The sequence below is a fragment of the Mesorhizobium sp. M0848 genome (assembly GCF_040319805.1).
Classification (GTDB): Bacteria; Pseudomonadota; Alphaproteobacteria; order Rhizobiales; family Rhizobiaceae; genus Mesorhizobium.
Genome location: NZ_JAMYOM010000013.1, coordinates 1 through 54,853 on the forward strand (window position 1 = coordinate 1; position 54,853 = coordinate 54,853).

Annotated in this window: 59 protein-coding genes and 1 tRNA gene (1 of these 60 cut by a window edge); 41 read left to right on the forward strand and 19 right to left on the reverse strand. The window is 62.1% G+C overall.

Going from position 1 to position 54,853, the window contains the following annotated elements:
- Window positions 1-133: 133 nt before the first annotated feature.
- The 5 genes from urtB to NKH95_RS16285 all read left to right on the forward strand — a co-directional run bounded on the left by urtB (window position 134) and on the right by NKH95_RS16285 (window position 4,942).
- A complete protein-coding gene (urtB, locus tag NKH95_RS16265) occupies window positions 134-1,750 on the forward strand; it encodes an urea ABC transporter permease subunit UrtB (RefSeq protein WP_352865755.1) in 1,617 nt (538 codons plus the stop codon).
- A complete protein-coding gene (urtC, locus tag NKH95_RS16270) occupies window positions 1,747-2,979 on the forward strand; it encodes an urea ABC transporter permease subunit UrtC (RefSeq protein ID WP_352865757.1) in 1,233 nt (410 codons plus the stop codon). Before urtB ends, urtC begins: the two co-directional genes overlap by 4 nt.
- Window positions 2,980-2,985: 6 nt before the next feature.
- Window positions 2,986-3,732, forward strand: a complete 747-nt coding sequence (gene urtD / locus NKH95_RS16275) for an urea ABC transporter ATP-binding protein UrtD (RefSeq protein ID WP_023813007.1) — start codon at window positions 2,986-2,988, stop codon at window positions 3,730-3,732.
- Window positions 3,733-3,801: 69 nt separating this feature from the next.
- Entirely contained in the window at window positions 3,802-4,497 is a 696-nt protein-coding gene (gene urtE / locus NKH95_RS16280) for an urea ABC transporter ATP-binding subunit UrtE (protein WP_023813006.1), read from the forward strand.
- A gap of 268 nt (window positions 4,498-4,765) precedes the next feature.
- Window positions 4,766-4,942 carry a hypothetical protein gene (locus NKH95_RS16285; RefSeq protein WP_023759335.1) on the forward strand — a complete coding sequence of 59 codons (177 nt, stop codon included), beginning with the start codon at window positions 4,766-4,768 and terminating at the stop codon, window positions 4,940-4,942.
- 137 nt (window positions 4,943-5,079) lie between these two features.
- On the opposite strand, the gene NKH95_RS16290 is transcribed toward NKH95_RS16285, so the two are convergent.
- The 8 genes from NKH95_RS16290 to NKH95_RS16325 all read right to left on the reverse strand — a co-directional run bounded on the left by NKH95_RS16290 (window position 5,080) and on the right by NKH95_RS16325 (window position 13,160).
- The gene (locus NKH95_RS16290) at window positions 5,080-6,231 is read right to left on the reverse strand and encodes a GGDEF domain-containing protein (protein ID WP_352892045.1); all 1,152 of its coding nucleotides are present in this window, start codon (window positions 6,229-6,231) and stop codon (window positions 5,080-5,082) included.
- A 115-nt stretch (window positions 6,232-6,346) separates the two neighbouring features.
- Entirely contained in the window at window positions 6,347-7,168 is an 822-nt protein-coding gene (locus NKH95_RS16295; protein WP_023813004.1) for a DUF72 domain-containing protein, read from the reverse strand.
- A gap of 25 nt (window positions 7,169-7,193) precedes the next feature.
- Window positions 7,194-7,664, reverse strand: coding sequence for a GNAT family N-acetyltransferase (locus tag NKH95_RS16300; protein ID WP_352892047.1), 471 nt, complete (start codon window positions 7,662-7,664; stop codon window positions 7,194-7,196).
- A gap of 31 nt (window positions 7,665-7,695) precedes the next feature.
- Window positions 7,696-10,617: an excinuclease ABC subunit UvrA gene (gene uvrA / locus NKH95_RS16305; protein WP_023813002.1), complete on the reverse strand. Its 2,922-nt coding sequence runs from the start codon at window positions 10,615-10,617 to the stop codon at window positions 7,696-7,698.
- 720 nt (window positions 10,618-11,337) lie between these two features.
- Window positions 11,338-11,634 (reverse strand): hypothetical protein, encoded by a 297-nt coding sequence (locus NKH95_RS16310; protein ID WP_128303588.1) that lies wholly within the window; start codon window positions 11,632-11,634, stop codon window positions 11,338-11,340.
- Window positions 11,635-11,722: 88 nt separating this feature from the next.
- Window positions 11,723-12,328 (reverse strand): ATP-dependent Clp protease proteolytic subunit, encoded by a 606-nt coding sequence (locus tag NKH95_RS16315; RefSeq protein WP_128303589.1) that lies wholly within the window; start codon window positions 12,326-12,328, stop codon window positions 11,723-11,725.
- Window positions 12,329-12,351: 23 nt separating this feature from the next.
- Window positions 12,352-12,849 carry an SRPBCC family protein gene (locus tag NKH95_RS16320; RefSeq protein WP_352442594.1) on the reverse strand — a complete coding sequence of 166 codons (498 nt, stop codon included), beginning with the start codon at window positions 12,847-12,849 and terminating at the stop codon, window positions 12,352-12,354.
- Window positions 12,846-13,160: an ArsR/SmtB family transcription factor gene (locus tag NKH95_RS16325; protein ID WP_013531836.1), complete on the reverse strand. Its 315-nt coding sequence runs from the start codon at window positions 13,158-13,160 to the stop codon at window positions 12,846-12,848. Before NKH95_RS16325 ends, NKH95_RS16320 begins: the two co-directional genes overlap by 4 nt.
- Before the next feature lie 226 nt (window positions 13,161-13,386).
- Between NKH95_RS16325 and NKH95_RS16330 the strand changes: the two genes are divergently transcribed.
- The gene (locus NKH95_RS16330) at window positions 13,387-13,908 is read left to right on the forward strand and encodes a single-stranded DNA-binding protein (RefSeq protein WP_127270744.1); all 522 of its coding nucleotides are present in this window, start codon (window positions 13,387-13,389) and stop codon (window positions 13,906-13,908) included.
- Window positions 13,909-14,025: 117 nt separating this feature from the next.
- A complete protein-coding gene (locus NKH95_RS16335) occupies window positions 14,026-14,451 on the forward strand; it encodes an OsmC family protein (protein ID WP_023812998.1) in 426 nt (141 codons plus the stop codon).
- Between the two features lie 27 nt (window positions 14,452-14,478).
- On the opposite strand, the gene NKH95_RS16340 is transcribed toward NKH95_RS16335, so the two are convergent.
- Both NKH95_RS16340 and NKH95_RS16345 read right to left on the reverse strand, forming a co-directional pair.
- Entirely contained in the window at window positions 14,479-15,108 is a 630-nt protein-coding gene (locus tag NKH95_RS16340; RefSeq protein ID WP_023670949.1) for a MarC family protein, read from the reverse strand.
- A 146-nt stretch (window positions 15,109-15,254) separates the two neighbouring features.
- On the reverse strand, window positions 15,255-15,785 hold the full coding sequence (locus NKH95_RS16345) for a hypothetical protein (protein WP_352442595.1): 531 nt from the start codon (window positions 15,783-15,785) through the stop codon (window positions 15,255-15,257).
- An 85-nt stretch (window positions 15,786-15,870) separates the two neighbouring features.
- Here NKH95_RS16345 and NKH95_RS16350 point away from each other — a divergent pair, with 85 nt between their 5' ends.
- Together NKH95_RS16350 and gyrA are read left to right on the forward strand one after the other, a co-directional pair.
- Complete coding sequence (locus NKH95_RS16350) at window positions 15,871-16,713, forward strand: helix-turn-helix transcriptional regulator (RefSeq protein ID WP_352774218.1); 843 nt, start codon at window positions 15,871-15,873, stop codon at window positions 16,711-16,713.
- 253 nt (window positions 16,714-16,966) lie between these two features.
- The gene (gene gyrA / locus NKH95_RS16355) at window positions 16,967-19,768 is read left to right on the forward strand and encodes a DNA gyrase subunit A (protein ID WP_352892050.1); all 2,802 of its coding nucleotides are present in this window, start codon (window positions 16,967-16,969) and stop codon (window positions 19,766-19,768) included.
- Between the two features lie 71 nt (window positions 19,769-19,839).
- Here the strand turns inward: gyrA and NKH95_RS16360 are convergent, their stop codons facing one another.
- Window positions 19,840-19,992 (reverse strand): hypothetical protein, encoded by a 153-nt coding sequence (locus tag NKH95_RS16360; protein WP_352553047.1) that lies wholly within the window; start codon window positions 19,990-19,992, stop codon window positions 19,840-19,842.
- Between the two features lie 322 nt (window positions 19,993-20,314).
- On the opposite strand from NKH95_RS16360, the gene coaD reads away from it, so the two are divergent.
- The 7 genes from coaD to tgt all read left to right on the forward strand — a co-directional run bounded on the left by coaD (window position 20,315) and on the right by tgt (window position 24,809).
- On the forward strand, window positions 20,315-20,815 hold the full coding sequence (gene coaD / locus NKH95_RS16365) for a pantetheine-phosphate adenylyltransferase (protein WP_023812993.1): 501 nt from the start codon (window positions 20,315-20,317) through the stop codon (window positions 20,813-20,815).
- A 109-nt stretch (window positions 20,816-20,924) separates the two neighbouring features.
- On the forward strand, window positions 20,925-21,419 hold the full coding sequence (locus NKH95_RS16370; RefSeq protein WP_245273275.1) for a peptidylprolyl isomerase: 495 nt from the start codon (window positions 20,925-20,927) through the stop codon (window positions 21,417-21,419).
- Between the two features lie 41 nt (window positions 21,420-21,460).
- Complete coding sequence (locus NKH95_RS16375) at window positions 21,461-21,973, forward strand: peptidylprolyl isomerase (protein ID WP_352442597.1); 513 nt, start codon at window positions 21,461-21,463, stop codon at window positions 21,971-21,973.
- A 12-nt stretch (window positions 21,974-21,985) separates the two neighbouring features.
- On the forward strand, window positions 21,986-22,435 hold the full coding sequence (locus NKH95_RS16380) for a DMT family transporter (protein ID WP_352442598.1): 450 nt from the start codon (window positions 21,986-21,988) through the stop codon (window positions 22,433-22,435).
- Window positions 22,435-23,523: a tRNA preQ1(34) S-adenosylmethionine ribosyltransferase-isomerase QueA gene (gene queA / locus NKH95_RS16385; RefSeq protein WP_352442599.1), complete on the forward strand. Its 1,089-nt coding sequence runs from the start codon at window positions 22,435-22,437 to the stop codon at window positions 23,521-23,523. The genes NKH95_RS16380 and queA overlap by 1 nt, the downstream gene beginning before the upstream one ends.
- Window positions 23,513-23,686 (forward strand): hypothetical protein, encoded by a 174-nt coding sequence (locus NKH95_RS16390; protein ID WP_023812988.1) that lies wholly within the window; start codon window positions 23,513-23,515, stop codon window positions 23,684-23,686. The genes queA and NKH95_RS16390 overlap by 11 nt, the downstream gene beginning before the upstream one ends.
- A complete protein-coding gene (tgt, locus tag NKH95_RS16395) occupies window positions 23,679-24,809 on the forward strand; it encodes a tRNA guanosine(34) transglycosylase Tgt (protein ID WP_023812987.1) in 1,131 nt (376 codons plus the stop codon). Before NKH95_RS16390 ends, tgt begins: the two co-directional genes overlap by 8 nt.
- Window positions 24,810-24,813: 4 nt before the next feature.
- Here the strand turns inward: tgt and NKH95_RS16400 are convergent, their stop codons facing one another.
- Window positions 24,814-25,233: a DUF4864 domain-containing protein gene (locus tag NKH95_RS16400; RefSeq protein WP_023812986.1), complete on the reverse strand. Its 420-nt coding sequence runs from the start codon at window positions 25,231-25,233 to the stop codon at window positions 24,814-24,816.
- Between the two features lie 266 nt (window positions 25,234-25,499).
- On the opposite strand from NKH95_RS16400, the gene NKH95_RS16405 reads away from it, so the two are divergent.
- From NKH95_RS16405 to NKH95_RS16480, 16 genes are all read left to right on the forward strand, one after another.
- The gene (locus tag NKH95_RS16405; protein ID WP_010909609.1) at window positions 25,500-25,736 is read left to right on the forward strand and encodes an Lrp/AsnC family transcriptional regulator; all 237 of its coding nucleotides are present in this window, start codon (window positions 25,500-25,502) and stop codon (window positions 25,734-25,736) included.
- 171 nt (window positions 25,737-25,907) lie between these two features.
- Window positions 25,908-27,320: a circularly permuted type 2 ATP-grasp protein gene (locus tag NKH95_RS16410; protein WP_023812984.1), complete on the forward strand. Its 1,413-nt coding sequence runs from the start codon at window positions 25,908-25,910 to the stop codon at window positions 27,318-27,320.
- 156 nt (window positions 27,321-27,476) lie between these two features.
- Window positions 27,477-28,418, forward strand: coding sequence for an alpha-E domain-containing protein (locus NKH95_RS16415; RefSeq protein ID WP_023812983.1), 942 nt, complete (start codon window positions 27,477-27,479; stop codon window positions 28,416-28,418).
- An 85-nt stretch (window positions 28,419-28,503) separates the two neighbouring features.
- A complete protein-coding gene (locus NKH95_RS16420; protein WP_352774228.1) occupies window positions 28,504-29,298 on the forward strand; it encodes a transglutaminase family protein in 795 nt (264 codons plus the stop codon).
- A gap of 132 nt (window positions 29,299-29,430) precedes the next feature.
- Complete coding sequence (locus NKH95_RS16425; protein ID WP_023812981.1) at window positions 29,431-30,162, forward strand: proteasome-type protease; 732 nt, start codon at window positions 29,431-29,433, stop codon at window positions 30,160-30,162.
- 101 nt (window positions 30,163-30,263) lie between these two features.
- On the forward strand, window positions 30,264-31,673 hold the full coding sequence (locus tag NKH95_RS16430; protein WP_023812980.1) for a pyridoxal phosphate-dependent decarboxylase family protein: 1,410 nt from the start codon (window positions 30,264-30,266) through the stop codon (window positions 31,671-31,673).
- 78 nt (window positions 31,674-31,751) lie between these two features.
- The gene (locus NKH95_RS16435) at window positions 31,752-32,519 is read left to right on the forward strand and encodes a DeoR/GlpR family DNA-binding transcription regulator (protein WP_023812979.1); all 768 of its coding nucleotides are present in this window, start codon (window positions 31,752-31,754) and stop codon (window positions 32,517-32,519) included.
- A 125-nt stretch (window positions 32,520-32,644) separates the two neighbouring features.
- Window positions 32,645-34,171: a glycerol-3-phosphate dehydrogenase gene (gene glpD, locus NKH95_RS16440; protein WP_023812978.1), complete on the forward strand. Its 1,527-nt coding sequence runs from the start codon at window positions 32,645-32,647 to the stop codon at window positions 34,169-34,171.
- A gap of 42 nt (window positions 34,172-34,213) precedes the next feature.
- The gene (locus tag NKH95_RS16445; RefSeq protein ID WP_352442604.1) at window positions 34,214-35,293 is read left to right on the forward strand and encodes an ABC transporter ATP-binding protein; all 1,080 of its coding nucleotides are present in this window, start codon (window positions 34,214-34,216) and stop codon (window positions 35,291-35,293) included.
- Between the two features lie 10 nt (window positions 35,294-35,303).
- On the forward strand, window positions 35,304-36,371 hold the full coding sequence (locus NKH95_RS16450; protein ID WP_023812976.1) for an ABC transporter ATP-binding protein: 1,068 nt from the start codon (window positions 35,304-35,306) through the stop codon (window positions 36,369-36,371).
- Window positions 36,372-37,238, forward strand: coding sequence for a carbohydrate ABC transporter permease (locus tag NKH95_RS16455; RefSeq protein ID WP_023812975.1), 867 nt, complete (start codon window positions 36,372-36,374; stop codon window positions 37,236-37,238).
- Window position 37,239: 1 nt separating this feature from the next.
- Window positions 37,240-38,163, forward strand: coding sequence for a carbohydrate ABC transporter permease (locus NKH95_RS16460; RefSeq protein ID WP_027036701.1), 924 nt, complete (start codon window positions 37,240-37,242; stop codon window positions 38,161-38,163).
- A gap of 2 nt (window positions 38,164-38,165) precedes the next feature.
- On the forward strand, window positions 38,166-38,447 hold the full coding sequence (locus tag NKH95_RS16465; RefSeq protein WP_352442605.1) for a DUF2160 domain-containing protein: 282 nt from the start codon (window positions 38,166-38,168) through the stop codon (window positions 38,445-38,447).
- 79 nt (window positions 38,448-38,526) lie between these two features.
- Complete coding sequence (locus NKH95_RS16470; RefSeq protein WP_352442606.1) at window positions 38,527-40,251, forward strand: ABC transporter substrate-binding protein; 1,725 nt, start codon at window positions 38,527-38,529, stop codon at window positions 40,249-40,251.
- A gap of 97 nt (window positions 40,252-40,348) precedes the next feature.
- The gene (gene glpK / locus NKH95_RS16475) at window positions 40,349-41,842 is read left to right on the forward strand and encodes a glycerol kinase GlpK (RefSeq protein ID WP_352892054.1); all 1,494 of its coding nucleotides are present in this window, start codon (window positions 40,349-40,351) and stop codon (window positions 41,840-41,842) included.
- Window positions 41,843-41,876: 34 nt separating this feature from the next.
- Window positions 41,877-42,356, forward strand: coding sequence for a DUF6882 domain-containing protein (locus tag NKH95_RS16480; RefSeq protein ID WP_352892055.1), 480 nt, complete (start codon window positions 41,877-41,879; stop codon window positions 42,354-42,356).
- Between the two features lie 96 nt (window positions 42,357-42,452).
- Here the strand turns inward: NKH95_RS16480 and NKH95_RS16485 are convergent, their stop codons facing one another.
- On the reverse strand, window positions 42,453-42,938 hold the full coding sequence (locus tag NKH95_RS16485; protein ID WP_023812969.1) for a BA14K family protein: 486 nt from the start codon (window positions 42,936-42,938) through the stop codon (window positions 42,453-42,455).
- Window positions 42,939-43,196: 258 nt separating this feature from the next.
- Between NKH95_RS16485 and NKH95_RS16490 the strand changes: the two genes are divergently transcribed.
- Window positions 43,197-43,272, forward strand: a tRNA-Lys gene (locus NKH95_RS16490).
- 64 nt (window positions 43,273-43,336) lie between these two features.
- Here NKH95_RS16490 and NKH95_RS16495 read toward each other — a convergent pair.
- From NKH95_RS16495 to NKH95_RS16515, 5 genes are all read right to left on the reverse strand, one after another.
- Window positions 43,337-43,807: a nucleoside deaminase gene (locus NKH95_RS16495; RefSeq protein ID WP_352612933.1), complete on the reverse strand. Its 471-nt coding sequence runs from the start codon at window positions 43,805-43,807 to the stop codon at window positions 43,337-43,339.
- Window positions 43,808-44,059: 252 nt separating this feature from the next.
- A complete protein-coding gene (dprA, locus tag NKH95_RS16500) occupies window positions 44,060-45,199 on the reverse strand; it encodes a DNA-processing protein DprA (protein WP_023812967.1) in 1,140 nt (379 codons plus the stop codon).
- 17 nt (window positions 45,200-45,216) lie between these two features.
- Window positions 45,217-45,804 carry a glycerol-3-phosphate 1-O-acyltransferase PlsY gene (plsY, locus tag NKH95_RS16505; RefSeq protein WP_352612931.1) on the reverse strand — a complete coding sequence of 196 codons (588 nt, stop codon included), beginning with the start codon at window positions 45,802-45,804 and terminating at the stop codon, window positions 45,217-45,219.
- 57 nt (window positions 45,805-45,861) lie between these two features.
- Window positions 45,862-47,148, reverse strand: coding sequence for a dihydroorotase (locus tag NKH95_RS16510; protein ID WP_352612929.1), 1,287 nt, complete (start codon window positions 47,146-47,148; stop codon window positions 45,862-45,864).
- Window positions 47,145-48,104: an aspartate carbamoyltransferase catalytic subunit gene (locus tag NKH95_RS16515; RefSeq protein WP_127411308.1), complete on the reverse strand. Its 960-nt coding sequence runs from the start codon at window positions 48,102-48,104 to the stop codon at window positions 47,145-47,147. Before NKH95_RS16515 ends, NKH95_RS16510 begins: the two co-directional genes overlap by 4 nt.
- A 193-nt stretch (window positions 48,105-48,297) precedes the next feature.
- On the opposite strand from NKH95_RS16515, the gene NKH95_RS16520 reads away from it, so the two are divergent.
- From NKH95_RS16520 to NKH95_RS16530, 3 genes are all read left to right on the forward strand, one after another.
- Window positions 48,298-49,926 carry a DNA alkylation response protein gene (locus tag NKH95_RS16520; protein WP_023812964.1) on the forward strand — a complete coding sequence of 543 codons (1,629 nt, stop codon included), beginning with the start codon at window positions 48,298-48,300 and terminating at the stop codon, window positions 49,924-49,926.
- A 194-nt stretch (window positions 49,927-50,120) separates the two neighbouring features.
- Window positions 50,121-50,690, forward strand: a complete 570-nt coding sequence (locus tag NKH95_RS16525) for a hypothetical protein (protein WP_352612925.1) — start codon at window positions 50,121-50,123, stop codon at window positions 50,688-50,690.
- Window positions 50,690-51,031, forward strand: coding sequence for a DUF6105 family protein (locus NKH95_RS16530; RefSeq protein ID WP_023812962.1), 342 nt, complete (start codon window positions 50,690-50,692; stop codon window positions 51,029-51,031). The genes NKH95_RS16525 and NKH95_RS16530 overlap by 1 nt, the downstream gene beginning before the upstream one ends.
- Here the strand turns inward: NKH95_RS16530 and ruvX are convergent.
- Window positions 50,949-51,455 (reverse strand): Holliday junction resolvase RuvX, encoded by a 507-nt coding sequence (gene ruvX / locus NKH95_RS16535; RefSeq protein WP_352612923.1) that lies wholly within the window; start codon window positions 51,453-51,455, stop codon window positions 50,949-50,951. The two genes, NKH95_RS16530 and ruvX, sit on opposite strands and share 83 nt — an antisense overlap.
- A gap of 122 nt (window positions 51,456-51,577) precedes the next feature.
- On the opposite strand from ruvX, the gene NKH95_RS16540 reads away from it, so the two are divergent.
- From NKH95_RS16540 to NKH95_RS16560, 5 genes are all read left to right on the forward strand, one after another.
- Window positions 51,578-52,285, forward strand: coding sequence for a metal-dependent hydrolase (locus NKH95_RS16540; protein WP_352774237.1), 708 nt, complete (start codon window positions 51,578-51,580; stop codon window positions 52,283-52,285).
- Window positions 52,286-52,309: 24 nt separating this feature from the next.
- Entirely contained in the window at window positions 52,310-52,726 is a 417-nt protein-coding gene (locus NKH95_RS16545) for a hypothetical protein (RefSeq protein ID WP_352553071.1), read from the forward strand.
- A gap of 118 nt (window positions 52,727-52,844) precedes the next feature.
- Window positions 52,845-53,132: an Asp-tRNA(Asn)/Glu-tRNA(Gln) amidotransferase subunit GatC gene (gene gatC / locus NKH95_RS16550; RefSeq protein WP_023812958.1), complete on the forward strand. Its 288-nt coding sequence runs from the start codon at window positions 52,845-52,847 to the stop codon at window positions 53,130-53,132.
- Between the two features lie 8 nt (window positions 53,133-53,140).
- On the forward strand, window positions 53,141-53,596 hold the full coding sequence (locus NKH95_RS16555; protein ID WP_023812957.1) for a GNAT family N-acetyltransferase: 456 nt from the start codon (window positions 53,141-53,143) through the stop codon (window positions 53,594-53,596).
- Window positions 53,596-54,853 carry the 5' portion of an amidase gene (locus NKH95_RS16560; RefSeq protein WP_352753286.1) on the forward strand. The gene runs 308 nt beyond the window's last position, so the window shows 1,258 of its 1,566 coding nt (coding positions 1-1,258); the start codon lies at window positions 53,596-53,598; its stop codon lies beyond the right edge, outside the window. Before NKH95_RS16555 ends, NKH95_RS16560 begins: the two co-directional genes overlap by 1 nt.

Consider the following 54,853-nt stretch of genomic DNA (forward strand, 5'->3'; position numbering starts at 1 on the left):
CTTGTTTTTTTTTTATACAACGCCGGAAAAAACTACGCCCGCGCGGTCCAACCGGGGGACCGGGGGGGCCGGCGGCGCCTCTACCCCCGGGCTGCCAACGCCCACTTCAACCTTCAGGGGTTACCAGAAACCGATGAACCTGTTTCGTACGATTGGTTTGACGCTGTTGTTCCTGCTGGCGACGCTGTCGTCTTCGGGCGCCGGCCAAGCCGATCTGCGCGGCATCATCGCCAAATTCGCCACGGCCAAGGGCTTTTCCGAGATCGGAGCCGTCGTCCACGAACTGGCTGCCGCCGGCGATCCGGCTGTAGAGCGGCCGCTTGCGGCACTTGCCGACGGCAACCTGTATGTCCGCAAGGCTGATTCCCTGGTGTTTGTCGGCAAGGAAGCGGGCGAAAGCGTCCAGCTTTCCGACCCGTTGAGCGGCGAGGCATCGGGCGAGGCGGCCAAGGACGGCATCACCAAGGTCAAGGTCAACAACACGCTGCGTCGCGTCATCCGAGATGCGTTGGGCACGCTGACGCTTGGCGCCAAGGATCCGGCCGTGCGCATTGCCGCCGCCGACACCATGTTCAAGACGCCCGACGCCGCAAACATCGGACCGCTCGACACGGCAATCGCCAGTGAGAGCGTGGCAAGCGTCAAGGCGCTGCTCGAACAGGCTCGTGCCGCCTCCGTTCTGGTCTCCGACCGGCCTGAAGCCGACAAGCTCGCTGCCATCGCGCTGATCGGGGCGCGGGGCGACCGCGACGCGGTTTCGTTGCTCACGTCTGTCGAGGTGAATTCCACCGACGCGGTCAGGCAAGCGGCGACAGCCGCGATCGCCAACATCAATTCGACGCTGGCCTTCTGGGATGCCGGCCAGAACATCTGGTACGGCATTTCGCTGGGCTCGGTGCTGCTGCTGGCGGCAATCGGCCTTGCCATCACCTTCGGCGTCATGGGCGTCATCAACATGGCGCATGGCGAGATGGTCATGCTCGGCGCCTACACGACCTTCGTCGTCCAGCAGGTGATCCGCACCTCCTTTCCCGGCCTGTTCGACTGGTCGCTGGTCATTGCGCTGCCGCTGGCTTTCCTCGTCGCGGCCCTAGTCGGCCTGATCATCGAGCGCGGCGTCATCCGTTTCCTCTATGGCCGGCCGCTTGAAACGCTGCTGGCGACATGGGGCGTCTCGCTGATCCTGCAACAGGCCGTGCGTTCGATCTTCGGGCCGACCAACCAGGAGGTGGGCAACCCCTCGTGGATGTCGGGCTCGTTCAATGTCGGACAGTTGGCGATCACCTGGAACCGCCTGTGGATCCTGGTTTTCGCGCTCGCTGTCTTCGGCATCCTGCTCTACGTGATGAAGCGCACGCCCTGGGGCCTGCAGATGCGCGCCGTCACCGCCAACCGGCGCATGGCCGCCTCGATGGGCATCAGGACGCCATGGGTAGACGCGCTGACTTTCGCGCTCGGCTCCGGCATTGCAGGCATTGCCGGTGTCGCGCTCAGCCAGATCGACAATGTCTCGCCCAATCTCGGTCGCGGCTACATCATCGACAGCTTCATGGTCGTCGTCTTCGGCGGTGTCGGCAATCTGTGGGGCACGCTGGTCGGCGCCTTCTCGCTTGGCATCGTCAACAAGTTTCTCGAGCCCTATGCGGGCGCGGTGCTCGGCAAGATCGTCGTGCTGGTGCTGATCATCCTGTTCATCCAGAAGCGCCCGCGCGGCCTGTTCGCGCTCAAGGGCAGGGCGGTGGAAGCATGATCACGGGACGCTTCTTTGCCGCCGGCGCGGACCGCCGCATCGCCATCACGATCTTCATCCTGCTGGCGGTGGCCGTCATCGTGCCGTTGCTCAACCTTGCGGTGTCTCCCACCAGCGCCTTCTACGTCCCATCCTACATCGTCGCGCTCACCGGCAAATATCTTTGTTATGCGCTGCTCGCCTTGGCGCTCGATCTTGTCTGGGGCTATTGCGGCATTCTCTCGCTCGGCCACGGCGCCTTCTTCGCGCTCGGCGGCTATGCGATGGGCATGTATCTGATGCGCCAGATCGGCTCGCGCGGCGTCTACGGCAACCCCATCTTGCCCGACTTCATGGTGTTCCTGAACTACAAGGAATTGCCGTGGTTCTGGTATGGCTTCGACCATTTCTGGTTCGCCGGCCTCATGGTGCTGGCGGTGCCTGGCCTGCTGGCTTTCGTCTTCGGCTGGTTCGCCTTCCGCAGCCGCGTCACCGGCGTTTATCTCTCGATCATCACACAGGCGATGACGTACGCGCTGCTGCTTGCCTTTTTTCGCAACGACATGGGGTTCGGCGGCAACAACGGCCTGACCGATTTCAAGGATATTCTGGGCTTCAACGTGCAGGCCGACGCGACGCGCTCGGCGCTGTTTGCCGCCAGCGCCGTGATGCTCGCGCTAGCCGTCTTCGTCACCTGGGCGATCGTCGGCTCCAAATACGGCAAGCTCTTGATGGCTGTGCGCGATGCCGAGAGCCGCACGCGCTTCCTCGGCTGGCGGGCGGAGAACGTAAAACTGTTCGCCTTCACCGTCTCGGCCGTCATGGCCGGCATAGCCGGCGCGCTCTACGTGCCGCAGGTCGGCATCATCAATCCGGGTGAATTCGAGCCGGCCAATTCGATCGAGGTCGTTGTGTGGGCCGCCGTCGGCGGGCGCGGCACCATTGTCGGACCGATCATCGGTGCGTTGCTGGTCAATGCCGGCAAATCCTGGTTCACCGGCGTGCTGCCGGAATTCTGGCTGTTTGCCTTGGGTGGGCTGTTCGTCGCCGTCACGCTCTTGCTGCCCAAGGGCATCATCGGCATGTGGGACAGCTGGCGCGGCAACGCCAGGGCGTTGCGGGCAGCTTCCGTCGCCGAGGAAGCCGGTAGCGACCCCGACGTCCCGCCGCCGGCGAAAATCGTTCGCAGCGAGGCGAGAAAGCCCGGCGACTGGTCCGCCAGCAACCCCGAGCCGCAGCCGGCGGAGTGAGCGACCATGTCAAAATCGAACACGATCCTTTATCTCGACGGCGTCTCGGTCTCCTTCGACGGCTTTCGCGCCATCAACAATCTGTCGCTGGTGCTCGACAAGGGCGAGATGCGCGCCATCATCGGCCCCAACGGCGCCGGCAAGACGACGATGATGGACATCGTCACCGGCAAGACGCGGCCCGACGAAGGCGACGTGTTCTTCGACGGCCAGGTCGATCTGACCAAGCATGATGAGGCCGAGATCGCCATGATGGGTATCGGCCGCAAGTTTCAGAAGCCGACCGTGTTCGAAAGCCACACGATCGAGGAAAACCTGATGCTGGCGCTGAAGGGGCCGCGCTCGATCTTTCCGGCGCTGTTCCATCGCCGCTCGGCCGCCGAGACGCGGCAGATCGATGATATCCTCGGCATCATCCGGCTTGGCGACAAGCGTGACGAACTGGCGGCCAATCTGAGCCATGGGCAAAAGCAGTGGCTCGAGATCGGCATGCTCTTGGCGCAGGACCCGAAACTGCTTCTGGTCGACGAACCGGTCGCCGGCATGACCGATGCCGAGACCGAGGAAACCGCGCGGCTGCTCAAGGATATTGCCCGCGACCATTCGGTCATCGTCGTCGAGCACGACATGCATTTCGTGCGCGAGCTCGGCGTCAAGGTCACCTGCCTGCATGAGGGCTCGGTGCTGAGTGAGGGCACACTCGATTTCGTGTCGGCCGACGAGCGTGTCGTCGAAGTCTATCTGGGGAGATGAGCATGGTTTGGCGGGTGCAGTTCCATCGCTTCGATCTGTCGTTTCTGCGGTTCTGGAAAAGGCGCTGACATGCTCGAAGTTTCTAATGCCACGCTGCACTACGGCGCCGCCCAGGCGCTGCGCGGCGTGTCGCTGAAGGCGGGCGCCGGCAAGATCACCTGCGTGCTCGGCCGCAACGGCGTCGGCAAGACCAGTTTGATGAGATCGATCGTCGGCCATCACCGGCTGACGAGCGGAAGCGTTGCCTTCGAGGGGAAGGCGCTCGACCGGAGCGCGGCGTATGACCGCGCCCGGTCGGGCATCGCATTCGTACCGCAGGGCAGGGAGGTCTTTCCGCTGCTCACCGTGCGGGAGAACCTGGAATCAGGCTTTGCGCCGCTGAAACGGGCCGACCGCAACATTCCTGCACATGTCTTCGAATTGTTCCCGGTGCTGAAGCAGATGCTCGGCCGTCGCGGTGGCGATCTTTCCGGCGGCCAGCAGCAGCAGCTCGCCATCGGCAGGGCATTGGTGATGCGGCCGAAGCTGCTGGTGCTCGACGAGCCGACCGAAGGCATCCAGCCGTCGATCATCAAGGACATCGGCCGCGCCATCCGCTACCTGCGCGACCAAGCCGGCATCGCCGTGCTTTTGGTCGAACAATATCTCGATTTCTGCCGCGAACTCGCCGACGAGGTCAACATCATGGACCGGGGCGTGATCGTCCATACCGGTCCGGCGGAAGATCTGGACCGTGCCGATGTCCGGAAGTTCCTGACGGTGTAGAATCGCCGCCGCACTTCAGTTGACGATCCGAAGTCCTTGCCAAGTCCAATATTTCTCCGGCCCTGCATCAGCGTCTCTGGTGCATCGGCAACTGCGTGCTAGTCTTTTCCTAGGCTTTTGTGAGTCGGCCGCTTCCGTACCAGTCTGGTTTATCGCAGATCGAGGCCGCGGCTATCACCGGCAAGTCTCACGCAAGCAAGGCTTCCTAGCTTCTCTCCTGCGATCTTTGTCGTTCAACGCGTTTGGGCACACAGGCTAAGGGACAGCCATGGAACGTTACGTCGAGGACTACCAGAAGCGGCGGCTTACCGAGCGCGTCGATATCATCACTGCCATCAACATCTTGAAGTCCCAAGGCTACGGCCATGACGACCTGATCGAGGAGATCACCAAGGTCTTCTATGTCGACCTGGATGCATTCAATGAAATCGTGATGGCGGCGTAGAGCAATTCTGGGAAAGTGCGAAGCGCTTTCCCTGGATAATTGCATCAGGGTTAGAGCAGCTCGCCGTTTCCTTGAAACGGTGAAATGCTCTGGAAGTCGCACCGCTCATCGTGATCGTGGCTGCCACAGATGCGCGATCAGCCTGCGCGCCTGAACGGAGAGGCGGTGACGCGGTTGCGGCCACCGCGCTTGGCGTCGTAGAGCGCCTTGTCGGCGGTATTGAGCACCTTGTCGAAGCCGAGACCTTCCTTGGTGCCGAAAGCAAATCCGGCACTGACCGTGCATATCAGCGAGCCTGTCTCGGTTTCGATGCGGTGCGCGGCAAAAGCTGTCCGTATGGCCTCGGCGGTGGCCTCCACCGTTTCGGGCAAGGTCCGCTTCAGCACCAGCGCGAATTCTTCGCCGCCCATACGCGCGGCGACGTCGGCCGGGCGGAGATTGCCGGCGAGTTCCCGTGCAAATACCTTCAGCACCTCATCGCCGGCGGCGTGGCCGAATTCGTCGTTGACGGCCTTGAAGTTGTCGAGATCGAAGACGACCACCGCCGTGAAGGCGCCGACCGGCGCATCGCCGTGCAGGTCGAACAGGGCGCGGCGGTTGAGCAGGCCGGTCAGCGGGTCGGTCAGGGCATTGTGGCGGTGATGCCGGGCCAGACGTCCCTGGTTCAGGGCCAGGGAAAGCGCCCCGATCCCGGTCATGCTGGCGATGACGATGATGAGGCTCAGTTCCTCGGCCCAGTTGCTTGGCGCATGTCCAAGGACCAGCTTTCCATCCAAGGCTAGAACCATGGCGCAGAGAGCGAAGGATGCGGCCGTGGCGGAATAGAGCGCGGTGATACCGATCGTCAGGGCAGGAGCTTCGTCGCGGCCTTTCCAGTATTCGACCGCCGTTGCGAACAGAAGCAAGGCGGCGAAGGCATTTTCGAACATGAAGCCCAGCCCGTCATAGCCTAGAGCCATCGGAGGCAACGTCACGGCCAGCGAAATGGCGCTGCCAAGCACCGTTCGCGGCACTGGCGAGCCGCCGGTTCTGAACTGGTAGGCCGCGCCCAGCATTGTCGAGAAACCGAGCAGGAGGAAAGCCAGCGTGGCGATGCCGAGCAGGCGCCCGGGCATATCGATATAGGCGTCATAGACAAAAATATCGCCGACCACGAACACCAGACTGATCGCCCATGTCAGCAGGAATTTCTCCGAGCGAGCGGTCAGCCACATGCCAAACAATGTCAGGCTCAGGCAGGCAGCGGAAAAACCGACAGCCAGCAGAAGTGAAGTGTAGTCGAGCGACATGCCCCTCGTCCTTGCCCGCGGCGGCCCAAATCTGCGACTGGTTCGGCTGGATTCATGCAGCAAGGAGGTATCGATAAGGTTACGACGGTAGCGAAGATGCCATGATTCCGCTGCGTCAGGGCACCGGCTGACCCTGGTCCACTCGCTTCATCAGTGCCATGGCGCCGAACGGCGCGCGCACCTTGCCCTCGGTGATGAAGTAGACGAACACGTCGCGCGGCTTGACCGGCGCATCGGTGGCGGGGTCGGCGCGCCGCAGGTCGGCCGGCTGCTTGCCTTGCGCCCAAATCTTTACCCGCGCGGCCCATTCATCGAGGCCTTTCGGCGTGTAGCAGTCGGGATTGTCATCGCTGCCGGTCTGCAGCCGGGCGTAGACGAAATCACCGGTGACATCGGCGATGTCGGGATATTTGGCATGGTCGGCGTAAACGATCGCGGCCTTATATTTTCGGGCAAGTGCTGCGAATTCCGGCACGACAAAACTGTCGTTGCGGACTTCGAGCGCATGGCGCAGCCCAACGCCGTCCTGCTTTTCCGGCAGCAGTTTCAAAAAGGCTTCGAAATCGTCCGGATCGAATTTCTTGGTCGGCGCGAACTGCCACAGGATCGGCCCGAGCTTTTCACCGAGCGCGGCAACACCCGAGCCGAGGAAGCGCATCATCGATTCGCCGGCCTCGCCGAGCACGCGCCGGTTGGTGACGAAGCGGTTGCCCTTTAGCGAGTACACGAAACCGTCCGGCGCCTCGTTGGCCCATTTAACGAAGGTCGGCTCCTTGAAGCTGGAATAGTAAGTGCCGTTGACCTCGATGCTCGGCACCTGGCGAGTGGCGTAGTTCAGCTGCTTGGCCTTGGGAAGCTTGTCGGGATAGAAGGACGTATCCCAGGGCTCGAAGGTCCAGCCGCCCATGCCGGCGCGGATTGTTCCCGATGTGCTCATTGTCATCCTCCCAGTGCTGAAAAAATCAGGCCGCGGTGGTCTCATCGACGACTTTTGCCATGTCAACGAGCACCCATCCCGGCCGGTAGGGATTGGGCCGGCGACACGTTTCGTGGAAACCGTAGGCCAGATAGAGCGCGATGTTCCGCTCCATCCTGGCGTTGGTGTAAAGCCGCACCTCGGGCAAGCGCCACAGCCGCGTCTGTTCGTCCGCGTGTTTGAGCAACGCAATACCGAAGCCTTTGCCCTGAAAGTCAGGAGAGACCGCGACGGAGAAGATCATCGCGTGATCGTCGTGCCGTTCCAGTGTGAGTACTCCGGCAATTTCGCTGCCGCTTTCCAACACCCACACCTCGCCGCGCGCGATGCGCGGCGTATAGTCTTCGGTGACTGGGATCGGCGGTGCGCCTAACAGTGCAGTGTAAGGCGCATAGGCCGCTTCCGTCAGCGAGACGACAGTTTGGAGATCACCGGCAAGCGCTCTTCTGATTTTCATTCAAAAGCTCTCCAGGCGCCAACCGGTCCGATCACTCCGCCGCTTCGCGCTTGCCTCCGGGGCGCCGCTCCAGAAGCTCCTTGAGGAACTGGCCGGTGTAGCTGCGCTTCTCGCGCACGATTGCTTCCGGCGTGCCGGAGGCAACCAGTTCGCCGCCGCCGTCGCCGCCTTCGGGGCCGAGGTCGAGCACCCAGTCGGCGGTCTTGATCACTTCGAGATTGTGCTCGATGACCACCACCGTGTTGCCCTGGTCGACCAGTTCATGCAGCACTTCCAACAGCTTGGCGACGTCGTGGAAATGCAGCCCGGTGGTCGGCTCGTCGAGGATATAGAGCGTCTTGCCAGTTGCCTTGCGCGACAGTTCCTTGGCGAGCTTGATGCGCTGCGCCTCGCCGCCGGACAGCGTCGTCGCCTGCTGGCCGATGTGGATGTAGCCGAGGCCGACCTGCTTCAGCGTTTCGAGCTTGTCGCGCACGCCGGGCACGGCGGCGAAGAAGTCGACGCCTTCCTCGACCGTCATGTCGAGCACGTCGGCGATCGACTTGCCCTTGAACACGACGTCGAGGGTCTCTCTGTTGTAGCGCTTGCCGTGACAGACGTCGCAGGTGACGTAGACGTCGGGCAAAAAGTGCATCTCGATCTTGATGACGCCGTCGCCCTGGCAGGCCTCGCAGCGGCCGCCCTTCACGTTGAAGGAGAAGCGTCCCGGCTGGTAGCCGCGCGCCTTGGCTTCGGGCAGCCCAGCGAACCAGTCGCGGATCGGCGTGAAGGCGCCGGTATAGGTGGCGGGGTTCGAACGCGGTGTCCTGCCGATCGGCGACTGGTCGATGTCGATGACCTTGTCGAGGAATTCGAGACCCTCGATGCGGTCGTGTTCGGCCGGATGTTCGCGCGAGCCCATGATGCGGCGCGACGCGGCCTTGAACAGCGTCTCGATGAGGAAGGTCGACTTGCCGCCGCCCGACACGCCGGTCACGGCGGTGAAGGTGCCGAGCGGGATTTCTGCGGTGACGTTCTTCAAATTGTTGCCGCGCGCGCCGACGATTTTCAGGCGCCGGTTCTTCTTCGCCTCGCGCCTGACACCAGGCGTCGCCACTTCGAGCGCACCGGACAGGTATTTGCCGGTGATCGAATTGGGATTGGCCATGACCTGCTGCGGCGTGCCCTGGGCGATGATCTCGCCACCATGGATTCCGGCGGCCGGGCCCATGTCGACGACATAGTCGGCATGCAGGATGGCATCCTCGTCATGCTCGACGACGATCACCGTGTTGCCGATGTCGCGCAGATGCTTCAGCGTATCGAGCAGACGGGCATTGTCGCGCTGGTGCAGGCCGATCGATGGCTCGTCCAGCACATAGAGCACACCGGTAAGACCCGAGCCGATCTGCGACGCCAGCCGGATGCGCTGGCTCTCGCCGCCCGACAGCGTGCCGGAATTGCGCGACAGCGTCAGATAGTCGAGCCCGACATCGTTGAGGAAGCGCAGCCGCTCGCGGATCTCCTTCAAGACCCGCACCGCGATCTCGTTCTGCTTGTCGTTGAGCGACGCTGGCAGGTCGGTGAACCACTGGTCGGCCTTGCGGATGGAAAGCTCGGTGACTTCGCCGATGTGCTTGCCGGCGATTTTCACCGCCAGCGACTCGGGCTTCAGCCGATAGCCCTTGCAGACCGGGCAGGGCGTCGCCGACATGAAGCGCTCGATTTCTTCGCGCATCCAGGCGGATTCGGTCTCTTTCCAGCGCCGCTCGAGATTGGGAATGACGCCTTCAAAGGTCTTGGTGGTCTTGTAGGAGCGCAGGCCGTCATCATACTGGAAGGTGATTTCGCGCTCGCCCGTGCCGTGCAGGATGGCTTCCTTGGCCTCTTCGGACAAATCCTTGAACTTGTCGCCAAGCTTGAAGCCATAAGCCTTGCCCAGCGCTTCCAGCGTCTGCGCGTAATAGGGCGAGGTCGACTTCGCCCACGGGCTGACGGCGCCGTCGCGCAGCGAGATGTTCTCGTCCGGCACGATCAGATTGCCGTCGATGGCGCGCTGGCTGCCGAGACCGTCGCAGGTCGGGCAGGCGCCGAACGGGTTGTTGAACGAGAACAGCCGCGGTTCGATTTCCGGAATGGTGAAGCCGGAGACCGGGCAAGCGAACTTTTCCGAGAACAGGATGCGCTCATGCGTCTCGTTCTTCGACTTGTTGACCGAATCCTCGCCGGTCTGGCTGGCATCGAGCGGCTTGTCGGCGAATTCGGCGACCGCCAGCCCATCGGCCAGCTTCAGGGCGGTCTCGATGGAATCGGCAAGCCGCGTCGCCAGATCGCCGCGCACGACGATGCGGTCGACGACGACGTCGAGGTCATGCTTGTACTTCTTGTCCAGCGCCGGCACGTCGGCGATTTCGTAGAAGACGCCATCGACCTTGACGCGCTGAAAGCCCTTTTTTTGCAACTCCAGCAATTCCTTGCGGTATTCGCCTTTGCGGCCGCGCACCATCGGCGCCAGGATGAACAGCCGCGTGCCTTCCTCGACCGCCAGCACGCGGTCGACCATCTGCGAAACCGTCTGGCTCTCGATCGGCAGGCCGGTGGCCGGCGAATAGGGGATGCCGACGCGCGCAAAAAGCAGCCGCATATAGTCGTAGATCTCGGTGACGGTGCCGACGGTCGAACGCGGGTTCTTCGAGGTGGTCTTCTGCTCGATGGAGATGGCGGGCGACAGGCCGTCGATCTGGTCGACGTCAGGCTTCTGCATCATCTCAAGGAATTGCCGCGCGTAGGCCGACAGGCTTTCGACGTAGCGGCGCTGGCCTTCGGCATAGATCGTGTCGAAGGCAAGCGATGACTTGCCGGACCCCGACAGGCCGGTCATGACAATCAGGCTGTCACGCGGCAAGTCGAGATCGACATTCTTCAGATTGTGTTCGCGCGCCCCGCGAATGGAAAGATATTTATGGTCGGCCATAGCCGGTCGCCGCCTCAGAATCTGGAATTTCCTGGAATGGCGGGTTTTCCCGGCCATCCCCTATGTAGGTAGTTTTGCCGCCACGTCGAGAGACGCCACAATTCCCGACCAAAGCGTTTAACCGTCTTTCGCGTGAACGGGCAAGCGGAAAGAACAAAGGCCGAACACGCTCCTGACAAAGCTGTGCAAAAGCTGACCTGCACGTAACCTTCCGGCGATCACATTTTTCGGTAACCGGCTATTGATGGTTGACGCCACCAGCTGACGGGAGCAGTCTCCAGCAGTCAACGAAGACGGCCGTCTTTCGATGGCCTCGCCGCCCAAAGGCGGCCTGCGAGACGCCGCAGGCATTTGCGATTTGTGCTTCGTGACGACAACGTCGCAATGGACAAAGGAGCGGAGCTATGACGCCACCGGATCGTCCCATAGGGTTCCAGTTGTTACTGGAGCGGCGGCAGGCATAAGTGCCAGGGTTTAGCGTTTTCGCCACCCGACAAACCGTGACCTGCCATATCCCCGTAAAAATCAGAGACTGTTAGTCGGATCGTCGGTTGAACGCCGCGTTGCATCCGAAATCAAATGCCGGCAGTACACTCCCGGTAGAGATTGGATTTGAGATCCAAAAAGGCCCCGTCCGTTTGCGCAAAGCACGGCGGGGCCGTTTTCATGTGCGGATTGTCTGTTGGCGACAGGCGCAACGCAGCACGCGCCGACAGACTGTCAGTGGCGCGGCGGCCCGATCGAGCCGGCGCCGACATCGACGGTGATGCTGCCGGAAATCCTGACATCCGTATCGCCGATCTTGAACTGGCCGTTGCCGTTGCCGGGAAACGCGTCGTCGGGCTCCGGAGCCGGCTTGGCGATGCGGTAGTCACCGGTTACGCCGGGCAGGGCGCCTTTTTGCGTTGACGGCGAACTGTCTTCGGCAAGTGCCGCGCCGCTGATGAGGCCCGCAATGGCGAGCGCTACAACGGCGATGACGCGGTGCAATGATCTGGACTGATGAGTGTCGGTCATCCCAAGACTATAGTGGCGCGCCGCCGATGGAACCAGACCGGCATCGTCAAATCTTCGACAGCCGGACGGACTCCGATCCGGCCCTGGCTCACGCCGCCTTTTTTCGCGTGTCGAAAACATGGTCGACGATGCCCCATGCCTGGGCCTCGCGGGCGGTCATGAAGTGGTCGCGGTCCAGCGTGCGCTCGACCTCTTCATAGCTGCGGCCGCAATGCTGCGCGTAGAGTTCGGCCATGTGCCGTTTCGTCCGGCCGATGCGCTCGGCATGGCGCTGGATGTCGGAGGCCTGGCCCTGGAACCCGCCCAGCGGCTGATGCAGCAGGATGGTGGCGTTCGGCAGCGAGATCCGGCGCCCCGGTGCGCCTGCCATCAGCAGGAACGAGCCCATCGATGCGGCAAACCCCATGCATACGGTCGACACCGGGCAGCTGATGTATTGCATTGTGTCGTAGATGGCGAAGCCGCTGGTGACCACGCCGCCCGGCGAGTTGATGTAGAGCGAGATCTCCTTGTCGGGATTGTCCGATTCCAGCGACAGAAGCTGCGCGCAGACCAACGCCGAGATGTCGTCGTTGATCTCACCGTTGATGAAGACGATGCGCTCGCGCAGCAGTCGTGAAAAGATGTCGAAGGCGCGTTCGCCGCGGCTCGATTGCTCGATCACCATCGGAACCAGATTGGCAACACCGCTCATTGTCTCTCTCCGTCTGTTTGTTTTCAGGCCGCGCGCAGCAGGAGGCGAGGCGTGTTTGCGGCGATTGGCTTAGGTGACCTGTTTGCATCGAGCGAAAGCCGGCAGCCGGCGCCTGCCATGGCGACGGCAGGCATGGCCTTGCGGGCAAAGCCGTCATGGACGATGCGCAGATGCGTGCCGCCGGAAACGGTGCGCGCAAGCGTAAAAGTGACGGTACTGTCAAGCGGATCCTGCCGCGCGCCATCGCCTGGCTGCGAGCGCTCCCGCCAGGAATAGCGCAACAGGCGTTCGGGCTCGGCGTCGAGGATTTCGCAATCGATCGGCGCATCCGGTCCGGCGAGGGCAAAACGGTTGCCCATCTCGGGTCTGATGTCGTTCGGCATCATCCAGGCGGCGAGCAATTCCGGTACGGTCAGGGCCCGCCAGACCTTTTCCGGCGGCTCGGCAAGCTCGTACTCGAACTCGAGCGCATCCGCGGCGTCGCTTTGGCCCGCGTTGGTCGTTGATCCCGCCTTCTTCATTGATCCATGTCCTTCAAAACCGCCTTCAGCCTTTCGATGCGCTCCGGCCAGAAGGTCCGGTAGCGTTCGATCCAGGAGAGCAAGGGGGCGAGCCCCTGCGGATCGGCGCGGTAATAGGCGTTGCGGCCGGCTCGCCGCTCGACCACCAGCCCGGCCCCACGCAGCACCGCCAGATGCTGCGACACCGCGGGCTGCGACACCGTCATCCCGGTGCGCAATTCCGACACGCTCATCTCGCCGGCGGCCAGCCGCTCAAAGACGGCGCGGCGCGTCGGGTCGGCCAGTGCCCGGAAAATCTCTGCTTCGATCATGCCAAAAGCATAAGTGAATACTTATTGATTTGGCAAGCGGTCTTTTCAAACCCATATGAGCGGCTTCGGCATTGCTGCCATTCCTTGACAATAAGCAGCGATGCGGATAAGAACGAAAAGGGAACAAAAACCTTGTGGGTAAAGGCAGCCATGGCAAGCGGCGATCGCCTGCAGCCTGTAAGGTGCTGCGACAAAAATTTGTTTCGGATGAGCGCGGAGAAATATCATGGCGGGTAGCGTCAACAAGGTCATTCTGGTCGGCAATCTCGGCGCGGATCCCGAAATCCGTCGCCTGAATTCGGGTGAACCGGTCGTCAACATCCGCATCGCCACATCGGAAAGCTGGCGCGACAAGAATTCCGGCGAACGCAAGGAAAAAACCGAGTGGCACAACGTCGTCATCTTCAATGAGGGCATCGCCAAGGTGGCGGAGCAGTATCTGAAGAAGGGCATGAAGGTCTATGTCGAGGGCCAGTTGCAGACGCGCAAATGGCAGGACCAGACCGGTGCCGACAAGTACACGACGGAAGTCGTGCTGCAGAAATTCCGCGGTGAGCTGCAGATGCTCGACGCACGCGGACAGGGCGAGGGCGGTCAGGTCGGCGGCTATACCGGTGGCGGCAGCAGCCGTGGTTCCGATTTCGGTCAGTCCAGCCCGAGCGAAGGCTTCAATCGCGGCGGCGGCGGTGCCAAGAGCGGCGGCGGTGGCGGTTCGTCGCGCGAATTGGATGACGAAATCCCGTTCTGATCGCAACAGTTATGTCAGACACAGTGCCCCGAGAGTCATTCATGGACTTTCGGGGTTTTGCATCGTGATTGAGGCTGACCGGGCCGATCAAGGAAATACGGTGAAAGGACGAGTTCGGTGAAAGCACGCGTAAAGTGGGTCGAGGAGCGCACCTTCGTCGGGGAATCCGGCAGCGGTCACAAGGTCGTGCTCGGAACAGCGCACGGATCGGAAGGCAAGACGCCGGGTCCAAGCCCGATGGAGCTGGTGCTGATCGGCACCGGTGGCTGTTCGGCCTATGATGTCGTGCATATCCTCGAAAAAGGCCGCGAGGCGGTCGAGGACTGCGTCGTCGAACTCGACTCCGACCGGGCCGAAACCGAGCCCAGGGTTTTTACACGCATCCATATGCATTTCGTCGTCAAGGGCAGGGCACTCTCCAGCGACAAGGTGAAACGCGCGATCGACCTTTCGATCGAAAAATATTGCTCGGCGTCTGCGATGCTGGCCAAGACCGCGACGATTACCCACGATTTCGAAGTGATCGACACGACGGTGAAATAGGGCCGGCTTCGGCGGCAGCTCGTCGCGTTACCCCGCCATCAGCGCCTTGATGCCGTCGGCCACGAATTGCACGGCCAGTGCCGCCAGGATGACGCCAAGCAGCCGGGTCAGGATCGAACGACCAGTCTGGCCGAGGATGCGGTCGATGCGTTCCGACAGCACGAACACCAGATAGGTGATGGCGAGGCAGACGAAGATGATGCCGACCAGGGCTGCCTGCGCGGCAAATCCCTGAAATGAACCGGAAAGCAGCACCGTCGCCGAAATCGCGCCGGGGCCGGCGATCAGCGGGATCGCCAGCGGGAAGGCGGCGATGTTGTGGATCATGTCCTTGGTGATGGCGACGTCGCCGATCTTCTCCTTACGGTCCTGCCGGCGCTCGAACACCATCTCGAAGGCGATGAAGAACAGCAGGAAACCGCCGGCGACGCGGAAGGCCGGCAACGTTATGCCGAACACCGACAGGATCGATGCGCCGGCAACTGCAAACAACGCCATCACCAGGAAGCCGATGATCGAGGCACGGACGGAAACCTGCTGGCGCTCCTCGCGGTTCATGCCGCGCGTTACGGCCAGGAACAGCGGCGCCAGGCCAGGCGGATCGATGGTCACGAGAATGGTGACGAAGGCGTTGAACAGGCTGTCGAAACTCGGCATCTCTGACCCTCCCGCCGGGCCGTGCCCGGACAGAATATTGGTAGAGCAAAGCCCGGTCGGTGGGAACTGTCAGCGGGAAAGTGGTTGATGCCGGCGCAAAGGATCGCGACGCTTTTATTCTGGGCTGCTGCTGCATTCCTCGGCGATCAAACCTCTCGGCGCGCCAGGAACTCGACTTCCAGCCGCCATGTCGCGCCATTGTCTTGCGAGCGTTCGCCCAGCCATCGGAAGGAGTTTTCGGTGATGCGTGAAAAGCTCCAGCGTACTGAACTGCCGGTGCCGTCGGCGCCCACTTGCATGATCGTGTCGCCCTCGGCGCGACCGAGCTGGCGGCTGTAATACTGGTTGCGCGGATCGCTCCAGAAGATGTGCCAGGCATCCGCGCCGGGGTCGTAGACGCGCAACGTCGTGCCGTAGAACGTCCAGGCGCCGAGCGAAGGCGAAGGGCCGGCGTCGCGCGCGGGCAGGATCCAGACGTCCTGGATCGCCCGGCCTTCGAGCGCCCAGCCGAAATGCACCTCGCCACGCCCGGTCAGCACCGTGCCGTCCTCGAGATGGCGCGAGGCGTCGAACGCCCAGGCGCCGGCGAAGCGCCCGTAAAGGTTCAGCTTTTCGGCGAGTCCGTCGATAGGTCCGGGGCTGTGCAAGGCTTCGGCAAAGGAGGATTGGTCAAACATGGTTCAGCTCTCTTCTTGTCAGGAGACCGGGAAGGGTAGGCGGTGAAGGGGTTCTGGGCTTGGGAAAAATTGCTATATTTCGGCCATGACAGCGACCACACATATTCTCGCCTCCGGACCTGGCTGGCACGTGACGGATGTCATCTGCACGGCCGGTGCCGGCGACCGGCCGTTCGAGGAAGCACATCAGGATTTCTGCGTGGCTGCCGTCACCAGCGGCACGTTCCGCTACCGTGCGCAACAAGGCACGGCGATGCTGGCGCCCGGCGCGCTCCTGCTCGGCAATCCCGGCACATGCTACGAATGCGGGCATGAGCATGGCGGCGGCGACCGTTGCCTGTCGTTTCATTTCGGACCGTCTTACATGGAGCGGGTCGTGGCCGGCGTGCCGGGCGCCAGGAAGCTGGCCTTCGCCACGCCGCGCCTGCCGCCTTTGCCGGTGCTGGCGCCACTGCTGGCCGAGGCGGAAGCCGCGCGCGAGACTGCTGACATGGATGCCTTCGAGGAACTTTCCCTGCGCATGGCCGGTGCCGCCGCGACGATTGCCACCGGAGCCACGCATGTCAGGCGCGCGCCGAGCCGCCGCGATCAGAAACGGGTGGCCGAAGTGGTGCGGCGGATAGAGTTGGATGCCGACGGGCCGGTCTCGCTTTCAGCGCTTGCGGATGAGACTGCGACCAGTCCTTACCATTTCCTGCGCATCTTCCGGCAGGTCGCGGGCATGACGCCCTATCAGTTCTTGCTCAAGACGCGGCTGCACAGGGCAGCGGTGCGGCTGCAGATGTCGGATGATGCGGTCTCGGCGATCGCCTTCGGGGCCGGCTTCAACGACCTGTCGACCTTCAACCGCCGGTTTCGTCGTGTCATGGGCGAAACGCCCGGTAAGTATCGCGCCCGCCGTGGCGCTATGGGCCTTCGCGTCTCGTGAATCGGCTCAGGTGCTCGCAAGGGCAGCCACAGGGTCCAATCCATCGCGCTCGTGGCTTTTGCTCGGGGAAAACGTCCATTGCAGGCTTTTGCGTCGATGGCGGCGAAACCGCCTTGGCCATATCGTCGCAATCAGTGGTATCCATTTGAAATTACCACCAAAAATGACACTGGAAAAGTGCTGGGAATGTTGGAGTTTCGGGCTTGCTTCCTATATAAGCACCAAGTGATTCCTGATTAGATTGTGATCCGATTTGACCGACCAGAAGACACCGCGCGGCGCCGACGGCGGCCCCACCGGCATCGAGCCGATATCCATCGTCGAGGAGATGCAGCGCTCCTATCTCGATTACGCCATGAGCGTCATCGTCAGCCGTGCGCTGCCGGACGTGCGCGACGGCCTCAAGCCGGTGCATCGCCGCATTCTCTTCGCCGCCCATGAGAGCGGTTACCACTGGAACCGCAAATATGTGAAGTCGGCGCGTCCTGTCGCCGACGTGATGGGTAAATACCATCCGCATGGCGACGCCTCCATCTATGATGCCTTGGTGCGCATGGCACAGGACTGGTCGCTGCGCGTTCCGTTGATCGACGGGCAGGGCAATTTCGGCTCGATCGACGGCGATCCGCCTGCGGCGATGCGCTACACGGAAGCGCGCCTGACCAAGGTCGCGCACGAGCTCCTGGAGGATATCGACAAGGATACCGTCGATTTCCAGGACACTTATGACGCGTCGGGCAGCGAACCGAAGGTTCTGCCGGCACGGTTTCCCAACCTTTTGGTCAACGGCTCGGGCGGCATCGCCGTCGGCATGGCGACCAACATCCCGCCGCACAATCTCAGCGAAATCTGCAACGGCGCCATTGCCCTAATCGACAATCCGGCGATCGACCTGCCGGCGTTGATGGAGATCATTCCGGGACCGGATTTCCCGACCGGCGGCATCGTGCTTGGCCGTTCGGGCATCTACAACGCCTATTCGACCGGCCGTGGCTCCATCGTCATGCGCGGCAAGGTCAACATCGAACAGCGCGGCAATGACCGCGAGTCGATCATCATCACCGAAGTTCCCTACCAGGTGAACAAGTCGTCGATGATCGAGAAGATGGCTGAACTGGTGCGCGACAAGCGCATCGAGGGCATTTCCGATATCCGCGACGAGAGCGACCGCCAGGGCTACCGCGTCGTCATCGAGTTGAAGCGCGACGCCGTTGCCGACGTCATCCTCAACCAGCTCTATCGCTTCACGCCGCTGCAGACCTCTTTCGGCGCCAATATGGTGGCACTGAATGGCGGCAAACCGGAAGTGATGAACCTGACCGATATGCTGAAGGCGTTCGTCGCCTTCCGCGAGGAGGTGATCACAAGGCGGACAAAATTCCTGCTGCGCAAGGCGCGCGACCGCGCCCATGTGCTGGTCGGTCTCGCCATCGCCGTCGCCAATATCGACGAGATCATCAAGCTGATCCGCACCGCTCCGGATCCGCAGACAGCGCGTGAGCAGTTGATGGAGCGGCGCTGGCCCTCTGGCGACGTGGAATCTCTGATCCTCCTGATCGATGACCCGCGTCATCGGATCAATGAAGACGGCACCTACAATCTGTCAGAGGAACAGGCGCGCGCCATCCTCGAACTGCGCCTGCAGCGCCTGACCGCGCTCGGCCGCGACGAGATCGCCGACGAGTTGAACACGATCGGCGCTGAAATCATTGATTATCTGGACATTTTGTCGTCCCGAGCGCGTGTCCAGAAGATCGTCAAGGACGAGCTTGCCGCCGTGCGCGACGAGTTCGGCACGCCGCGCCGCACCGAACTCTCGGAAGGCGGTTCGGACATGGAAGACGAAGACCTGATCCAGCGCGAGGACATGGTCGTGACGGTGAGCCATTCCGGCTACATCAAGCGCGTGCCGTTGTCGCTCTACCGGGCGCAGCGCCGCGGCGGCAAGGGCCGCTCGGGCATGTCGACCAAGGAAGAGGATTTCGTCACCCGGCTGTTCGTCGCCAACACCCATACGCCGGTGCTGTTCTTCTCCTCGCGCGGCATCGTCTACAAGGAAAAGGTCTGGCGGCTGCCGATCGGCAACCCGCAGTCACGCGGCAAGGCGCTGATCAACATGCTGCCGCTGGAGCAGGGCGAGCGCATCACCACCATCATGCCGCTGCCCGAGGACGAGGCCAGCTGGGGCGAACTCTACGTGATGTTCGCCACCACACGTGGCACCGTGCGCCGCAACGATCTATCCGACTTCGTCCAGGTCAACCGCAACGGCAAGATCGCCATGAAGCTGGAGGAAGAAGGCGACGAGATCCTCGGCGTCGAGACCTGCACCGACAAGGACGACGTGCTGCTGACCGCCAGTTCCGGCCAGTGCATACGCTTCTCCGTCGGCGACGTGCGCGTCTTCCAGAGCCGCAATTCGGTCGGCGTGCGCGGCATAACCATGGCCGAGACCGACCGCATCATCTCGATGTCGGTGATAGAGCATGTCGATGCTTCGCCAGCGGAACGCGCCGCTTACCTGAAGCGCGCGGCGGCGGAGCGGCGTCTTGCCACAGAAACGGCCGGCGAAGAGGAAGAGATCGCGCTGACCAATGAGGAGATCGGCGAGGAGACGGAGCTTTCCGAAAGCCGATACGAAGAGCTCAAGGCGCACGAACAATACGTGCTGACGGTGACCGAATTCGGCTACGGCAAGCGTTCGTCGTCCTATGATTTCCGGCTGACTGGACGCGGCGGCAAAGGCATCCGCGCCACCGACGTGTCGAAGGCAGCCGAGATTGGCAGGCTGGTGGCGACGTTCCCGGTCGGCAATGACGACCAGATCATGCTGGTGTCGGACGGCGGCACCGTCATCCGGGTGCCGGTCAACGGCATCCGTTTCGCCAGCCGCGCCACCAAGGGCGTGACCATCTTCAACACGGCTGAAGGCGAAAAGGTGGTTTCGGTCGAGCGGATATCGGAACCGCAAGCGGACGAGGAAAGCGATGAGACGATCGAGGGCGGTGCCGACGCCGCTCCGGCGCCTGACGCCGGTCCAGACGGTGCGGACTAAGTCCGGAACCCAGGGTTTTTGACATAGCAACGCCGGCCAGTTGGCCGGCGCGGCAGCAAGTTCAGGCTTTATCAGTAGTGACGATATGGCTTGCGCGGGCCGAAGCCTTCGAAGCGCTTGGTGTTTGCCTTGACGCGGATGCGTTGTGCCTCGTGATGCAGCCCAAAGACGGTGGCGATCAGCATGGCGACGGTCATTGCGGTGGCGAGCATGTAGATCAGCATGTGCGTGTTCTCCTGCGCCTAACAACGGATAGATGGGATTTTGGTTTCATCTTATTAAGGTGCAACCTAGTGAACGCTGCGTGAAGGCTTCGTGATCAGCGTGTTCATCTGTCGTTCATGTGCCGGAAAAGGTTCATGGCCGGCGCGCCGATCGGATTTGCCTTTGCGAGAGAGGCTCGCTAGAGCCTGTTCCATCTTGATGGACGGAAGATGGAACAGGCTCTAGCTTTCATTTGAGCATGATCTCTAGGACAAACGAAAAACCGTTTGTCCGCAAAAACCGGTTTCCACTTTTTGGGATCATGCATTAGAAGCACCAGCCATGACTGAACGCATCGCCCTCTATGCCGGCTCCTTCGACCCGCTGACCAACGGCCATCTCGATGTGCTGAAGGCCTCGCTGGCCGTGGCCGATATCGTTTATGCGGCGATCGGCATCCATCCGGGCAAGCAGCCGCTGTTTTCCTTCGAGGAGCGGGTGAAGCTGATCGAGACGGCGACGAAGACGGAATTCGGCAGCGATGGTGCCCGCATCAAGGTCGTCGCCTTCGACGGGCTGGTCATCGACGCCGCCAGGAAGCACGGCGCCTCGATCATGATCCGCGGCCTGCGCGACGGCACCGACCTCGACTATGAGATGCAGATGGCCGGCATGAACGAGACCATGGCGCCTGAACTGCAGACGGTTTTTCTGCCCGCCAGTCCTTCGGTACGCACCATTACCGCCACACTTGTCCGCCAGATTGCCTCGATGGGCGGCGACATTCGCCCCTTCGTGCCGGCGGCGGTTGCCGGCGCGCTCACAGCCAAGTTCAAGAAGTAAGTTTTCGGAGAAAACCATGCAGCTGAAAAAGCTAGCCTCGTTCCTTGTCGTGCTCGCCGGTCTTGTGGCTGCGTCGGTCTCGGCTTTCGCCGCCGACCCGGAAAACACAATGATCATCACGCTGAAGGACGGCGACGTCACCATTGCGCTGAGGCCCGATCTGGCGCCAAAGCATGTCGAGCAGATCAAGAAGCTGGTGCGCCAAGGCGCCTATGACAACGTCGCCTTCCACCGCGTCATCGACGGCTTCATGGCGCAGACCGGCGACGTCAAGTTCGGCAATATGAAAAAGGGTTTCAGCGCCGAGGCCGTTGGCACCGGCGGTTCCGACCTGCCCGACCTGCCCGCCGAATTCTCACAGACCGAACATTATAAGCGCGGCGTGGTCGGTATGGCCCGCTCGCAGGACCCCAATTCGGCCAATTCGCAGTTCTTCATCATGTTCGCTCCGGCACCGCCCCTCGATGGCCAGTACACGATCGTCGGCAATGTCGTCAGCGGCATGGAACTGGTGGATCACATCAAGAAGGGCGACCAGGCGGACAACGGCACGGTCACCGATCCCGACCGGATGATCAAGGTGCGCATCGCCGCCGACAAGTAAATTGTCGAATAACTCTGTTTTTCTGAAAAAGGATATCTGACATGGCCGAAATCAAGGACCGCGAGAACGCGCTCATCATGGAAACGACCAAGGGCAATGTGGTCATCGAACTTTTCCCCGACCTGGCGCCGGGCCATGTCGCCCGCATCAAGGAACTGGCCAGGGAAGGCGCCTATGACGGCGTGGTCTTCCACCGCGTTATCGAGGGTTTCATGGCGCAGACCGGCGACGTCAAGTTCGGCAATTCCAGCAAGCCTTCCTTCGCGCCGTCCCGCGCGGGCATGGGCGGCTCTGAAAAGCCGGATTTGAAGGCTGAATTCTCCAACGCCAACCATGCTCGCGGCACCTGCTCGATGGCCCGTTCGCAGAACCCGAACTCGGCCAATTCGCAGTTCTTCATCTGCTTCGACGATGCCGCCTTCCTCAATCGTCAGTACACGGTCTGGGGCCAGGTCATCGAAGGCATGGACAATGTCGACAAGATCAAGCGCGGCGAGCCGGTGCAGGATCCCGACAAGATCGTCTCGCTGAAGGTCGCGGCCGACGTCAAGTAAGGGCAAACGACAATGATGGGCGTCGTCTGGTCGCTTCTCGGCATCCTGTCCGGCGCCTTCATTGCCATTCAGGCGCCGATCAATTCGCAACTGGCGCGCGGCCTGGGCCTCCCGGTCGCGGCGGCTGCGTTTTCGTTCCTGTCGGGCGCGATCGTGCTCGGCATTATTTCCGTCACGGTGGTGAAGCTGCAGGGCATCTCGCTCGACTGGAAGGCGCCGGCGCCCTGGCTGTTCGTGGCCGGCGGCATGCTGGGCGGTTTCTATGTCACGCTGTCGACTATCCTGACGCCACGCATCGGTGCCGCCGCGCTGATGGCGTTTCTGGTCGCCGGCCAGTTGCTGGCCGGCATGCTCATCGACCGCATCGGCTTCCTCGGCGTCGCGGTGCGTGAAATCTCGCTCGGTCGCATCGCCGGCGCGGTGCTGCTGCTGGTCGGAGCGCTGCTCGTCCGGCTCTACTGATGCGCGTCGATCTCTTTGACTTCGATTTGCCGGAGGAGCGCATCGCGCTTCGCCCGGCGGAGCCGCGCGACAGCGCCAAGATGCTGGTGGTCAAGCCGGGCGAGGCGCTCGACGACCGGACGGTTGGCAACCTGCCATCGTTGCTCAGGGCCGGCGACGTGCTGGTGTTCAACGACACCAAGGTCATTCCAGCGCAGCTCAAAGGCATCCGGCGGCGGGGTGAGGCGACGGCGCAGGTCGAAGCCACGCTGCATATGCGCATGGCGCCGGACCGCTGGCTGGCCTTCATGCGGCCGGGCAAGCGCATCGCAGCCGGCGACCGTATCCATTTCGGCCATGACGGCAATTCCTGTTTCCTCGGTCAGCTCGACGCCACGGTGATCGAGAAAGGCGAGGGCGGCGAAGCGCTGCTTGGCTTCGATCTGTCGGGGCCGTTCCTCGACGAGGCGCTGCACGCGGTCGGCCACATTCCGCTGCCGCCCTACATCGCCTCGAAACGCGACGACGACGAACGCGACCGGGCCGACTACCAGACCATCTATGCAAGCGAGGAAGGCGCCGTTGCGGCTCCGACAGCGGGCCTGCATTTCACGCCGGAGCTTTTTGCAGCGCTTGACAGCAAGGGCATCGAACGCCGCTTCGTCACCTTGCATGTCGGCGCAGGCACGTTCCTGCCGGTGAAGGCGGACGATACCGCCGACCACAAGATGCATGCCGAGACCGGTTCGGTCAGCGAAGCCACTGCGGACGCCCTGAATGCCGCAAGAGCAAGGGGCGGGCGCATCGTCGCTGTCGGCACGACCTCGCTGCGTCTGCTGGAGAGTGCGGCGCGTGAGGACGGTACTCTGGCTGCGTGGTCCGGTCCGACCGATATCTTCATCACGCCCGGCTACCGTTTTCGCACCGCCGACGTGCTGATGACCAATTTCCATCTGCCGCGCTCGACGCTGTTCATGCTGGTCTCGGCCTTCAGCGGCCTCGGCACGATGCGCGCGGCCTATGCGCATGCCATCGAGAGCCGCTACAGATTCTATTCCTATGGCGACGCAAGCCTGCTTTTCCGAGCGGAGACGAGCGATGGACGATGATCTGCAAGCCTTTGACCGTGATGCGCTGGTCGCGGAAGTGAAAAAACTGCGCGCGGGCATTCGCCAGCACCGCGATTCCACCATGCGCGGCATCCACTACCGCCAGTCGCTTGACAATCAGGCGCCGGACGCCCCGGTCCACGACAAGGAATTCAATGGCTAAGCCGTTCAGCTTCAAGGTTCTGGCAACCGACGGCAAGGCGCGACGCGGCGTGATCGACATGCCGCGCGGCGAAATCCGCACGCCGGCCTTCATGCCGGTCGGCACCGGCGGCACCGTCAAGGCGATGTATATGGACCAGGTGCGCGGTGTCGGCGCCGACATCATCCTGGGCAACACCTATCATCTGATGCTGCGGCCCGGCGCCGAGCGCGTCGCGCGGCTCGGTGGCCTGCACGAGTTCGCCCGCTGGCCGCATCCGATTCTGACCGACAGCGGTGGTTTCCAGGTGATGTCGCTGTCGAAGCTGAGAAAGCTGACCGAAAAGGGCGTCACCTTCCGTTCGCATATCGATGGCGCTGCCTACGAGATGTCGCCGGAGCGGTCGATCGAGATCCAGGGACTGCTTGATTCCGACATCCAGATGCAGCTCGACGAATGCACGGCGCTGCCGGCCGAGATGAAGGAGATCGAGCGCGCCATGGAGCTGTCGCTGCGTTGGGCCGAGCGCTGCAAGACGGCGTTCGGCGATCAGCCGGGCAAGGCGATGTTCGGCATCGTGCAAGGCGGCGACAACGCAGCGCTCAGGGTGCGTTCGGCGCAGGCGCTGAGCGCGATGGAGCTGAAGGGCTACGCGGTTGGCGGCCTGGCCGTCGGCGAGCCGCAAGCGGTGATGCTCGAAATGCTCGACATCACCTGTCCGGAATTGCCAGCGGACAAGCCGCGCTATCTGATGGGCGTCGGCACGCCTGACGATATCCTGAAATCGGTGGCGCGCGGCATCGACATGTTCGACTGCGTAATGCCGACGCGGGCCGGCCGCCACGGCCTTGCCTATACAAGGCGCGGCAAGGTCAATCTGCGCAACGCCCGCCATGCCGACGATCCGCGGCCGCTCGACGAGGAAAGCGACTGCCCTGCCGCCCGGGACTACTCACGCGCCTATCTGCATCATCTGGTGCGCTCACAGGAGGCACTTGGCGCCATGCTTTTGACCTGGAACAACCTTTCCTACTATCAAAAGCTGATGCAGGATATCCGCGCTGCGATCGAGGCCGGCGCCTTCGAGGCGCGCGGCGCGGAAATCACCGAGGGCTGGGCAAGGGGCGATATCCCGTTGCTGTGAGGCCTCAAGTGCTGAGCGAATTCGAGGCGCGCAGGCTGCAACCGGTGATCTGGAACGTGCCGTCGGGCTGTTGCTGCAACGTGTAGACAGCCTCGTAGTCCTTGCCGTTGGGGCCGACGATCAGCACCTGCTGGACGATCGAACCCGGAGCCGTCTCCTCGACCTTGCCGAAGGAATAGGTCCGCGGCTTGCGCACCGGCGGATAGCCGTTGGTCACCATGTTCATGAAGGCGTCGACGGTCGGGAAGATCCGCTTCACATTCGGGGCGGCGAAGCTGTAGGCAGTGGCGCCGTCATCGGCAATGAGGGCCTCTAGCTGACTGTCGATGACGGACTGGCCCGCCTTGATCTCGGCATCGCCGGCCAATGCCGACGATACAAAGAGGAATGGAACGACTGCGATTGCGAAAAAGGCGTGGCGCATGGCCTGTCTCCGTTATCCCGCGAAATATCTTCCCTCAAAAATGGTGCTGTCCGAAGACGCATCATAACATACGCTTGGCAGCGCATCGCGGTTTCAGCGATTGCGAATAATCGCTGGCGATCGGCGGCAGGTTGCATGCTGGTGTAGCAGCTGCGGAAGGTCGCAGCCCAGGCCTGGGCCGGCTGGGTACGGATTCCAGCGCTTGAAAGCCCGCCTCCAGTCTGCCAGAAGGGCCGCTGGACTTGGACGTTTAGCGGGACGAAGCCATGAAGGCGTTTTTCGTGCAGATCAAATGCGAGCTCGGCAAATCCTATGAGGTTGCCAGCGCGCTTGCCGATGCCGAGATCGCCTCGGAAATCTACTCCACCGCCGGCAATTACGATCTGCTCGCCAAATTCTACGTCGACGATGAGGAAGACGTCGGCCATTTCGTCAATGAGAAGGTGCAGATTCTCCCCGGCATCAAGGACACGTTCACCGTCGTCACGTTCCGCGCTTTCTAGCTGGCAAACGCATTTGCCCGGGCACGAGGCAAAGGCTGACCAGGGTCATATTTCGACTGCCTCAATTTTAGGCAGGCGCAACATACTGATCGCCCGTATCTCCCAAATCACCGATTGCGCTTGATTTTCTCCGGCGACGCCAGTGAAATGGCGTCACAGGGGAGTATGCGATTGGCAGCGTTCGATGAAATGCTTCCGGAAGTCTCCGGATTGAGAAGACCGTATTCGGCTTATGATCGCTGGCTGAAGGAGCAGGACCCAGCCAGGTTGACCGAGAAGATGCAGGACGCCGAACGCGTCTTCCGCAAGACCGGTATCACCTTCGCCGTCTATGGCGAGCAGGAAGCCTCCGAGCGGCTGATCCCGTTCGACATCGTTCCCCGCATCATTTCAGGCAATGAATGGCGGCGCCTCACGCAGGGCATAGAGCAGCGCGTGCAGGCGCTGAACGCCTTCCTCGACGACATCTACCATCGCCAGGAAATCCTGCGCGCAGGGCGCGTCCCCAGGGAATTGATCGCCAGGAACGAGGCCTTCCTGCCGGAGATGATCGGGGTCAGGCCGCCGGCCGGCGTCTATACCCACATCATCGGCGTCGACATCGTCCGCATCTCGGAGGACGAATTCTACGTGCTGGAGGACAATGCGCGCACGCCGTCGGGCGTCTCCTACATGCTGGAGAACCGCGAGACGATGATGCAGCTGTTCCCCGAGCTGTTCCAGAAGATCAAGGTGCGGCCGGTGGAAAACTACCCTCAGCTTCTGCGCCAGTCGCTGGCGGCGGTGCGGCCGCAAAGCACAAAGGGTGCGCCGACCATTGCGGTGCTGACGCCCGGCAGTTTCAACTCCGCCTATTTCGAACACGCCTTCCTCGCCGACCAGATGGGCGTGCAACTGGTCGAAGGCCAGGATCTGCGGGTCGTCGACGGGCATGTCGCGATGCGCACGACCGAAGGCTACAAGCAGATCGATGTGCTTTACCGCCGCGTCGATGATTCCTTCCTCGACCCGCTGACCTTCCGGCCGGACTCCGCACTTGGCATACCCGGCATCATGGATGTCTATCGGGCCGGCAACATCACCATCGCCAACGCGCCGGGCACCGGCATCGCCGACGACAAGGCGATCTATTCCTACATGCCCGAGATCATCGAATTCTACACCGGCCGCAAGGCGATCCTGGGCAACATCCCAACCTGGCGCTGCTCGGAGCCCGACAGTCTGAAATACGTGCTCGAACACATCGACGAACTGGTGATCAAGGAAGTGCACGGTTCCGGCGGCTACGGCATGCTGGTTGGGCCGGCAGCAACCAAGAAGGAATGCGAGACGTTTGCCAAGAAACTCCAGGCAAAACCTTCGAATTACATCGCCCAGCCGACGCTCGCGCTGTCGACATGCCCGATCCTGACGGAAAAGGGGTTGGCGCCGCGCCATGTCGATCTCAGGCCTTATGTGCTGGTCTCCGACCGCATCCAGATCGTGCCCGGCGGGCTGACCCGCGTCGCGCTGAAGGAAGGCTCGCTGGTGGTCAATTCCTCGCAGGGCGGCGGGACGAAGGATACGTGGGTGCTGGATGATTGAAGTGAGTGAGTAAGGAATTAGGCAGCAGGCAGCAGGCAGCAGGCAGTAGGCAGTAGTGGAAGCAGAGGACAGGGAAATGCCATATTCCATTGAGATTCAAACTCTTACTATTCCCTACTGCCTATTCCCTACTCACTAGCCCGAGGGGCCAATTCAATGCTTTTAGGCCGCACCGCCAACGGGCTCTATTGGATGAACCGCTATATCGAGCGGGCGGAAAACATGGCGCGCTTGGTCGATGCCGGCCTGCGCATGGCGCTGACCCGCACGCAGAGCGCCTCGGAAGAGTGGAGTTCGGTGCTGCTCAGCGCCGGTTCCGACGTCACCTTCAGCCAGAAATATTCTGACTATACCGCCGCCAATGTCGCCGACTTCCTGTTGCGCGACACGTCGAACCCGTCGAGCACGATGGCGTCGATCGAGACGGCCCGCAACAATGCCCGCATGGTGCGTACCGCGCTGACGCGCGAAACCTGGGAAAGCATCAACGAAGCCTGGATGTCGCTGAAGCGGATGCTGGCCAGGCCGATCGACGAGCGCGACCTACCCAGCGTGCTCGACGCCATCAAGCGCGAGACGGCGCTGATCCGCGGCTCATTCTACGGCACCATGCTGCGCAACGAGATCTTCGACTTCTCGCAGCTCGGCACTTATGTCGAGCGCGCGGACAACACGGCGCGCATCCTCGACGTGAAATATTATGTGCTGCTGCCGTCGATCTCCTGGGTCGGCTCGACGCTCGACAATTATCAGTGGGAATCGATCCTGCGTTCGGTCTCGGCGCATCGCTCCTATCGCTGGGTCTACGACGCCGATTACAAGCCGACCAACATTGCCGATTATCTGATCCTCAACGTTCGTATGCCGCGCTCGCTGATGTTCTGCTATCGCTTCCTGTCGGAGCATCTGAAATTCCTCGGCGACGATTACGGCGAACGCCATGCCTGCCACGCAACGGCCGAGAAGACGCAGACAATGCTGAGAGCCGGGTCGATCAAGGGCATATTCGACGCCGGCCTGCATGAATTCCTGGCCAATTTCATTCGCGACAACACCAAGCTAGGCGAAGAGATCGCACAAGATTATCGGTTCAATTGAGCATGGTCCCGAAAGGTGGAGCCGGTTTTCTCAGACAAATGGAAACCGTTTGTCCGGAGATCGTGCTCACAAACGGAATAGAAGCATGCGGCTGAAGATCACCCATCGGACCGAATACCGCTACGATGCGCCGGTGCACTATCTGTTGCAGCGGCTGCGGCTGCTTCCGGTCAGCGGATCGACGCAGACCATTCTGTCCTGGGCTCTGGCGATCGAAGGCGCGCGCGAAGAGGTCCGCTTCGTCGACCATTTCGGCAACGACACAAGGCTGTTGAGCGTCGAGGGCGAGCGCGACTTCATCACTGTGGAAGCATCAGGCGAAGTGGTGACGCGCGACACCGCGGGTGTCTCGGGACCACACCAGGGCTTTACGCCGCTCTGGCTGTACAGCCATGAGACACCATTGACGACGATCGGCAGCGGTGTTCGCGATCTCGCCGCGTCGGTCGGCAAGGGCAGCGACATTGAAAGGCTGCACCGGCTGATGGCCATCATCGGCGAACGCGTCGCCTACACGCCCGGCACCACCAACGCGACGACGCCGGCGGAGGAAGCCTTGGCGCTCAAGACCGGGGTCTGCCAGGATCATACCCATATCTTTGCCGCCGCCGCCCGCGCCATGGGCTTTCCAGCTCGCTATGTCAGCGGCTATCTGATGCTGGATGCCACGGTCGAGCAGGCGGCCAGCCATGCCTGGGCCGAAGCGCATGTCTCGGGTCTCGGCTGGGTTGCCTTTGATGCCGCCAATGGCATTTCACCCGACGAGCGTTATGTAAAGGTGGCAACGGGCCGCGATTACCGCGACGCCACGCCGGTGTCGGGAATTCGGCTGGGACAGGCGGAAGAACGGCTTGCGGTCACCGTCACGGTGGAGCAGTAATCCTCCGCACGATTGCTGCCGAGCGATTCATCGTTTCAAGGAACGCCGAACCGCTCTATCCCCTTGTTTTAACGCAATTCCGCACGGAAAACCGCTTCACACTTTTCCTGGAATTGCTCTAGAAGAGATTCCATGACCTATTGCGTTGGCCTGAAGATCGACCGCGGGCTCGTGTTCATGTCGGACACGCGCACCAATGCAGGCATGGATTCCATCTCCACCTTTCGCAAGATGCATGTCTGGGAAGAGCCGGGCGAGCGTGTCATCGTTTTGATGTCGGCGGGCAATCTGGCGACGACGCAGGCCGTGGTCAGCCTGCTCGACGAGCGCACCAAGGCGATCTCCGAAAGGCATTCTACGGTGCTCGAAACGCCGTCGATGTACCAAACGGTCCGCATTGTTGGCGACACGGTCAAGGAGGTCATCGCCAATTCGTCACCCGCTGGCGAAAAGGCGGATTCCTATTTCAATGCGTCCTTCATCCTCGGCGGTCAGATCAAGGGCAGCGAGCCGCGCCTGTTCATGATCTATCCCGAAGGCAATTTCATCGAATCGACCGATGACACGCCGTTTTTCCAGATCGGCGAGACCAAATACGGCAAGCCGATCATCATCCGCGCCTACGAAAGGACGATGAGCCTGGCCGAGACGGTGAAGCTGCTTTTGGTGTCGTTCGATTCGACGTTGAAGTCGAACCTGTCCGTCGGCTTGCCGCTCGACCTGCTCTTCCTGGAGAAGGACGCCTTCAAGGTCGGATTGAAGAAGCGGATCGGCCAGGATGACCAGTACTACCGCACGATCTCCGACGGCTGGTCGAATGCGCTGAAGACGGCCTTTGCCAGCCTGCCGGATTTCCCCGGCTGAGGCGTGCGGCATCCGTTGCTGGTTGCATATATTTCACGCGTTAATTAATAAAGAGACCAGCCGCGATGGATGGTAGCGATGGATCATGTCGGGAGGACAGGATGAACAACGATGATTTCCGGCAATGGTCGCGGCGCGCCGCCGACTGGGGCGCCGACTACCGCAATACGCTGCGCGAGCGGCCGGTGCGGCCGCTGGTCGAGCCTGGCGACATTTTCCGAGGCATAGAGGCGTCGCCGCCCGAAGACGCCGAACCGATGGACCGGATCTTCGCCGACTTCGAAGAGAAGATCCTGCCTGGAATGACACATTGGCAGCATCCGCGTTTCTTCGCCTATTTCCCGGCCAATGCGGCGCCGGTCTCGGTGGTGGCGGAATATCTGGTTTCGGCGATGGCCGCGCAATGCATGCTCTGGCAAACGTCACCGGCAGCGACCGAACTCGAAACGCGCACCGTCGACTGGATGCGCCAGGCGCTCGGCCTGCCCGAAGGGTTTTCCGGGGTGATCCAGGATTCGGCTTCGTCGGCGACACTGGCCGCGGTGCTCACCATGCGCGAGCGGGCACTCGAGTGGCAAGGCAACAAACAAGGCCTGGCAGGGCAGGCGCGGCTGCGCATCTATTCCTCCGATCAGGTGCACACATCGATCGACCGGGCGATCTGGGTGTCAGGCATCGGCGAGGACAATCTCGTGCGCATTCCGGTCGGCGGCCGCTTTCGCGCCATGGACACCGCAGCGCTCGAGGCGGCAATCATCGCCGACCGGGAAGCGGGCATGCTGCCGGCCGGCATCATCGCTTGCGTCGGTGGCACCAGCACCGGCGGCACCGACGACATCGCCGCGGTGGCAGAGGTGGCGCGGCGGCATGGGCTCTATCTCCACGTCGATGCCGCATGGGCGGGGTCGGCGATGATCTGTCCGGAGTATCGGCATTTCTGGACAGGCGTCGAAGGCGCCGATTCGATCGTCTTCAACCCGCACAAATGGCTGGGCGCCCAGTTCGACTGCTCGATCCAGTTCCTGCGCGACCCCGAAAGCCATGTGAAGACGCTGGCCATCAAGCCGGATTATCTGAAGACGCACGGTCATGACGGCATCATCAACTATTCGGAATGGTCGGTGCCGCTCGGCAGGCGCTTCCGCGCCCTGAAATTGTGGTTCCTGCTGCGCGCCCATGGTCTGGAAAACCTGCGCATGATGATCCGCAATCATGTCGCGTGGAGCGAAGGGTTGGCGGCGCGGCTGGCAAGGGAGCCGGATTTCGAGATCGTCAGCGAACCGATGCTGTCGTTGTTCTCGTTCCGACACAAGACCGCAACCGATGCGGACGAGCACAATCTGCGCCTGGTCAATGCGATCAACGACGATGGCCGCATCTACCTGACGCAGACGAAGGTTGATGGACTGATAGCAATCCGTTTCCAGGTCGGCCAGTTCGAGGCGACCGCCGCCGATGTCGATATGGCTTTTGTGGTGATTACTGATATCGCACGTGGCTTGGATCGCTGATTTCGTTAGCCGGCTTATGCCTTTTCATCGGTTTCGTTTTCGACTATAGACAAGAAAAACGAAAACGGGAGGTTGCCTATGTATCTGTCGCCGCGCCATGCCGAGATTATCCAGATGGCCAAGGATCATGGCCGCGTGCTGGTCGATGATCTGGCCGCCCACTTCAATGTGACGCCGCAGACCATACGCAAGGACCTCAACGATTTGTGCGACCAGCGGCTGCTCTCGCGCATCCATGGTGGCGCGCTGTATCCCTCCGGCATCGAGAACATGGAGTATGAGGCGAGACGCAAGATCGCCGCCGACGAAAAGGAGGCGATCGGCCGTGCGGCCGCCAGACTGATTCCCGACAATGCCTCGCTGTTCATCAACATCGGCACCACGACAGAGTCGGTCAGCAAGGCGTTGCTCGATCACAACGGTCTCATGGTCATCACCAATAACATCAATGTTGCCAATAGGATGCGGATATATCCCTCGATCGAGGTGGTGATCGCCGGCGGGGTTGTGCGCGGTTCCGATGGCGGTGTGGTCGGCGAAGCGGCGGTCGACTTCATCAGGCAGTTCAAGGTCGACTACGCGGTGATCGGTGCATCCGCCATCGACCATGACGGCGCCTTGCTCGATTTCGATTTTCGCGAGGTCAAGGTGGCGCAGGCGATCATCGCCAATGCAAGGCATGTCATCCTGGTTTCCGACCAGACCAAATTCGAGCGAACCGCACCGGTGCGCATCGGCCATCTGTCGCAGGTCAACACCTTCATCACCGATCGTTGCGACATCCCGTCAGTGCGCAAGATCTGCCAGGAGGCCGAGGTTCAGCTGATCGAGACGTCGCTCGCCTAGGCGGTTTTCACCCGATATCACGCGCTCGTGATATTTCGTTTGACATTCGTTATCATTTCGAAATAATTCCGACACGGTTTCGTAAAAGCCCAAAAATGGTGCAATGCGAAATCGTTGGAGGAATTGTGGACGCATCTCCGATCCGTGACATTTTCGTCATAGGTGGCGGCATCAATGGCTGCGGCATTGCCCGTGATGCCGTCGGTCGTGGCTTTTCCGTGTTTCTCGCCGAGATGAACGACCTCGCCAGCGGAACCTCCTCGGGTTCGACCAAATTGATCCATGGCGGCCTGCGCTACCTCGAATTCTACGAATTCCGCCTGGTGCGCGAGGCGCTGATGGAGCGCGAGGTTTTGTGGAAGAACGCGCCGCACATCATCTGGCCAATGCGCTTCGTGCTGCCCTATGCCAAGGGCCTGCGCCCGGCCTGGCTGATCAGGCTCGGTCTCTTCCTCTACGACCACATTGGCGGGCGCAAATTGCTGCCCGCGACCCGGACGCTGGACATGGCCAGGGATCCGGCCGGTAAGCCTTTGAAGCCGCTGTTCAAGAAGGCCTTCGAATATTCTGATGGCTGGGTCAATGACGCGCGGCTGGTGGCGCTGAACGCACGTGATGCCGCCGACCGCGGCGCCACGGTTCGCACCCGCACGAAAGTGACCGGCGCGCGCCGCGAAAACGGCCTGTGGGCAATCCAGATCGAGGATCTGCAGACCGGCGAGACCGAGGAGATCAAGGCGCGACTGCTGGTCAATGCCGCCGGCCCCTGGGTCGATCATGTGCTGTCCGGCGTCGTCGGGCTCAACGATGTGCACAATGTTCGTCTCGTGCAGGGCAGCCACATTGTCATCGCCAGGAAGTTCGACGATCCACGCGCGTATTTCTTCCAGAACAAGGATGGCCGCATCATCTTCGCCATTCCCTATGAGGAAGAGTTCACCCTGATCGGCACCACCGACCAGGATTATCCCGGCGATCCGCATGACGTGAAGATCAGCGACACCGAGATCGATTATCTCTGCGCCGCGGCAAGCGAATATTTCGCCCAACCCGTCAAGCGCTCGGACATCGTTTGGACCTATTCGGCCGTCCGTCCGCTCTATGATGACGGCGCCTCCAAGGCGCAGGAAGCGACGCGCGACTATGTGCTCAAGGCCGATGGCGGCGAGGGCGCCGCCCCGATCGTCAACGCCTTCGGCGGCAAGATCACCACCTATCGCCGGCTGTCGGAATCGATGCTGGAAAAGATCGAGGGTTTTCTCGGCAAGCGCGGCAAGCCGTGGACGGCAAACGCGCCACTGCCGGGCGGCGATTTCCCGGCCACCGGTTTCGATGCCGAAGTGGCGAAATTGAAAACCGCTTATCCATTCCTCGACGCGCGCCTGGCTCGCCGGTTGACCCGGCTCTATGGAACCCGCGCGAGGATGCTGTTGGGGCTGGCCAAATCGAACGTCGATCTCGGCCGCAACTTCGGCGCCGATCTCTATGAGGCCGAGGTGCGCTATCTCGTTCAAAACGAATGGGCCGTCACATCAGAAGATGTATTGTGGCGCCGGACCAAGCGCGGTCTGCATCTCAGCCGCGAGCAGGTGGCGGCGCTCGATGAATTCATGCGCGGCATAAGCCGGCGCCATGTCGCGGCTGCCGAATGAAGAGGGGTTTGAGCTGATGCGGAAGGCCTGGGAGGAGGCGTCATGCTGGAACTGAGAAACGTCACCAAGACGGTCGGTGCGGTCGAGCATATAAGCGACGTGTCGCTGACGCTCCAGCACGGCTCGCTCAACGTCCTGCTCGGACCGACGCTTTCGGGCAAGACCAGCTTGATGCGGCTGATGGCCGGCCTCGATGTGCCAACCTCCGGTTCGATCTGGTTCGACGGTCAGAATGTCACCGGCGTGCCGGTGCAGAAGCGCAAGATCGCCATGGTCTACCAGCAGTTCATCAACTATCCGGCGATGACCGTCTATGAGAACATCGCTTCGCCGCTGCGGGTAGCTGGCATCGAGCAGGCCAGGATCGACAGCCAGGTACGTGAAGCCGCCGCACTTCTCAAGCTGACACCCTATCTCGACCGCACGCCGCTCAGCCTGTCCGGCGGCCAGCAGCAGCGCACCGCACTGGCGCGCGCCATCGTCAAGAACGCCAGCCTGGTCCTGCTCGATGAACCGCTCGCCAATCTCGACTACAAATTGCGCGAGGAACTGCGCGCCGAATTGCCCAGGATATTCGCCGCCGCCGGCACCATCTTCGTCTACGCCACCACCGAGCCGCACGAGGCCCTGCTGCTTGGCGGCAACACGGCGACGCTTTCGCAAGGCAAGATCACCCAGTTCGGACCGACCATCGAGGTGTTCCGCAAGCCGGTAGATCTGGTGACAGCCAGGACGTTTTCCGATCCGCCGCTTAACACCATCGTGCTCGCCAAGAAGGGTCGGGATTTCCTGCTCGAGGGCGGCGTGAACCTACCGGTGCCGGCCGAACTCTCCGGCATTGCCGACGCCATCTATACGATCGGTTTTCAGCCGCACCACTTGTCGCTCGAGCGGCCCAATGCGGCGGCGGTGCCGGTGCGTGCCAAGGTGACGATCACCGAGATCACCGGATCGGAGAGCTTCATCCATCTCGATTTCGCCGATGCGCGCTGGGTCATGCTGACCCATGGTATCAGGCATTTCGAGCCAGACGAGGTGGTCGAGGTGTTCATCGATCCGCGCCACATCATGGTTTTCGACGAGCACGGCAGCGCCGTGACTGCGTCGAAGCTGGCGGCTTGAGGGCAAAGAGATGGCACGCATCGACGTCAACCATGTCCGACATTCCTACCTGCCGAACCCGCAGAAGGATGCCGATTTCGCGCTGCGGGAAGTGCATCATGTCTTCGAGGACGGCGGCGCCTATGCGCTGCTCGGGCCCTCCGGTTGCGGCAAGACCACGCTGCTCAACATCATTTCGGGATTGTTGCACCCCTCGCACGGCCAGTTGCTGTTCAACGGCAAGGACGTGACCAATTTATCGACGCAGGAGCGCAACATCGCGCAGGTGTTCCAGTTCCCGGTCATTTACGACACCATGACCGTCTACGATAATCTGGCCTTCCCGCTGCGCAACCGCGGCGTGCCGGAAGCCGATGTCGACCGCAAGGTTCGCGAGACGTTGGAGATGATCGATCTGGCGTCCTGGGCGAAGAAGAAGGCGAGGGGCCTGACCGCCGACCAGAAGCAGAAGATCTCGCTCGGCCGCGGGCTGGTGCGCTCCGACGTCAACGCCATCCTGTTCGACGAGCCGCTGACCGTCATCGATCCGCACATGAAGTGGGTGCTGCGCTCGCAGCTGAAGCAGTTGCACCGCCGCTTTGGCTACACCATGGTCTATGTGACCCACGACCAGACCGAGGCGCTGACCTTCGCCGAGCAGGTCGTGGTCATGTATGATGGCGGCATCGTGCAGATCGGCACACCGGCCGAATTGTTCGAACGGCCACGCCATACCTTTGTCGGTTATTTTATCGGCTCGCCGGGCATGAACGTCATGCCGGTGGCAATCGACGGCAAGACGGCGACACTCGGCTCGCAGCGCATCGAACTGCCGGGCGCGCCAAAGGCAGGCAGCGGCGCCGTCGAGCTCGGCATCCGTCCCGAATATGTCCGGCTCGGCCGCGAAGGCATGGCCGTGCAGGTCAGCAAGGTCGAGGATCTCGGCCGCCACAAGGTGGTGCGCGCCAAGCTCGAAGGCCGCGATATTTCTGCCGTGATCGGTGAGGACGAGACCCTGCCCGCCGATCCGAAGGTGCGGTTCGACCCGGCCGGCATCAACATCTATGCCGATTCCTGGCGTGTCGAGATGGAGGCCTAGATGGAGAAGACCTGGAACAACAAGGCCTGGTTCATGGTGCTGCCGGTCCTCCTGCTGGTGGCGTTCTCGGCGGTGATCCCGCTGATGACGGTGGTCAACTATTCGGTGCAGGACACGTTCGGAAACAACGTCTTCTTCTGGAACGGCTCGGACTGGTACACCGAAATTCTGGAGTCGGAACGCTTCTGGCTGTCGATGGTCCGCAACCTGATCTTTTCCGCAACCATCCTCGCCATCGAGATTCCGCTCGGCATCTTCATCGCTCTCAACATGCCAAAGAAAGGCTGGGGCGTGCCGGTCTGCCTGGTGCTGATGGCTCTGCCGCTGCTGATCCCGTGGAACGTCGTCGGCACGATTTGGCAGGTATTCGGCCGCATCGACATTGGCCTGCTCGGCTACACGCTGTCGGCGCTCGGCTTCGACTACAACTACGTCAACGATCCGACTGATGCCTGGGTGACGGTCATCCTGATGGACGTATGGCACTGGACAAGCCTCGTCGTTCTGCTCTGCTACGCCGGACTGGTCTCGATCCCCGATGCTTTCTACCAGGCGGCCAAGATCGACGGCGCCTCACGCTGGGCAGTGTTCCGCTACATCCAGCTGCCGAAGATGAACCGCGTGCTTCTGATTGCAGTGCTGCTGCGCTTCATGGACTCGTTCATGATCTACACCGAGCCGTTCGTGGTCACGGGCGGAGGCCCTGGCAATTCGACGACGTTCCTGTCGATAGACCTGGTCAAGATTGCGATCGGCCAGTTCGATCTCGGGCCGGCGGCCGCCATGTCGATCATCTACTTCCTGATCATCCTTTTGCTGTCTTGGGTGTTCTACACCGTCATGACCAATGTCGATGCGGAGCGCTGAGATGAGCGGCGCCAACGAAGGAACGACGAGGCAGGACCGAGTGCGTGAGACGGCGGTTTCGGACGGGCTCGCCAGCACATTGTCGCAGGACCAGCTTGCGCGGCTGATGCGCCGACGCGGCGAAGAATCCCGGTTCTGGTGGTTGGTGCCGACGATCTACATCATCTTTCTGATGCTGCCGATCTACTGGCTGGTCAATATGAGCTTCAAGACCAATCAGGAGATTCTGGGCGCGTTTTCGCTGTGGCCGAAGAGCCCGACCCTGGCCAACTACATCGTGATCTTCACCGACCCGTCCTGGTACAAGGGCTACATCAATTCGATCATCTATGTCGTCATGAACATGGTGATCTCGGTTTCGGTGGCGCTGCCGGCGGCCTACGCTTTCTCGCGCTACCGGTTCCTCGGCGACAAGCACCTCTTCTTCTGGCTGCTGACCAACCGCATGGCGCCGCCGGCAGTGTTCGCGCTGCCGTTCTTCCAGCTCTATTCGGCGTTCGGGCTGATCGACACGCATATCGCGGTGGCGCTGGCGCACTGCCTGTTCAACGTGCCGCTGGCGGTCTGGATCCTCGAGGGTTTCATGTCCGGCGTGCCGAAGGAGATCGACGAGACCGCCTATATCGATGGCTATTCCTTCCCGCGCTTCTTCCTGAAAATCTTCATGCCGCTGATCGCAAGCGGCGTCGGCGTGGCCTGCTTCTTCTGCTTCATGTTCTCATGGGTCGAACTGCTGATCGCGCGGACCTTGACCACGACGGCCGCCAAACCGATCGCGGCGATCATGACGCGTACGGTCTCGGCCTCCGGGCTCGACTGGGGCGTGCTGGCCGCCGCCGGCGTGCTCACCATCCTTCCAGGCGCGCTCGTGATCTGGTTCGTCCGCAACTACATCGCCAAGGGCTTTGCCCTGGGGAGGGTATGACCATGAACCTCACCTGGATGGCATGGACGCTGCCAACGGCGATCTTTTTCATCACGATCCTGGTACTGCTCTGTGGCATGGCGGTCTGGGAATACGCCTCGCCTGGCGGCAATCTCCGGGTCGGCCTCCTGCGCTTCGAGACGACGCGCGGCGACCGCCTCTTTGTTTCGCTGCTCGGCAGCGCCTTTATCCATCTCGCTTGGCTGGGTCTTGTCGGACCCAACCTGTGGTGGGCTCTCGCTCTCTCCGTAGTCTACGCCGTCGGCGTGTTCCGCTACGTATAGAGGGGGAAACTGTTGGAGCGACCGCGTGCCGACGGCCGCTCCAGATCGCACTTGAAACTTGAAAAGTGGAGGAAACGAAATGCGAAGGCAATTTTTAACATCAACGACTGCGCTTGTCCTGCTCTGGGGAGCAGGCCAGGCCTATGCCGGAATGGACGAAGCCAAGACTTTCCTCGATAACGAAATCAAGGACTTGTCGACGCTCGATCGCGGCGCCCAGGAAGCCGAGATGCAATGGTTCATCGATGCCGCGAAGCCTTTCGCCGGGATGGACATCAAGGTGGTCTCCGAGACCATCGATACGCATAGCTATGAGTCCAAGGTCTTGGCGCCCGCCTTCACCGCGATCACCGGCATCAAGATCACTCACGACCTGATCGGCGAAGGCGATGTCGTCGAGAAGCTGCAGACGCAGATGCAGTCGGGCGAAAACATTTACGACGCCTACGTCAACGACTCCGACCTGATCGGCACCCACTGGCGGTACCAGCAGGCGCGCAGCCTGACCAAGTGGATGGCGAATGAGGGCAAGGATGTCACCAATCCCAACCTCGACCTCGCCGACTTCATCGGCACCAAGTTCACGACCGCTCCGGACGGCGACCTCTACCAGCTGCCGGACCAGCAGTTCGCGAACCTCTACTGGTTCCGCTACGACTGGTTCAACGACGAGAAGAACAAGGCCGATTTCAAGGCCAAGTACGGCTACGACCTCGGCGTTCCGGTCAACTGGTCGGCCTATGAGGACATCGCCGAGTTCTTCACCGGCCGCGAAATCGACGGCAAGAAGGTCTATGGCCACATGGACTACGGCAAGAAGGACCCCTCGCTCGGCTGGCGGTTCACCGATGCCTGGCTGTCCATGGCCGGCAATGGCGACAAGGGCCTGCCGAACGGTCTTCCGGTCGACGAATGGGGCATCAAGGTCAACGAGAAGTCGCAGCCTGTCGGCTCGTGCGTCGCGCGCGGCGGCGACACCAACGGCCCGGCTTCCGTATATTCGATCCAGAAGTACCTGGATTGGCTGAAGGCCTATGCGCCGCCGGAAGCCCAAGGCATGACGTTCGGCGAATCCGGCCCCGTCCCGTCGCAGGGCACGGTCGCGCAGCAGATGTTCACCTACACCGCCTTCACCGCCTCCTTCGTCAAGGAAGGGCTGCCGGTCGTGAACGCGGACGGCACCCCGAAATGGCGCTTTGCTCCCTCGCCGCATGGCGTCTACTGGAAGGACGGCATGAAGCTCGGCTACCAGGACGTGGGTTCATGGACGCTTCTCAAGTCCACGCCTGACGATCGCGCCAAGGCCGCCTGGCTCTATGCGCAGTTCGTCGTATCGAAGACGGTCGACGTGAAGAAGAGCCATGTCGGCCTGACGCTGATCCGCGAGTCGACGATCCAGGACAAGAGCTTCACGGAACGCGCTCCGAAGCTCGGCGGCCTGATCGAGTTCTACCGCTCGCCGGCCCGTGTTCAGTGGTCGCCGACCGGAACGAACGTTCCGGACTATCCGAAGCTGGCACAGCTCTGGTGGCAGGCGATCGGCGATGCGTCGTCGGGTGCCAAGACGGCGCAGGAGGCGATGGACTCGCTTTGCTCCGAGCAGGAAAAGGTCATGGAACGCCTGGAAAAGGCCGGCATCCAGGGCGATATCGGCCCGAAGATGGCCGAAGAGCATGACCTCGCCTACTGGAACGCCGACGCGGTCAAGAAGGGCAATCTCGCTCCTCAGTTGAAGATCGAGAACGAGAAGGAAAAGCCGGTCACCATCAATTACGACGAGCTGGTGAAGAGCTGGCAAAAGTAAGACTGTTCTAAGCGGGCGTCTGCGCCCGTGTGACATTGGGGGAGGCGGCATCTTGCCGTCTCCCCTGTTTGTGTAAAAGACAAAGCGGGGAGGCATAATGACCGGATATATCCTTGCCATCGACCAGGGCACGACTTCGACCCGGGCGATACTGTTCGACGGCGAGATGAAGGTCGCCGGCAGCGGGCAAAAGGAATTCGCCCAGCACTATCCGGCTTCCGGCTGGGTCGAGCACGATCCCGAGGATATCTGGGCGAGTGTGGTGTCGACCGTGAAGGCGGCGCTGAAGAAGGCCGGCCGGAATGCTTCCGACGTGGCCGCGATCGGCATCACCAATCAGCGCGAAACCGTGGTCATCTGGGACAGAGCGACCGGCAAGCCGATCCACAATGCCATTGTCTGGCAGGACCGGCGCACCGCGCCGCTGTGCCAGAAACTCAAGAAGCAAGGGTTGGAGAAGACATTCACTAAGAAAACCGGGCTGCTGCTCGATCCCTATTTTTCCGGCACCAAGATCGCCTGGATGCTGGACAAGGTGAAGGGCGCCAGAAAACGCGCCGAGAAGGGCGAATTGCTCGCCGGCACCATCGACAGCTTTTTGATCTGGCGGCTGACCGGCGGCAAGGTCCACGCAACGGACGCCACCAACGCCTCGCGCACGCTGGTCTACAATATCGCTGAGAATGCCTGGGACGACGAGTTGCTGTCGATCCTCAACATCCCGGTAGAAATGCTTCCCGAGGTGAAGGACTGCGCCGATGACTATGGAATCACGGAGAAAAATCTCTTTGGCGCCGAGATAAGAATCCTCGGTGTCGCCGGCGACCAGCATGCGGCAACCATCGGCCAGGCCTGCTTCGAGCCAGGCATGATGAAATCGACCTACGGCACCGGCTGTTTTGCGCTCCTCAACACAGGCAGCGACCTGGTGCGTTCGAAGAACCGGCTCTTGACCACCATTGCCTACAGGCTGAACGGCAAGACGACTTACGCGCTGGAGGGCTCGATCTTCATTGCCGGTGCTGCGGTGCAATGGCTGCGTGATGGCATCAAGGTGATCGGCAAGGCCGAACAGAGCGGCAAACTGGCTGATGAAGCCGATCCGACCCAAAACGTCTATCTGGTGCCGGCCTTCGTCGGGCTCGGCGCGCCGCATTGGGACGCCGAGGCACGCGGTGCGATTTTCGGACTGACGCGCAATTCAGGACCGGCGGAGTTTGCCCGCGCCGCGCTCGAATCCGTCGCCTACCAGACACGCGACCTGCTCGACGCCATGCGCAAGGACTGGAAAGGCGCTTCGGCCAAGACAGTGCTGCGTGTCGATGGCGGCATGGTGGCGTCGGACTGGACCATGCAGCGGCTGGCCGACATCCTCGATGCGCCGGTCGACCGCCCGACCATTCTCGAGACGACCGCGCTCGGTGCAGCCTGGCTGGCCGGCTCGAAAGCTGGCGTTTGGCCGGATGCAAAGAAGTTTGCGAAGAGTTGGGCACTCGAACGGCGCTTCAAGCCGGACATGGATGGCTCCGTGCGCGCAGCTAAGCTCGCTGGTTGGCGCGATGCTGTGCGCAGGACGCTCAGCGTGTCATAAACAGCCATCAGTGGCGGGTGATGGGGCGCGAGGAATGCAGCCAGATTGGTATCCTGCTTGGCGCGACGAGGCTATCGAACAGCTGAAGGCCAAGAATGCACGCTTGAAAAAAGATCTCCACCTCGGTAGCTGGTTGCGCTATGACTATGACCTGACGGCCGGAACGCTTCTGTTCTCGCAAGACGGGGTCGCCAAGGTCGTTACCGAAATCCAGATTGTCGGCTCAACCAGCACGGAGGCCGGAAACTGGCTGTGGGCTTGGGCAAATTCCAGCCCGCCCAGCGAGCTCCTCAGCGATGCAAAGCTAGTCCGATCCTTCGGGGAGCAGAATGGCATCGACGAACTGGCCCAAGCCTATGCGACGGATGCGGACAATGCGCTGGAAGTGGTTGGTTGGGAACTCAGTGCGGTGATGGCCCGTATCTGCAATGGGTTGGGTATCTATCGTTGTCCCAGCAGAGAGGACGGCGGTGGCTTTTATCTGATGCTCAAGAGCATCAACTGGGCAAGCTGACGGCAACTGTTCGTCTTCCGGCCAAAGGATCAAAAGCCCGCGCCGTTGCCGGCGCGAGCTCCACTAACGCATCTCAGCTACTTAAACGCGCCTTGATCAGTAAGGCGAACGGCACTCCTTGCGAGGGCCGTAATTCGGCTGGAACGTGTTGTCCGAAGCACGGTAGCTGCGATAGCGGTCGTAGCACCATTGGACGTGGGCGTTGCCTCCGTAGACGCGGTTGTTTTCGTTGTTGATGATTGCGCCGGTAATCAGCGCGCCAGTAGCGAAGGCGGCAAGCGGGAACCAATAATCGCCGTGACGACGGTAGCCGGGGCGATATTCGCGATAGCCCCGATGGCCGTTCCAATATGCGCCGCGATTGCGGGAAAAATTGCGGTCACGCGAAAAACTGCGGTCACGCGAAAAATTGCGATTGTGGCGGTCCTTACGCCACTCCCGGTACTGGACTGTCTGCACATCCGGCACCGCGACCTGGGATTGCGGCACATAGTTCGGTTGGGCATTAACGGACACCGCCTCCGCCGCAACGAATGTGACGGAGAGAGTGGCCGCCAGCAGGCTCGTTGTGATTCTGTTCATTGGTCTTCTCCTCGATAGTTTGGCGGACGTCCCTGTGCCGGGAAAACGAGCGGCCCATACAATTGTTCCCCAGACTGGATGCCGCTGTCGGGCAGAAATGCCAGTGTTCCCTTGGCTGTTCTCCCACCGATGGCGCGGCTGGCAAGTGTCGCGACAGGGCGAAGCCGCCCGTGTTTGCGAGCCCTCTTTTTCCGGTTGACCGGTCGAGGCACTCTCCCTATGTTCCGCGCAATTTCGAGGGCCGCCTTTCGCCCGCGGGAGCGCGTAGCTCAGCCGGTAGAGCAACTGACTTTTAATCAGTAGGTCATGGGTTCGAATCCCATCGCGCTCACCAAATCCACGCGATAAACTGTCACCCATCTCTCGGGAAGGGCACACCACAACCGGTGGGGAAGCCGTCAACGCTTCCAGAAAGCGCGGTGCGGTGCGAGCATCTCGTCGGCGATTTCGGGGAAGGGGCCAAAGACCTCGATCTTTTTCTGGCCGGAGTCGAGGACGGTGCGCGAAGAGAGGCTCATCGTCGGATTCTCTGCGTGATCCCCGGTGAGCGCCAGCAGCTCGGTCTCCTCGAAGCCGTAGACCAGCCGGCCGATATTCGCCCAGTAGAGCGTTCCGGTGCACATCGCGCAGGGCTCACCGGTTGAGACCAGCGTGCATTGCCATAAGAACTCCGGCTCGTAGGCTGCCGCGGCGCGCCGGGCGAGCTCCGTCTCGGCGTGGCGCACCGTGTCGAGATTGCCTTGCCGCATCAGCACCCGATCGTCCGGCCCGACCAGCACGCAACCAAACGGATGATGCCCATGCGCCGCCGCCTCGCGCGCGACCGCGTCGGCGGATCGAAGGTGGGCGAGCATCTGATCGCGTGTCATGGCAAGATCCTGTCATGCCGACATCCACCGATGAGCGGCTGAGCGAGATTGGTGCCAACGGACGCGAGTGGCAAGAGCCAACTTTTGCTTGAGACCTTTGCCTCGGGATATCAGACCTTTGCCCTACAATCCGCCGGCCGGTCTTGGCGTCGAACAGATGAGCACAGGCGCGGCAAAGCGGAAAGCCGGCTGAAAAGGCCATCCTCGCCGAGCTTCTCGAAGGAGTTCGGCGGCGCGAAAATGCGAACAGCGTCAGACCGAAGGCTCCCCGAACACCAGCGAAACATTGGCGCCGGCGTGGCGTTCGAGCCGGCCGGCGAGGTCGAGTTCCAGCAGCACCATGAAGACCTGGGCCGGGTGCAGGCCGGTGTGGCGGATGATCTCGTCGACCGCCACTGGCGTCGGGCCGAGCGCCTCGATGACGCGGGCGCGGTCGCTTTCGCCGGGCGGTGGTGTGGCCGAGAAGTCGGGCGGCTCTTCGAACGGCGGCACGTCGGGCGCCCGCATGCCGGTCAGCGGGGCGATCGCCCTGGAAATATCCGATGCCTCGGTGACCAGGGTGGCACCATCCTTGAGCAGGCCGTTGGTACCGGCGGCGCGTGGATCGAGCGGTGAGCCCGGCACGGCAAAGACCAGCCGGCCCATTTCGCCGGCAAGCCTGGCGCTGATCAGGGAGCCGGAGCGTTGCGCTGCCTCGACCACCACCAGCCCAAGGACCGCACCCGCAACAAGGCGGTTGCGGCGCGGAAAATCCTGGGCGCGCGGCTGCCAGCCGAACGGCATCTCCGAAATGATGGCGCCACGCTCGGCGATTTCCTCGCACAGGCCGGCATTTTCAGGCGGGTAAGGCAGGTCGAGACCGCCAGCCAGGACGCCGATCGTGCCGGTCGCAAGACTGCCCTGATGCGCCGCGGTGTCGATGCCGCGCGCCAGGCCGGAGACGATTGCGTAGCCGTCGCGGCCGAGGTCGGCTGCCAGCATGCGTGCCATCTTGATGCCGGCCAGCGACGCGTTGCGTGCCCCGACGATGGCGACACCCGGCAGCCGGAAAACAGCTGCGTTGCCCTTTACCGCCAGCAGGGGCGGCGGATGGTCCATGTTGCGCAACAGGGGTGGGTAGTCTGTCTCACCGATCCCGACAAAGCGGGCGCCGGCCTTTCCGGCTAGTTCCAGTTCCGCCTCGGCTTCGGCAACGGAAGGGATGCGAGCGATCCGGATGGCGCCGCCCGAAATCATCAGTTCCGGCAATATCTCCAGCGCCACCTCGGCCGAACCGAAACGGTTGATGAGGTCGCGAAAGGATGCGGGGCCGACATTCTGGGTGCGGATCAGCCGCAGCCAGCTCAGCCGCTGCCGGTCGCTGAGACGCGGCCCGGCGGCCGGCCCACTCACGACGGCGGCAGGCTCGCTCACCCCTTGGCTCCGATCTTGCCCTCGGTGCCGGCAAGCAGGCGTGAAATGTTTTCCCGGTGCTTGATGAAAACGATGATGCTCATCAGCACGAACAAGGCCGCATTCTGCGGTGTGCTCAGGACATGGAGGGCGATCGGCACGATGACCGCCGCTGTCAGCGCCGCAAGCGAGGAATACCGGAAGAGGAATGCCATCACCAGCCAGGCGACGGCGAAGATCAGCGCCACCTGCCAGGAAAGGCCGATCAGCACACCGAGATAGGTGGCGACGCCCTTGCCGCCCTTGAAACCGAGCCAGACCGGGAAGAGATGACCGAGAAAGGCGCCGAGACCGGCCCAGATCGCCAGGTCAGGCGCGAAATGGCCTGCTATCAGCACGGCGGCCGTGCCCTTCAGCGCGTCGAGCAGCAGCGTCGCGGCGGCAAGGCCCTTGTTTCCGGTGCGCAGAACGTTGGTGGCGCCGATATTGCCGGAGCCGATCTTGCGCACATCGCCAAGGCCAGCCGCGCGGGTGAGCAGGAGCCCGAACGGAATCGAGCCAAGCAAATAGCCGAACACGAGCGCTGGGATGAGGCTGTAAATCATTGTTTCCCCCGCATTTCCCCAGTTCGGCCGGATCAGGCGCGATGCGCCGTGGCCGGTTCAGGCGGAAAACACTGTGCGGCCCGCAACCAGCGTTTGCAAGACCTTGCCTTGCAGTCGCGCGCCTTCGAAACAGGTGTTTTTCGACCGCGAACGAATGCCGCTTTCGCTGACGATCCAGGGTCCGTCGAGGTCGACAAGCGCAAGATCGGCGACAGCGCCCGGCTTCAGCGTGCCGCCGGGCAGGCCGAACAGTTTTGCGGGAGCGGTGGACAGGGTTTCTATCAGCCGCAGCAACGGCACATCGCCATTGTGGTAGAGCCGCAGTGCGGCGCCCAGAAGCGTCTCCAACCCTATGGCGCCGGCCGCCGCATCGGCGAAGGGCAGGCGCTTGGTGTCGACATCCTGCGGATCATGCGAGGAGACGATGATGTCGATCGTGCCGTCCCTGACCGCCTCGATCATCGCCAACCGGTCTTCCTCGGCGCGCAAAGGTGGCGTCAGGCGGAAGAAGGTGCGGTATTCGCCGACATCGTTTTCATTCAGCGACAGATTGTGGATCGCCACGCCTGACGTCACCGTCGCGCCGTCGGCTTTCGCACGCGTTATGGCGTTTGCCGCCATCGCCGTCGAGATCTTTGCTGCATGGTACGAACCACGCGTCAGCCGGGCCAAGGCCAGATCGCGCTCCAGCGGGATGGATTCGGCTTCGCGCGGAACGCCGGAGAGGCCGAGCCAACTGGCGTAGAGGCCTTCATTCATCACGCCGGATGAACCGAGGTCCGCATCCTGCGTCTCATGCACGATGGTGGCGTCGAAGTCGCGCGCATAGGTCAGCGCGCGGCGCATCACCAGCGCGCTCGATATGGTGTGGCGGCCATCGGTGAAGGCGACGGCGCCGGCTTCGCGCAGCAGGCCGAACTCGGTCATTTCGCGCCCGTCGAGGCCCTTGGTGATCGCCGCAGCCGGAAAGACGTTGACGATGGCCGTGTCCTTGGCGGTGCGCAGCACGAATTCGACCAGCGCCACATTGTCGATCACCGGATCGGTATCGGGCATCATGACGATGGATGTGACGCCGCCGGCCGCCGCCGCGACACTTGCCGACGCAATGGTCTCGCGATGCTCGCCGCCCGGTTCGCCGATGAAGACACGGCCGTCGATCAGGCCTGGAATGATCGCCTTGCCGGCGCAGTTGATAACGGTGGCGCCCTCGGGCGCGCCCTGGTTCAGCGCTGCTTTGCCGGCGGCTACGATCTTGCGGCCATCGACGAAGACGGCGCCGACTTCATCGATGCCGCGCGAGGGGTCGACAACGCGGGCGCGCTCAAAGACCGTTATGCTCATGCGCCGCGGCCCTCTTGATTACGGCGCGGGTCAAGAAGCGCTTCCATCACCGCCATGCGCACGGCGACGCCCATTTCAACTTGTTCCTGGATGACGCTTTGCGGACCGTCGGCGATTTCCGAGGCGATCTCGACGCCGCGGTTCATCGGCCCGGGATGCATCACCAGCGCGTCATCCTTGGCGGCCTTCAGTTTCTCGGCATCGAGGCCGAAATAGCGGAAATATTCGCGGACCGAAGGCACGAAGGCGCCCTCCATGCGCTCGCGCTGCAGGCGCAGCATCATCACCACATCGGCGCCCTTGAGGCCTTCGGCCATCGAACGGGTTACGATGACGCCCATCTTCTCGATGCCGGTGGGCAGCAGCGTCGACGGAGCGACGACGCGCACCTGCGCGCCGAGCGCGTTGAGCAGCATGATGTTGGAACGCGCCACGCGCGAATGCAGGATGTCGCCGCAGATTGCCACGATGAGCTTCGACAGCGGACCCTTGGCGCGACGAATGGTCAGCGCATCGAGCAGCGCCTGTGTCGGGTGTTCATGCGCGCCGTCGCCGGCGTTGACGACGGAGCAGCCGACCTTCTGCGCCAGAAGGGCGGCAGCACCGGCCGATTGGTGGCGGATGATCAGGATGTCGGGCCGCATGGCGTTCAGCGTCATCGCCGTGTCGATGAGCGTTTCGCCCTTCTTCACCGAAGAGCTTGCCACCGACATGTTCATGACATCGGCGCCGAGCCGCTTTCCGGCAAGCTCGAACGACGACTGTGTGCGCGTCGAGGCTTCATAGAAGAGGTTGATCTGTGTGCGACCGCGCAGCGTCGAGGTTTTCTTCTCCGACTGCCGCGAGATCGCGACCGCCCGGTCCGCCCTGTCGAGCAACAGCTCGATATCGGCGGGGGAAAGGTCGCGGATGCCCAGAAGATGGCGATGAGGATAGGGGGACGAAGCGTCGGTCATCTCAAGGCGCTGCTATAGGGTGGAGACTTTGCGGCTGCAAGCGCCAGCTTTGCATTGTAGCCGTTCTCCTCAATTTTTTCGTGTAGATAGCCGATTGTATCGGCCGGTATTTTCATCGCGCGCGCTGCATGGCTTGGCTATATCTAGCCGACAGCCCCGGATTCGTGGCTTTCTGACGATAGAAGGATTGGGCGTGACCGACGACGTGACGAACCAGCCGCCGCCGCTGACGGGCGGCAACGCCTGGCGGGGCGATCCGTTGCTGATCCAGCTAGCGGAGCGTTTTTCCGATCCGGTGCGCCGGGAACTCGATGGTCTCGGCCGCTTTGTGCTGACGCAGGAGGCGCAGGAATTGGCGCGCCTCGCCAATGTCGAGACGCCGAAGCTCAGGACGCATGATCGCCAGGGACGGCGCATCGACGTGGTCGAGTTCCATCCCGCCTATCACGCCTTGATGCGCCGCTCTGTGGCCAACGGGCTGCATTCCTCGGTGTGGGAGAACGGCGACACCGAGATCGGCCGCCGCCATCAGGTCCGTGCCGCCCGGTTTTATCTGACGGCGGAGCTGGAGACCGGGCATCTGTGCCCCATCACCATGACCAACGCTTCGCTGGCGGCCTTGATGGCCAGCCCGAAACTGTTTCGCGAATGGGCGCCGCGCGTGACGACGCGCAAATACGACCAGAGCCAGAAACCGCCGGTCGAGAAGACCGGGCTGACCCTCGGCATGGGCATGACCGAGAAACAGGGCGGCACCGATGTGCGCGCCAATGTGACGAGGGCGGAACGCGCCGGCAGCGGTTTTTATCGTCTGAACGGGCACAAATGGTTCATGTCCGCGCCGATGTCGGATGCCTTCCTGGTGCTGGCGCAGGCGCCTGAGGGACTATCGTGCTTCCTCGTGCCGCGCGTTCTCGGTGACGGTTCGGGCAACGGCTTCCGCTTTCAGCGGCTGAAGGACAAGCTCGGCAATCGTTCCAACGCCTCCTCCGAAGTCGAATTTGTCAATGCTATCGGCGAGATGGTCGGCGAAGCCGGTGCCGGTGTGAAGACGATCATGGACATGGTCACCCTGACCCGGCTCGATTGTGCCATCGCATCGTCGGCGATCATGCGCGCGGGCCTGGCCGAGGCCGTTCACCACGCCCGCCATCGCCAGGTGTTCGGTTCGACCCTGATCGAGCAGCCGTTGATGCAGCGCGTTCTGGCCGACATGGCGCTCGATGTCGCCGCCGCCACCGCGCTGTCGTTCCGGTTGGCGCGCTCCTTCGACGAGGCGGCCAGCGATCGCGGCGAGGCGGCGTTTGCTCGGGCCATGACGCCGGTCGTCAAATACTGGGTCTGCAAGATCGCGCCGCCTTTGCTCTATGAGACTATGGAGTGCCTCGGCGGCAATGGCTATGTCGAGGAGGCGCCACTCGCCCGCTACTATCGCGAGGCCCCGGTCAACGCGATCTGGGAAGGCTCGGGCAATGTCATGGCGCTTGATGTGCTGCGCGTGCTCGGCCGTGCGCCCGGCCTGTTCGAGGATGTGCTGGCCGGCATCGACCGTGATCTCGGCGCCGGCGGACGCGGCACGATCGGCGTGCTGAAGGCGGCGATGCAGGTTGCCTCAACCGACGAAGGTTCTGCCCGGCTGCTGACCGAGCAGCTGGCGCTGTCGGCTGCGGCGGCGGAATTGCGCCGTCTGGGGGCAGGGCGGATCGCCGACGCTTTCGTCGAGACGCGTTTGGCCGGCCAATGGCGCAACACCTATGGCATGATCGATTCGCGCCACGATGCACGCATGATCATCGACACGCTCTATCCGCCGGTGAACTGAGCCGCGAGCATCGCAAAAACCGGCGCCATCCACAGTTTTGACGCGTTGGCGGGCATCTTCACGCGTATGGCTAATCGCCGTTAACCTTAACAAATGGTTTCCATTGCGATGGCGGACGGCAAGGCCCACTGTCCTAGTGCAAGCAGGGAATGGTTCAGATTGGCCGTCTCTTGCTTTGCGAAGCAGGAACACCGATGCGACAGGTACTGACCTCTTTTCTGGCCTTGCACTGGGCGATTGTTTTCGCCCTGCTTGCGCTAATCTGCATCGACGGAAACCGGGGTGTGGCGGCGGCGCTCGGCGTGCTGGGCACTACAATCGAGGGTACCCGCTTCGTCGACCTCGACAATTTCGTCGTCGTGGCGCCGCTCGCCACCGCATTGCTTGTCGTCGCGGTTCTGTTTTTCTGGGCCTTTGTCGAAGCCCTGGTCAACGACGCGACCAGCGCGGGCGCCGACAGCGTCGCCCGCATCGCCTTCATATGCGCGTCCGGCGTGTTGTCGCTGATCGTCGTCGGTGGCGCCGCGCAAGGCATCAACGGGCTGTTCATGGCTGTCGCCGTGCAACTGGCGGCACTTCTGGCGTCCTATGTCGCCATGCTTGCCGAACGGCGATCCTTGGTTGCGACAGCGGCTTCGGGCGAAAGCGAGATCCATGCCATCGCGCACGGCATGGCAAAAGCCGCGGCCCACAATTCGCTGCTTTCACTCATATCAGGCCGAACGGTGTCCAAGACCGGCTCCCATCCCAGGGGAGGCCGCTGATGCGCTACATCTTCGGATTCTGGGCGGCGCCGATGGCGATTTTCTGGGGCTGGTTCTATCTGTCGGCCAATGACATCAATTTCGGCTACACGATGCTCAGCCGACAGATGCACGACTTCTTCTTCCAGCTCTATGGTCAGATGCTCGGCATCGACCCGGCGATCATTCCCGGCATGGTGGCGAAGACGTGCGTCTTCGACGGGTTGCTGCTGATGGCGCTTTGGGCCTTCCGCCGTCGCCGCGAAATCGCCGGCTGGGTCAGACAGCGCTGGGCGGGTCCGGTTCCGTTCGAGCGGATGCGTGGAGCGACTGAAGCCGGTCCAAAACTCCCTGCAGAATAAACGCGGCAGCCGCCGAATCGATCTTGCCGGCGCGTTTGCGGCGCGAGAAATCCATCTCGATCAGCGTCCTTTCGGCCGCGACCGTCGATAGTCTCTCATCCCAGAGCACGAACGGCAGGTCGCTTATCTGGGCCATGTTGCGGACGAAGGCGCGTGATTTCTGCGCACGCGGACCTTCCGAACCGTCCATGTTGATCGGCAGCCCAATCACCACCGCGCCGGCATTCTCCTTGTGCAGCAAGGCGAGCAGCACCGCCGCATCGAGCGAGAATTTCCTTCGCATGATGACCGGGCGCGGATGGGCGAAGGAAAACCTCTGGTCCGAGACCGCGACGCCGATCGTCTTGTCGCCGAGGTCAAGCCCCGCCAGCGTCTTGCCGCCGGTTAGCCGCGCCGGCAATTCTTCGATCGTGATAATGCCCACCGGCCGTCCTTCGCCTTTCACCACCAGGTGTTTTGTCAAACGCGTGGCGGACAAGTAACCCTTTGATCTCGGGGCCATCGGCGTTCTATCCTTTGGCAAGATAAAAATCGAGGAATGCATTCATGAAACTGACCTGGTACGGCCACTCGGCCTTTCGCATCGAGACCGCTGATGCCAAGATCCTCATCGATCCCTATCTGATCGGCAATCCGTCCTGGACGGGCGGCTGGGAGGGACCGGCCGAGGGGATCACGCATGTGCTGCTGACGCATGGCCACAGCGATCACATCAGCGGCGCCGTGGAAGTGCTCGGCAAAAGCGGCGCGCAGCTGGTCGCCAATTTCGAGATCTGCATGTATCTGGTCGGCAAGGGGGTCAGCGACAAGAAGATCAACCCGGGCAACATCGGCGGCACCGTCGATTGCGGCAGCTTCACCACCACTTTTGTCCAGGCGCTGCACTCATCCTCGTTCCCCGGCGAGGGCGGCCAGAACACCTATCTCGGCAATCCGGGCGGCCTCGTCCTGCATTTCCCGGAAGACAAGACGCTCTATCACATGGGCGACACCGACATCTTCTCCGACATGGCGCTGATCAACGAGTTGCATGAACCCAAGGTCGGCCTGGTGCCGATCGGCGACCGCTTCACCATGGGCGGCGCGGTGGCTGCACTTGCCTGCCGGCGTTTCTTCAAATTCGATACCGTGGTTCCCTGTCACTTCGGCACGTTTCCGATGATCGATCCGACCGCCGACAAGTTCGAGGCCGGCATGGAAGGGTCCAGCGTGACGGTGGCATCGCCTGATATCGGTGAGACGATTACGATCTAGGCGTGGCGAAAGCGGAATAAGACCATGGCTTTGAGGAAATCTCTTTGTGTATCGATGTTGGTCGCGGCGTCGCCCGCGCTCGCCGCGGATGATTTCATCGAGGGCGTCTACCTGCAATCCGAGGAGCTTTGCAAACAGGCCAAAAAGGACACGCTGCAAACGCTGATCGACGCAGGCAACATCGTGCTTTCGGCGCACGGCCTGCAGAGCGTCGAATACAATTGCGAGTTTCTGCAGATCAGCAAGGCCACGGCTTCGCCGAGCTGGGCGGTGACGGCCATCTGCCAGGAACCGGGTTATGTCTTTCCCGACGTTCTCTCCGTGACGCAAATGAACGCCAAGCAGATCGATCTCGTGTCGGTTCGGCCCGTCGACGACGAAAGCGAAGCAAGCGGCAACAGCGGCAGCTACTATCTGTGCGAAGGCGTTGCTCTGCCATAGACGTATTCTGAGGGCCCACGAGCGGGCCGCCGGCACAGCCTGGTCTCTCGCACGATGCATGTTGCGCAGCGCGCGCGGCGCCGCTATAGCCCGAACTGGTTTTCCCCGAGGCAAAAACATGTCCGTAGATCTTCAGACAGTGAAGCGCGTCGCGCATCTCGCCCGCATCGCGGTGAGCGAAGAAGATGCCGAACGGATGACCGGGGAGCTGAACGCCATTCTGGGCTTCGTCGAGCAGCTGAACGAGGTCGATGTTTCCGGTGTCGAACCAATGACCTCGGTAACGCCGATGGACATGAAGAAGCGCAGCGATGTCGTCACCGACGGCGGCAAGGCCGCCGACATCGTCGCTAACGCGCCGGCGACCGAAGAGAATTTCTTCCTCGTGCCGAAGGTCGTGGAGTAAACCGGCCGATGGCAATCGAGATCGCCATTGAGAAGCCGCTCCAGGACGACGTGCGCAGGCTGGTCACGGAACTCAACGAGACCTTGCTCGAACTGACGCCGCCGGAGCATTGCTACCATTTGACGGTCGAGCAGATGGCCGGTGAGGACACGACGGTTTTCATCGCCCGCGATAATGGCCTGGCCATTGGCTGCGGCGCGCTGAAGCGTCATGACGGCGCCATTGGCGAGGTCAAGCGCATGTATATCAGGCCGTCGCATCGCGGGCAGAAGATCGGCGCGAAAATCGTTGAGCGGGTCGAATCGCTGGCGCGCAACGAGGGGCTGAAGCGCCTGGTGCTGGAGACGGGCGATCGTCATCCCGCGGCGTGGACAGTCTACGAACGCGCCGGGTTTTCGCGCTGCGGCCCGGTGCTGGATTATCCCGATTCTGAGTGGTCGGTGTTTTACGAAAAGAGCCTTTGATGAGCGACCTGACCCAGCTGACGATTTCACAGGCCCGCGCCAAGCTGCGCGACAAGGAAATCACCGCGACCGAGATCACCGAGGCCTATCTCGGCGCTATCGAGCGCGCCAATCCGGCGCTCAATGCCTATGTCGCCGTGACCGGCGACAAGGCGCGCGACATGGCCAAGGCGTCCGACGCCAGGCTGGTCAAGGGCGAGGGCGGTGCGCTGGAAGGCATTCCGTTGGGGATCAAGGACCTGTTCGGCACCGAAGGCGTCCACACGCAGGCTTGCAGCCATGTGCTCGACGGGTTCAAGCCGCGCTACGAATCGACCGTTACGTTAAATCTGTGGGCCGACGGCGCCGTTATGCTCGGCAAACTCAACATGGACGAGTTCGCCATGGGCTCGTCCAACGAGACGTCCTACTATGGCCCGGTCATCAATCCGTGGCGGCGCTCGCGCCTCGATACTGCGGTGATGCCCACGACGCATCAGGGCGACGGCGGCTTCGTTTCGGCCGGCGGCACGAGGACCGTGCGCAGCCTGGACAATGCGCAGTTGGTGCCGGGTGGCTCTTCTGGCGGGTCGGCCACGGCAGTCTCCGCCTTCCTGTGCGCCGGCGCGACCGCGACGGACACTGGCGGCTCGATCCGCCAGCCGGCCGCCTTCACCGGGACGGTCGGCATCAAGCCGACCTATGGCCGCTGCTCACGCTGGGGTATCGTCGCGTTCGCCTCGTCGCTCGACCAGGCCGGCCCGATCGCGCGCGACGTACGCGATGCCGCGATCCTGTTGAAATCGATGGCCTCTGTCGATCCGAAGGACACGACGTCGGTCGACCGGCCGGTGCCGGATTATGAGGCGGTGATCGGCAAGCCGATCAAGGGCATGAAGGTCGGCATTCCCAGGGAATACCGCGTCGACGGCATGCCCGAAGAGATCGAAGCGCTGTGGCAGAAGGGCATTGCCTGGCTGAAGGACGCCGGCGCCGAGATCGTCGACATTTCCCTGCCGCATACGAAATACGCGCTGCCCGCCTATTACATCGTGGCGCCGGCCGAGGCTTCGTCCAACCTCGCCCGCTATGATGGCGTCCGCTACGGCTTGCGCGTGCCGGGCAAGGATATCGTCGACATGTATGAGAAGACCCGCGCCGCGGGTTTCGGCCGCGAGGTCAAGCGCCGCATCATGATCGGCACCTATGTGCTGTCGGCCGGCTATTACGACGCCTACTATCTGCAGGCGCAGAAGGTGCGCAATCTGATCAAGCGGG

Excerpts from the sequence above, each read along its gene's own strand:
- NKH95_RS16555 (WP_023812957.1), top strand. The coding sequence starts at position 53,141 with ATGGCAATCGAGATCGCCATTGAGAAGCCGCTCCAGGACGACGTGCGC.
- NKH95_RS16485 (WP_023812969.1), bottom strand. The coding sequence starts at position 42,938 with ATGAACAGAATCACAACGAGCCTGCTGGCGGCCACTCTCTCCGTCACA.
- NKH95_RS16460 (WP_027036701.1), top strand. The coding sequence starts at position 37,240 with ATGAGCGGCGCCAACGAAGGAACGACGAGGCAGGACCGAGTGCGTGAG.
- NKH95_RS16380 (WP_352442598.1), top strand. The coding sequence starts at position 21,986 with ATGATGGGCGTCGTCTGGTCGCTTCTCGGCATCCTGTCCGGCGCCTTC.
- NKH95_RS16350 (WP_352774218.1), top strand. The coding sequence starts at position 15,871 with ATGACAGCGACCACACATATTCTCGCCTCCGGACCTGGCTGGCACGTG.
- NKH95_RS16295 (WP_023813004.1), bottom strand. The coding sequence starts at position 7,168 with ATGAGCACATCGGGAACAATCCGCGCCGGCATGGGCGGCTGGACCTTC.
- NKH95_RS16540 (WP_352774237.1), top strand. The coding sequence starts at position 51,578 with ATGAAACTGACCTGGTACGGCCACTCGGCCTTTCGCATCGAGACCGCT.
- NKH95_RS16495 (WP_352612933.1), bottom strand. The coding sequence starts at position 43,807 with ATGACACGCGATCAGATGCTCGCCCACCTTCGATCCGCCGACGCGGTC.
- NKH95_RS16515 (WP_127411308.1), bottom strand. The coding sequence starts at position 48,104 with ATGACCGACGCTTCGTCCCCCTATCCTCATCGCCATCTTCTGGGCATC.
- NKH95_RS16530 (WP_023812962.1), top strand. The coding sequence starts at position 50,690 with ATGCGCTACATCTTCGGATTCTGGGCGGCGCCGATGGCGATTTTCTGG.
- NKH95_RS16445 (WP_352442604.1), top strand. The coding sequence starts at position 34,214 with ATGCTGGAACTGAGAAACGTCACCAAGACGGTCGGTGCGGTCGAGCAT.
- NKH95_RS16330 (WP_127270744.1), top strand. The coding sequence starts at position 13,387 with ATGGCGGGTAGCGTCAACAAGGTCATTCTGGTCGGCAATCTCGGCGCG.
- NKH95_RS16435 (WP_023812979.1), top strand. The coding sequence starts at position 31,752 with ATGTATCTGTCGCCGCGCCATGCCGAGATTATCCAGATGGCCAAGGAT.
- NKH95_RS16325 (WP_013531836.1), bottom strand. The coding sequence starts at position 13,160 with ATGATCGAAGCAGAGATTTTCCGGGCACTGGCCGACCCGACGCGCCGC.
- NKH95_RS16300 (WP_352892047.1), bottom strand. The coding sequence starts at position 7,664 with ATGAAAATCAGAAGAGCGCTTGCCGGTGATCTCCAAACTGTCGTCTCG.
- queA (WP_352442599.1), top strand. The coding sequence starts at position 22,435 with ATGCGCGTCGATCTCTTTGACTTCGATTTGCCGGAGGAGCGCATCGCG.
- NKH95_RS16400 (WP_023812986.1), bottom strand. The coding sequence starts at position 25,233 with ATGCGCCACGCCTTTTTCGCAATCGCAGTCGTTCCATTCCTCTTTGTA.
- urtC (WP_352865757.1), top strand. The coding sequence starts at position 1,747 with ATGATCACGGGACGCTTCTTTGCCGCCGGCGCGGACCGCCGCATCGCC.
- NKH95_RS16310 (WP_128303588.1), bottom strand. The coding sequence starts at position 11,634 with ATGACCGACACTCATCAGTCCAGATCATTGCACCGCGTCATCGCCGTT.
- urtE (WP_023813006.1), top strand. The coding sequence starts at position 3,802 with ATGCTCGAAGTTTCTAATGCCACGCTGCACTACGGCGCCGCCCAGGCG.
- NKH95_RS16285 (WP_023759335.1), top strand. The coding sequence starts at position 4,766 with ATGGAACGTTACGTCGAGGACTACCAGAAGCGGCGGCTTACCGAGCGC.
- NKH95_RS16430 (WP_023812980.1), top strand. The coding sequence starts at position 30,264 with ATGAACAACGATGATTTCCGGCAATGGTCGCGGCGCGCCGCCGACTGG.
- urtB (WP_352865755.1), top strand. The coding sequence starts at position 134 with ATGAACCTGTTTCGTACGATTGGTTTGACGCTGTTGTTCCTGCTGGCG.
- NKH95_RS16545 (WP_352553071.1), top strand. The coding sequence starts at position 52,310 with ATGGCTTTGAGGAAATCTCTTTGTGTATCGATGTTGGTCGCGGCGTCG.
- NKH95_RS16345 (WP_352442595.1), bottom strand. The coding sequence starts at position 15,785 with ATGTTTGACCAATCCTCCTTTGCCGAAGCCTTGCACAGCCCCGGACCT.
- NKH95_RS16455 (WP_023812975.1), top strand. The coding sequence starts at position 36,372 with ATGGAGAAGACCTGGAACAACAAGGCCTGGTTCATGGTGCTGCCGGTC.
- tgt (WP_023812987.1), top strand. The coding sequence starts at position 23,679 with ATGGCTAAGCCGTTCAGCTTCAAGGTTCTGGCAACCGACGGCAAGGCG.
- NKH95_RS16390 (WP_023812988.1), top strand. The coding sequence starts at position 23,513 with ATGGACGATGATCTGCAAGCCTTTGACCGTGATGCGCTGGTCGCGGAA.
- gatC (WP_023812958.1), top strand. The coding sequence starts at position 52,845 with ATGTCCGTAGATCTTCAGACAGTGAAGCGCGTCGCGCATCTCGCCCGC.
- NKH95_RS16425 (WP_023812981.1), top strand. The coding sequence starts at position 29,431 with ATGACCTATTGCGTTGGCCTGAAGATCGACCGCGGGCTCGTGTTCATG.
- NKH95_RS16420 (WP_352774228.1), top strand. The coding sequence starts at position 28,504 with ATGCGGCTGAAGATCACCCATCGGACCGAATACCGCTACGATGCGCCG.
- NKH95_RS16315 (WP_128303589.1), bottom strand. The coding sequence starts at position 12,328 with ATGAGCGGTGTTGCCAATCTGGTTCCGATGGTGATCGAGCAATCGAGC.
- urtD (WP_023813007.1), top strand. The coding sequence starts at position 2,986 with ATGTCAAAATCGAACACGATCCTTTATCTCGACGGCGTCTCGGTCTCC.
- NKH95_RS16340 (WP_023670949.1), bottom strand. The coding sequence starts at position 15,108 with ATGCCGAGTTTCGACAGCCTGTTCAACGCCTTCGTCACCATTCTCGTG.
- NKH95_RS16525 (WP_352612925.1), top strand. The coding sequence starts at position 50,121 with ATGCGACAGGTACTGACCTCTTTTCTGGCCTTGCACTGGGCGATTGTT.
- NKH95_RS16450 (WP_023812976.1), top strand. The coding sequence starts at position 35,304 with ATGGCACGCATCGACGTCAACCATGTCCGACATTCCTACCTGCCGAAC.
- NKH95_RS16480 (WP_352892055.1), top strand. The coding sequence starts at position 41,877 with ATGCAGCCAGATTGGTATCCTGCTTGGCGCGACGAGGCTATCGAACAG.
- NKH95_RS16470 (WP_352442606.1), top strand. The coding sequence starts at position 38,527 with ATGCGAAGGCAATTTTTAACATCAACGACTGCGCTTGTCCTGCTCTGG.
- plsY (WP_352612931.1), bottom strand. The coding sequence starts at position 45,804 with ATGATTTACAGCCTCATCCCAGCGCTCGTGTTCGGCTATTTGCTTGGC.
- NKH95_RS16320 (WP_352442594.1), bottom strand. The coding sequence starts at position 12,849 with ATGAAGAAGGCGGGATCAACGACCAACGCGGGCCAAAGCGACGCCGCG.
- NKH95_RS16510 (WP_352612929.1), bottom strand. The coding sequence starts at position 47,148 with ATGAGCATAACGGTCTTTGAGCGCGCCCGCGTTGTCGACCCCTCGCGC.
- NKH95_RS16360 (WP_352553047.1), bottom strand. The coding sequence starts at position 19,992 with ATGCTGATCTACATGCTCGCCACCGCAATGACCGTCGCCATGCTGATC.
- NKH95_RS16290 (WP_352892045.1), bottom strand. The coding sequence starts at position 6,231 with ATGTCGCTCGACTACACTTCACTTCTGCTGGCTGTCGGTTTTTCCGCT.
- uvrA (WP_023813002.1), bottom strand. The coding sequence starts at position 10,617 with ATGGCCGACCATAAATATCTTTCCATTCGCGGGGCGCGCGAACACAAT.
- coaD (WP_023812993.1), top strand. The coding sequence starts at position 20,315 with ATGACTGAACGCATCGCCCTCTATGCCGGCTCCTTCGACCCGCTGACC.
- glpK (WP_352892054.1), top strand. The coding sequence starts at position 40,349 with ATGACCGGATATATCCTTGCCATCGACCAGGGCACGACTTCGACCCGG.
- NKH95_RS16465 (WP_352442605.1), top strand. The coding sequence starts at position 38,166 with ATGAACCTCACCTGGATGGCATGGACGCTGCCAACGGCGATCTTTTTC.
- NKH95_RS16370 (WP_245273275.1), top strand. The coding sequence starts at position 20,925 with ATGATCATCACGCTGAAGGACGGCGACGTCACCATTGCGCTGAGGCCC.
- NKH95_RS16405 (WP_010909609.1), top strand. The coding sequence starts at position 25,500 with ATGAAGGCGTTTTTCGTGCAGATCAAATGCGAGCTCGGCAAATCCTAT.
- NKH95_RS16415 (WP_023812983.1), top strand. The coding sequence starts at position 27,477 with ATGCTTTTAGGCCGCACCGCCAACGGGCTCTATTGGATGAACCGCTAT.
- NKH95_RS16375 (WP_352442597.1), top strand. The coding sequence starts at position 21,461 with ATGGCCGAAATCAAGGACCGCGAGAACGCGCTCATCATGGAAACGACC.